Raw genomic sequence first — 57,671 nt, forward strand, 5'->3', positions numbered from 1 at the left:
CGAGAAACCGGAGACGTCAAAAGAAACCGAAGAAGTACCGGTGATCCTAGATGGGATAGTAGATATCCCGGTAGAAAAAACATGGGAAGGAGTAGAACTCAATGCAGCTACCCTCTATGTCGTAGCGGCAGCAGATCAAACTGAAGCCGAAGGAAAGGTACTCGCCGATGCGGCACAAGTAGCGAACTTGACCAAAGCTACAGGATGGACGGGAAGATTTACCGGCCTACCGAAGTACGATGCAGCTGGAGTTGAGATCAAATACTTCGTAAGAGAAGAAATCCCGGCAGGCTACACCAATGAAATCACCACAGATGCTACAGGTAAAGTAAACGTTAGAAACATCGAAACCCCATCGGAAGTACCGGATGTAGAGAAAGATGTAGACGGAAAGGCTTCACTAAACCTTGGCAACTTAGAACAAGTCTTTACCTATCATGTAAAGACAAGAGTACCGTTGAGCATTGTGAGCTTTACAAAATTTGTACTGGAAGACGATCTAGAAGACATTTTAGACGTACAGACAACCGGAGTATGGGTCAATGGCGTTAAGAATGCAGAATTAAGCGGCCTCGTCACAGTAGATCCTGCGACCAAGTTGGTTAAGCTGGAAATACCAATGGCAAGTCTGGCAAACTACAAAAACGCCAATATAGAGCTGACTATCGAAGCTAGAATCAAAGCAGGTGTCACAGCGGCGGAACTTGCAGCCTATGTAACAGATACAAATCCGGAAGGAGCAATTCCAAACGTAGCAAAACTGATAGTAGGCGACAATCCGGAGCACACAAAAGAAACGGAAAATGTACCTGTAACACCACCTAAGGGAGAGGAACCGGGAATCACCAAAGAAGTCAATGGTGCAAAAGAATATGCATTACAAACACTAAACGAGGTTCATACCTATACAGTAAAAACAACCATAGCAAACAACACAAATGGATATGAAACAATAGTAATAAAAGACAAGTTAGAAAGTATTCTAGAAGCTACAGAAGTTAAAGTAAGTATAGGTGGAACAGATGTAACGGATACAATCGCGGAATATGGAGGCTTGACAAATACTAATGGCGATATCACTCTAACCTTAAATAAGAACTTTGCGACATTAGCAGGAAAAGAAGTTGTATTGACCATTACCGCAAAAGTTAAGGACGATATAGCAGCAGCAGAGTTACAACCATATTTAAATGTAGGTAGCATTCCAAACAAAGCGAGCTTGAAGTTTAATGACAAACCGGAAATCGAAGATTCCGTAAAAGTATTACCACCGGTAGATACACCACAACCTTCAAAAGATGTAAATGGTAAGGCAAGCTTGGAAATAGGAAATCTAGACCAATTGTTCACATATCACGTGAAGGTAAAAGTTCCAGGAAGAATAAGTAACTTTACTAAGTTCGTGCTGGAAGATAATCTAGAAACCATACTAACAGTGGTAAGTACTAAGGTAATAGCAAACGGGGTAGAAGACACAGAGCTAAACGCATTAGTAACTAGGGACGGAAATAAAGTAACACTAAATATTCCAAAAGCAACTTTAGAAAACTACAAGAATGCAAATCTAGACCTACAAATCGAAGCTAGAATCAAAGCAGGCGTCACAGCAGCAGAACTTGCAGCCTATGTAATAGATACAAATCCGGAAGGATCAATACCAAACAAAGCGACATTAGCTATTGATGACAATCCTAATAACAATAAAGAAACGGAAAATGTACCTGTAACACCACCTAAGGGAGACGAACCGGGAATCACCAAAGAAGTCAACGGAGCCAAAGAATATGCACTGACAACTCTTAACGAGGTTCACACCTATACGGTAAAAACTAAGATCGCAGAGAACACCAGCGGATATACCAAAATCGTACTACACGATAAACTGGAGAATATCCTGGAAGCGACCGAAGTTACCGTAACCGTAGGCGGAGAAAATATAACAGATACAATAGCGGAATATGGAAGCTTAACAAATGCAAGTGGAGATATTACCCTAGTACTGGATAAAAACTTTGCAGCCTTGGCAGGAAAAGAAGTGGTCTTAACCATTACCGCAAAAGTTAAGGACGATATAACGGCGGAAGAGTTAAAGCCATATCTAAATGCAAACAGCATTCCAAACAAAGCAAGCTTGAAGTTTAACGACGAACCGGAAATCGAAGATTCCGTAAAAGTAATACCTCCAAGCGAAGAACCGACACTTGATAAAAAAGTAAACGGATCAGACGAAATAAAGATTGAAAACCTGACAAATGAGCTGACCTATACAATGGAAGCAAAAGTACCTGAAAATACAAAAGACATCACAAAAATAGTATTGGAAGATACATTTAAAGACATCCTATTAATCCAAGGAGATGCAGCAGTAAAAGTAACAAGAGCAGGCGTACAAGACGATGAATTGACATCAGAAGCGACATCAAAACTGACCACCACAGGACAAAGGGTAAGACTTGCAATTCTGGGAGCAGCTGAAGCCAATAGATATGCCGGAACAACCATAACTGTAACAGTCAAGACAAAGATAGACACAAGTAAAGATCTAAGCAGCTTCTTGATTGATGGAAAACTTCCAAACACAGCAAAACTCTCAACCGGAAATGACCCAAGTAAGGACATTGAAGACACAGCCAATGTAGTTCCGAGAACAGACAAAACAAGCATACCAGTAACAAAAACATGGCAGTATGCAGATGGAAGCAGTATAGGAGATAGTGAAATACCGTCAGAAATCACAAAAGTATTTGTAGTTCTATACAGAAACGATGAAACAATCACAGTAAAAGAACTTACAAAAACAAATAATTGGAAAGCAAACTTCACAGACCTTCCAAAATATGATGAAACGGGAACATCCTACAACTATAGAGTAGAAGAACTCCCTGTAGACGGATTTGAAGGAACACTAACAACCAATGATGACGGTTCAGTATCTATAGTCAACAAGAAAAAAGACACACCGACTATGGCAATACCGGTTCAAAAACTATGGAGCGGAGAAAAACCGTCAGACATCGAAAGCGTAACCATAGAGCTAAAAAGAGATATAAACGGAACCGAAGATGACAGCTTCATAAAAACCCTAGAACTTAGAGGACCGGACTGGAAAGGTGAATTTACTGGACTTGAAAGAGAAGACAAAGACGGAAACAAATACACCTATAAAGTATCAGAACAACCGGTAGCCGGATACGAAGCAGCATATACCGGAGGAGGAGCATGTGGATTTGTAATCCACAACGCCCCAACCACAGGAGCAGACCTCGTATTTGACAAGGTAGTAACAGGAACAACTACAGCACTTGAAGGAGCGGAATTTGAACTTAGAGGAATAACCAATCCTGCATACAGTCAAAAAGCAGAAAGTGGAGCAGACGGAAAAGTATCTTTCAGCAACCTGCCATACGGTAAATACACCCTAACAGAAATAAAAGCACCTGAAGGCTATGAAAAACTGACAACCGTTTGGGAAATAGAAGTAGATAGAGAAGGAAATATAAAAGTAGACGGAAATACTACAGAAGACTTCAAAATCGAAAACAACCCAGTAGTAACCCCGGATCCTGACCCTGTAAGCCTAATAATACAAAAAACAGATGCAGAATCCAAAATACTTCAAGGAGCAGTCTTTACCCTATTCGACAACAAAGACGAAGAGATAAAGACCTTCACAACAGGCTATGACGGAAAAGCAGAAATAACAGGGCTTGAAATAGGAAAGACCTATACCCTAAGAGAAACAACAGCCCCTGTAGGATATGTACTGGACAACCAGTGGTGGAATATAGAAGTAACAGCAGGCGGAAACCTAGTAATAAAAGATAAGAACGGAAGACCTGTAACTGAAATAGAACCACTGGTAGTAATCAACAAAGCATACGAAGAACCGGAACCTGAACTGACAAGCATAACAGTTCACAAAACCTGGGCAAACCTAAGCGGAAGTGATAAACCTGAGAACCACACAGCGGTATTTATCCTGGATCAAACAGGCGAAGAAAAACAAATAACAGGAAATGGAACAGCAGTATTCGATGGACTACCAAAATATGACTCAAACAACAATATAATCGAATACACAGTAACAGAAAAACCATTAGAAGGATTCAGAACAATAATGGCAGGTAATGCTAAAGACGGATACGTCTTTACAAACTACCCCGTACAGAAATTCGGTGTAGTCCTACAAAAAATAGACGATAAAACAAAAGCAGTACTTGAAGGAGCAGAATTTGAACTTTGGGGAAGACAAACACAAAGGACAGACAATGACAACACTGAAGCTGAAGTTGACAAACCGGCAAACTTAAAAACAGAACTGGAAAGCCTAGAACTAAAACTTGAAAATCTAATAGCTGCTCAGGAACCTAAAGACAGAACAGAAGAATTAGAAACCAAGAAAAATCAGCTGCAGGAATTAGAACAAAGACTTAAAGAACTCCCTGAAGAACTGGAAGAAAATGAAACCATTCAAGAAGGCGAAACTCAAGATACTGAAGACAGTAGGGCAGATAAAGACGATGAAGAAAAAGCAAATCTCCTAGATCAAATAAATCAACTAAAAGGCGAAATAACCGCCATAGAAACAAGTGAAGAAACCGAAACTGAAACAGAGGAAATCACAGAAACAAAAGAGTTGATAGAAAAACTGAAACAAGAAATTCTGGAACAAGAAAACACTGAAGAAACACAAGAAAATGAAACAAATAATAAGAGTCCGGAATATCAAAAACTGGGAACCTATATCACCGATGAAAATGGACTGATAACAATCGGAGACATAGAAGAAGGAGACTACTACTTCATAGAAATCAAAGCACCTGAAGGATATACAGGAGACTTAGAGAAAAAATACGAATTTAGCGTACCAAACTCTGAAAACCCAACAGAACCGATAGTAATAACGGTTAAGAACACCAAAACAACCCCTGATCCTGAACCTGAATACACCAGTATAGAAGGGCAAAAGACCTGGTTAAAGGATAAGGAATCAGACAGACCTGAAAGCATAACAGTAAAACTGATAGACAGTGAAACAGGTAAGACAGTACAGACTGTGACAGTCATAGCTACTGACGGATGGAAATATACTTTTGAAAATGTACTTGTAAAAGATGCCGAAGGAAAAGTCTACAGCTACAGAGTAGAAGAAATCGTACCTGAAGGCTACGAAGTAAGCTACAACGGCTATGACATTACAAATACAAAGAAAGATGAACCAACCCCTGATCCAGAACCTGAATACACTGAAATAAGTGGAGAGAAGACCTGGTTAAAGGATAAGGAATCAGACAGACCTGAAAGCATAACAGTAAAACTGATAGACAAAGAAACAGGTAAGACAGTACAGACTGTGACAGTCAAAGCTGCTGACGGATGGAAATATGCTTTCGAAAATGTACTTGTAAAAGATGCTGAAGGAAAAGTCTACAGCTACAGAGTAGAAGAAATCGTACCTGAAGGCTACGAAGTAAGCTATAACGGCTACGACATTACAAATACAAAGAAAGAAACTCAGGCTCCTGATCCGAAACCCGATCCGAAGCCCGATCCAAAACCTGATCCAACACCTGATCCAAAGCCGAATCCGACACCGTCTCCAAAACCGACTCCAAAACCGACTCCGAAACCGGTAAAACCTGGAGCTGGAACCGGAAGTGGAAGATCGAGCGGAAGCAGTAGGAAAAACCCACCGACATTAGTAATTGGCTATGGTTCACATTATATGGCGATGCTATTGGCGGGAGCAGTTCTTGCTTATGCGGATATTAAAAGAAGAAAAAATAAATAAGTAAGGACCTTATCAAATCCTCGAGATGCGATTAAATTTGCGTCTCGGGGATTTTTAGTTGCTTACTAAGGTATTATAATTTCCATTTTTCCAAATATAGTAGTAAAATGTAGGTAGATGGTATAATATATTCAATGAAAGGGTGGTTAGATGAAGCATAAATTATTATTTTTTGTCTTTATAACTTTTTTGCTTGTTTTTACAACCTTTTGTAAAAAGGTCGATAGTAATAAAGAACATATTAAGGAAGAAGAGCCGGCGATAAGTGTTGAAGATTCATCAGAAACGGAAAAAACTGTTACCGAATTTAATTCAATATCATTCGAAGGGTACGAATTGGATACAGACAATGTTGTAGGTAAAGAACAATTTTTAAGTAAAGAGATAAATTTTATAACTATATGGCAACCAGGTTGTGGTCCTTGTAAAATCGAGCTTGAGGCTTTTGAAGTATCATATAAAAAGCATCCGGAGGTCAATTTTATTGGATTGTCAATTGCTGAATCAAATGAGGAAGTAAAGGATAAAATAAACGAACTGGGACTAAGTTTCAATAATTTTAGGGCTACTGAAAAATTTTTAGAGTCAGTTAAAGATACTATAAAAAGCACTCCGACATTGCTAATTGTGGATAAAAATGGATTGGATATAATACCTATGACAGTTGGTATTAATAGTAATTTAGGTACTAAGGATGATTTTGTACATTATATTGATAGTACGATAGAAGGGATAAGTAATGAAAAGGAGTAAGTGGCTCATTATTGAAATAGTGGCTGCAATAATCCTGGTTGTACTAGTATTGTTTTTTGTGAAACGCAAAATGGAAGATAGGAAATACCTGGAGGAACAACAAAAACTACAAGTATCTATTAAGTCTGTTGCAAGTGAAGAAGTGAAGATAAATGATACTCACGAATCAGATTTAACGGATAAACAAAATCAGCTTGAAGAGGATTTACAAAGAAGAGAGCTTGAAAAGATTGAAAGAGAAAATAATATAAGTAAAAGAATGTATAGTGAACTTAATAAGGAATTTAACAGTGTTTTGGCTATAATAGAAATTCCGAATTCCAATATATTATTTCCCATAGTTCAAGGTGAAGATAACGAATTTTACTTGAATCACGGTAAAGATGGAGAGTATCATCCTTTTGGAGAAGTGTTTTTAGATTATATTAATAAACCGGATTTCTCAGATTATAATACAGTTATATATGGGCACAATATAAGATCTGCAAAGGCCATTTTTAATGCATTATTACATTATGAAAATCAAGAGTATTATGATATGCATAAATTTATCAAGATTCACAATGGGGATGGTTTAAGCACTTATCAAGTAGTGTCTGTATTTAGGGCAGATCCTGATGAAAATTACAGGGAGGTATCCTTTAAAAGTGATAAAGACTTCAATGCATTTTTAGATGAATACCATAAAAGAAGCGTTGTACAAACTGACCCGATAACAGGAGATAATATGATTACTTTATCCACATGTTTTACAAATGATGACCGGCTAGTTATACAAGCGGTTAAAATCAACAGATAGCAAGCTTAACTCATAAAAGTTTATAAAACAGATAAATAAATTATCAAAAACCCCCTTTGATGTAAAATTGCTAACATCAGAGGGGGAATTATTATGTGAATTTACTACGATATTTTAAACTCCAATAGAAATAGAGGGTTCTTGAGAATGTTACTATATCAAGTCTTAACCTCCGAATATCCTACTGAAAAGGGATAGCTTATATTCTAATCCCTGCCATTCGTAGAATCCGGGTTTATCCAATTTAAGAATATCTTCATCAACACTTAAGACGATGTCGTCAGGAATATGCTCTAAGTACTTTTTTAAAAGTGATTCATCATCTGAGAGTTTTTCTAACTTGAAAATAATTTCGGTATTATTTTCCTCGAATTGCGACTTTTGGTTTTGGTAGTAGTCCAATAGACTATTCTTGTAATAATCTTTGAATGGGTTGGATTCATCTATCCATTCAAAAAATCCGTTTGTATCAAGTTCTATATCTGTTACACCCTGAGAAGAACCGATTAATATTTTCTGAGGCATTGCGTCTGCATAAATCTGAGATAATTTTTTTCCGCCATACATTTGAAATGAGTTCTCGTCAATGGTTGAGAGTTTAAAAAATAGATGATTTGATTTCTCATCAAAAGTAAAGTACTGTTTTGACGAGCTCTTATACAGCTTCCTCCATTTTTCTTGTGCAGACTCACTATCGTCGCTATATCTGTCTGTAGGGAAATACCTTGGCAGTGGCATATTTGATTCTCTATAGTATTCCTTAAAAATCTCTCGAGCTTGATATAAGAAATCTATCAGACCACATGATTCAGAAAAATGATTCCAATCATACTCATCGCTATTTTCCAATCTGAGAGACATTCTATAGATAAAGTCCAAGAATAACGTATCGTTGATTTCGTCATATATATTTTGATAGACTTTTTGAGAATCCCTTCTATGATCCGGATCAAAGATTTTATCGATTTTTAAGAAATAACTACGCCTTCTGGCTTCTGCCGGGAGCGAGTAACCGTCGGAGTTTGTTGTTCCAATAAGTACGGGGGATGCACTTACCTGATTTACATTTTTATTGGCAACAGTCTTTATTAAATCAGTACCGTAATTATTATTTGTAAAAAACCATGGATTAATTTCATCGACCATAATAGGATTAACATTTTCTTCAGACATCCAGCTTCTTAATATATTGATTTTATTTGATTTATCATTATGTCCTTCATACAAACTATCAAAAACCCAATAAGGCTTGTCATCCAGACCAATCATCTTAGTCAGCACTTTTAATAATGATGATTTACCTGATCCTGCTGTTCCTCCGATAAATAAAAACTGAGGTATATCAAGTCTACTTTCCGGAAGTTCAAGCATTTGTTTAAGCTCGTATAAAAATGGGGAAGTAAATGCATACAGCAGGACTTCCATAATCCTTTGTCCGTAACCATCATTGTATTTATAGACGAAATCGTCGAAGGTACTCATAAATCTATTTAGAATACCAAGTGACTCTTTGACTTCATCAGCGGAAGCTTTTTTGCCAAAGACTTGTAGTCTGTTTTTATTAGATTTCATAGGCACGAATAATCCGGTTTTTTCAGAGGCTAAATTCCTCTCTCTCGGTTTACTGTACAACTCCATCCTTAACAAGTGTTCTTCTTGAATACTCGATGAAATAACTTTAAGCTTCTTGCTTACGATTTTTGGAATATCTAAGGTCTTTTTCAGATTAGGGACCTTAAGCCTTGGATTTATTGACTCTTTAACAAGTTCATAAGCCATATCATCAATTTGAGTCTTTTCTTTTTGGGTATTGTCAATCAAACCTTTATCGCTATCTATATTCTTCATTTCATTAAAAATAGAATCCGGTACGGCACCTATAGCAACTTTTTCCTTTAAATTATTGATAGTATCTAGAGGAGCTTTCGAGCGAATTTTTTCTATATTTTCATTTGTAAGGGCAAAGACTCTGTCTATATTAACAACTTCATCCTTTGTTATCTTTTTTATTTCTCTGGCGTTAAGTTTTAGAACTTCGCTTGGAAAGTAATCGCTAAGAATTGGAGATAAATCTTCCTCAAAGTATTCAAGATAAATCTCATATAGTGGACTATTATCAAAGATGAGTATATTTTCAAACTGAGGTATCTTTTTGTCAAAAGCTCTATTTGAAAGATTGGCTGAACCAAGAATAATTCTATTTTCTCCTTCGCTATTTTCCAATAGGTAAAACTTTGAATGAATGGTAAATGGGGTAGGGACTTTAACTTCCATTTTCTTTTTATCCAACTTATCTTTAACGCCGGTACTTAGATCTTGATAAAGTTCCACTGCTTCTAAGGAAAGGTCTCTAGCGAATTGGGATTGAATATTCTTTGCCATCAGATTCGCTTCATATCTTGAATTTTCATCAAAAATACCTACTATTACAAGTGAAGAGTCAAACTTAGATAAATATTCATTCATGAATTCGGGTGTTATTGAGTAAGTTACGCCAATAAATGAATCAAATCTTTCTGCATCAAATATCTCTTCAATAGACATCTCAACTCTCTTGTCCTCATATGTAATATGAAGTGTCGAGCTATCTTCGGGTATGTTAATGTCTTTTGTAAATAAATCGATTTGTTTGCTAATCAAGTAAATCCCTCCTTGTATAATAAATACTAATCTTTCATTATATTAATGATATCATGAATCCTTATAAGTTGTAATACTTATTTATCCGCAGACCAGCTATCTTGTTAGCCTAAAATAATATTGAGATTATCTACTATTATCAATTATTTAGATGAAAAGTGATAAGATGAACAAAATTCAGATAGTCTGATGTGGAATAATTAAAATATTTTTTATTAAAAATTTAAAGGAACACTTATATATTATCTTAACCTATAATGTGACAGCAACTATATAAAAATATACACTTGCGATTTAAGATTAATTTAAGATTACCTCAAGGCTAACTAAAGATTGGTATTCTATACTATATTTGAGGTGATGGAAGTGGTAATTAAATTAAAGCATGTAGGCAAATCGTTTGGGGAGAAGATTCTATATACGGATTTAAATATTGAGTTAAAAGAGGGAGAAGTGTTTGCGCTCATTGGTCCAAATGGTGTGGGCAAGACTACTCTTATGAGATTGATAATGGACTGGGATTTGGATTATACCGGCGAGATAGAAAGAAAAGAGGGTTTAAGTATTGGATATTCTCCGGAAATTCCCGAGTTTCCTCAAATACTCAAAGGGAGGGAAGTTCTTGAGTATTTTATGGAAGTAAGAAAGTTTAGTAAAAAGGATAGAATGGAGAAGTCAAAAGAGTTGATGGAAATAGTAGGACTAAATCTAGAAAAAGATACACCGGTAGTCAACTATTCAAAGGGGATGAAACAAAGACTTGCAGTTGCCCAAGCGCTTATTGGCGATCCTGATTTACTGCTACTGGATGAACCTTCTGCCGGATTGGACTTCTTTGGACAAATACAGATGCAGAAGCTGATAGCAAGACTTAAAGAGAAGAATAAGACGATAATATTAAACTCCCATTTATTATATGATGTGGAAAAAGTTTGTGATAGAGGGATAATCATAATGGGAAATGAGAGATATATGGATTTTAATAGGGATGAATTTAAGGAGAAAGGTTTAGAAGAGATGTTTCTTGATTTTGCGAAGGAGGAGAATTATGTTAGCGCTGATTAAATTACACATTAGAGAAAATATGAAAAAGAACACATTTATAATTTTTGCAATAATCGGAGCCATTGTATCGATAGCAGTCGTAACAAGTGGAAGTTTTACAGTAAATGCACAAGAAAATATCTCCAAGTATGCTCAGTTTGGATATCAATGGAGATTTTTGATACTCATATCTTCATTTGCAGCTGTCAGTTTATCGATGGCGGTTATATCCAAACACAGAGAAGGGAACACAATGGATCTACTTAAACTTCATGGCCTGAGTCCAAGGAATCAATACTTAAGTAGAATATTGGGAAATGTACTTATTACATTATTTATGGCGATAATATTAACAATAGGAATGACTGTAAACATATTGGCAAAAGGGATAGAGGTAAATGTTTTGAATTATTTAGGTAGTATAAGTATCTATATATTGGCAAGTGTTGGGGTAGCAATATATGTTACCTTGTTTTCAATGCTCTTCGCACCTGCAATTACTGCTCTTTTTGGAATACTTATATCCGCTGTAGGGTTTTTAAGGGGGATTTTACTGATAAGTGTTGGTAATATGGGTGGAGTTTTCGGAAAAATAATGACTGTTTTAATTAAACTAGCACCACCCATTGATAATTTTGGAGAATTGGCAAGAGATTTATTTTTCAACGAGTTTTCAAATTGGAATATGTTTTTAAATTGTCTTATCTCCCTTTGGATCTTGGTAGGAATTACTTATTTTGTAGTTATGGTGGTGAGTAGACATGAAGTATAAAATAGCTTATATTATTCTTGGAATCTTACTTATTGTAGGATATGTAAAAACCAGGGAAAATACCATAGATAAACAAACCCTTAAACTTTTAGATGAAGTCAGGCATATGGAAACAAATGAGATATGGGAGGGATTTGATATCAAAAAATACCCTCTGGATGTCAATTATGGAAATCTAGAGTACAGATATATGGATGGAGATATTATAAAAAAATCTCCTGATTTACAGGTGCTGGCTCTTACTGCCATTTCTACAGCGACAGGTCCTGTAGTAAAGGTTCTGCCTGAATCTGAACTTAGAAAGATTACTGATATGGGAGGGCTGTCTCAATCGGAAAGAGACGCTATATATAAATCCATTTTGATACATGAAGCTTTTCACTGCTACCAGATTGAAAAGAGTGGGAATGGAGTACAAATTGAGAATGGTGTGATAGTAAGCGCTGATTTGGATGAGTATAAAATATATGCGGAGCTGTTAAAACGAATAGACAATGACGTAAAATATCATAAGCTTTGGAATAACGAGATTAGCGGTTTAAAAGAATATCTTGAAAGCGGAGATAGCAAGTCTTGGACCGAGAGTAGAAAGCAAAAAGTAGATTATGAAAAGAAGTTTTTTGGAAGCGAGTATAATGTGTATAAAAAATGGACAGATATGAAAGAACTACTTGAAGGTTCAGCCAGATATGTTGAAAACAAAGCACTTACTATAATGAATCAAAAGAAGAACGAGCCATCAATAAATTATGTTAAAGGTGACGCTAAGTTCTATCAGTCTGGATGTTTAAAAGTGCAAATATTAAATGAAATAAAAGGCTGGAAAGACTTGGATTTTAGTGGTAGCATTAGTTTAGATGAACTTTTAATTTCGAAATGATACTTGGAGAGCATAATGAAAGATCTAATATTAGTTGTAGATGATGAGAAAGACTTAAGAGATGTACTAAAGCTATATTTAGAAACAGCGGGATACACAGTACTGGAAGCGGAGAATGGCATAGAGGCAATAGAACTCATATCTAAATCCGAGGTTTCACTAATGATACTGGATATTATGATGCCAAAGATGGACGGATTTGAGCTTATAAAAAAACTGGGAGAAGAACGAAATTTTCCTATAATCTTTTTGTCGGCCAGAACCAAAGTACAAGATAAGATACTTGGTCTAAATTTAGGAGCAGATGATTATATTGAAAAACCATTTGATCCGGGGGAAGTACTTGCCAGAGTTATGGCTTCGCTAAGGAGAGTAAAAAAAGAGAATATAAGGGAAATTAAGAACGGGAATTTAATCTGGAATACGGAAGAAAGATTTATATATAAGGACGGAGAAAAACTGGACTTAACTGCCAAAGAATACAAACTGCTGTCCCTTCTTATGAAAAGACCCGGCAAGGTATTTACAAAGCAGGAAATCTATGAGTTTTTATGGGAAGAGTCTTATTATAATGATGATGATAACACCATCATGGTTCATATAAGTAAACTTAGAGAAAAGATTGAGGAAAATCCAAGAGGTCCTAAAAAGATAAAAACTATTAGAGGCATCGGATATATGCTGGAGAAAATAAATGAAGACGAATAGAATTATTAAAAATACTCTAAAGTTTATGTTGTCTTTCATTCTTATATCGATAATTGCATTCTCGCTATTAGCATCATCGCTGTTTTTTGTACCGACCAGTGGTGCATTGTCCGATTTGATTCCTATCGGTAAAGTAGTTGACTCTGAAAAATTAAACTGGGGAAAAATTACTTCTATAGGGGGAGCAGGTCTTGTAATAGATACAGATGGTAATATGGTAAAAGCATATAATTATCCTGGAGCAAAAGCTGTGTATACTTCGGATGAAATTCTCAATATGCTATCGGATAATAAGGGCATATTTAATTTTACTGATATGCTTCAAAAACCCAAAACTACATTTATTTTTAATGAAGAAAATGGAAACAGGCTATTACTTATTTATCCCAAAAATCTAATCAGCCAAACATTCAATTTAAATGTCAATGAACTTATGGGGAGTAATTCCTATCTGTTTTTGCTACTATTACTGGGAATTTTTATCGTATACTTGGGACTACTTTTCATAATAATTAAAAGGCTATCAAAATCATTAAACAAGGAGCTTGAAGAACTTAAAGCTCAGGAGGAAGAGAGGAAGGATCTATTGTTCAAGGGTCTTGCCCATGACATAAAAACACCTCTATCCGGAATCTTGGCATTCTCCAGAGCACTTTCGGATGGAATAGTTGATGATACTCAAACAAAAAACTACTATAAAGGCATATATAAAAATGGACAAATCCTTAATGACAGAATAAATGACATGCTCGAACTTTCGGTTCTCAGTGAAGAAGGAATGTACAACCCTAAAACTGCAGATATACTCGAGTATATTAGAAGATATATTGGAGATAATTATATTTGGTTTACTGAAAATGATGCAGATATCAGTCTTGAAATTGACGAAGATGAAAAATATCTAATAGAATTCGATCAAAAACTCTTTGAAAGAGTCCTGCAAAACATTCTTCAAAACAGCGTATATCACAATGAAGGTCATGTAAAAATCAGCATAGGCTTTGATAGGAAAAATAAAAAGCTAATATTTAAGGATGACGGAAAAGGTATTGAGGGTAAATTAATAGAAAATATATTTAATCCAATGGTTACCGGTGATGAAAGTAGAACCGGAGAAAAACTTAGAGGCATGGGCTTAGCTAATGTAAAGAGAATTGTCGACTTGCATAAGTGGGATATATATTATAAAGATGGTTTTATTATCACAATGTAATTGGGAAACCATATAATGAATATTTTGAAGAGTATAAAGATTTCCTTTTTTAGTGTTTAAATCATAGATTAGATTTCACATGTAAAAACAGGACTTCTTTAGCTATAAGAATTCATCATAATCATAAAATTATGATATAATAGAAAAGCATTGTTCACGTATAAAGTAAATGAATCATTTGAAATCTAGTAAAGGAGAAAATGATGACAAAAGGAAATATTCAGTCAGTTGAAAGAGCTTTTTATATCTTGGAAGCTATTGCGAGTAGCAATGGAATGGGAGTTACAGAGATATCAAATTCTCTTAATTTGAATAAATCAACTGCATTTGGACTAATTAAAACATTGGAATCATTAGGCTATATATTTAAAAACTGGGAGACAGATAAGTACAAGTTAACTTATAAATTTGCAACTCTAGTATCTGAAGGTTCATTAAATGATGAACTGGTACAGTTTTCAAAGCCTTATCTCGATGAACTTTCTAAAAAATATAATGAAACCATACATTTTGTTGCGGGGACCAAAGATGAGGTTTATTATCTTGAAAAGATAGAATCAAAAAGATCTATAAGAGTCTATACGGGAATCGGACAATCAAGACCTCTTTACTGCACAGCTGTTGGAAAGGCAATACTTTCAATGCGGTCAAAAGATGAGATTGAAGAGTATATTAAGCATAATAAATTGGAAAGACATACTCAAAATACTATAATAGATTCTAGTGAATTAATGTCGGACTTAGAAAAAGCTAGGAAAAACGGCTATGCAATTGATAACTGTGAGAGTCAGGATGAACTGTACTGTATAGGTGTACCTATAATGAACAAAATGGGTGAAGGGTATTTTGCACTGAGTATAAGTTTTCCTGTTTTTAGAAAATCTGAACACAATCTTGATGAAATGATACAAGACTTATTAGAAACAAAGGAAAATATAGAGAGATTCTTTTAAATGAATAAAAAAGGGCTTACTTGTTGTTATGAATGTGGTAATTCAAACCAAGTGAGCCCTTATTTTAATATTTATAAAAAACTTTTAAAAAAGACTTGACAAAAACATGAAAACGATTTAGACTATAATTAGATATAGAGAACATCGTGCGACAATACAGTACAGAAAAAATACGGAGAATAAGAATGAAAAAAATTTATATTTTTTTGAAGTATGAAAACATTTTCATTCCGGTTTGTGATGGTGATAATGTTGTAAAGGCGGTAGCAAGAGTTCTACCTAATCATCCTATGAATGGGTGCAGAGGTGGAGGTTGCGGAATTTGTAGGATTAGGGTAATAAATGGAAATTATATTACAAAAAAAATGAGTAGTGAACATATCTCAGAGGAAGATATTAGCAATGGTGAATTATTGGCTTGTAAAGTTTTTCCTACAGGAGATATGGAGTTAGAGTACATGGGTTCAAAATTAAGGAGGTAAAGTAATGGCTTTAAAAGGTGTTTTAAGAACTGGATTGATGCAACTTAGAGTATTGGATATGGAGGAGTCTATAATCTTCTATAGGGACCGAATAGGTTTGACACATGTTGGAAGCACAGAAGATGGAAGAGAAATGTTTAAAGCTTATGATGAATTTGACCATCATTCTGTAGTACTTAGGGAAGCAGATACTGCAGGCTTGGATTTTATAGCGTTTAAAGCAGACAATAATGAAACTTTGGCCGATGTAATTAAAAAGTCTGATGAAAAATTTGGTTATGAGAGATATGAATTGAATGATCAACCGGGCTTTGGAACTATACATGTTTTTAAAGTTGGTAATGGACATCATATTGGAGTTTATTCTGAAGTAGAGATGGCTGAACAACATCCTATGATAGATAACCCATACATATGGGAAGTGGAACCAAAGGGAATGGCTCCAACGGTTTTTGACCACGCACTACTTGCGGGACCAAATCAAAAAGAAACTACAGATTGGTTTGTTGAGGTTCTTGATTTTAGTATAACTGAAGTACTTTACAATGAGGATAAATCAGAATATATATGCTCTTGGTTAAGTGGAAACACAAGAGGTCATGATGTTGCGCTTTTAAACTATCCGGAAGCTGGAAAACTTCATCATGCATCATTCCATCTTGATAGTTGGAATGCAATCGGACATGCTGCAGATATTATGTCCAGATATGATATTAAAATAGATGCCGGTCCTATGAGGCATGGTATTACTAGAGGTCAAACAATATATTTCTTTGATCCTTCAGGAAACAGACTTGAAACATTCTCAGGAGGTTACGAGTACTTCCCTGATATGCCAATTAGAGAATGGACTGCTGAAAACGCAGGAGCAGGTATATTCTACTATTCCAAAGAATTAAACGAGAACTTTTTAACTGTATTGACTTAAACACTATATCGACTGCAAGTAAATAGGTAAAATAAAATTAGAGTAACTCATTGCTCTAATTTTATTTTACATACTCATATATATTACTAGAATGTAACGATAAACTAAAGAAAAGTAGGAGGATACTATGACTAGACCTGAAATTCAAAATAATGTAAAAACCGGTCAATTTGAAACTAACTATTTAGAAGACGGGAAGGGATTCCCATTAATCTTTATACATGGATCAGGCCCCGGTGTATCGGCATATGCAAACTGGAGATTGGTGCTACCTAAAGTCGCAGAAGTTGCACATTGCTATGGGATGGATATGATTGGTTTTGGATATTCTTCAAAACCTAGTAATGTTAAATATGGAAAAGAACTCTGGACAAAACAGATTATTGATTTCATGGATGAACTAAATATTGAAAAAGCTGATTTTGTTGGCAATTCATTTGGTGGGTCCCTTGCCCTATCTGTAGCAATCAATCATCCGGACAGGATAAGAAAACTTGTAATGATGGGACCAATGGGTGTAGAATTTGACCTTAGTTATGGACTAAATGAAGTTTGGGGATATCAGCCATCAGTTGAAAACATGAAGAATCTAATAGATTTATTCACTTTCAATAAGAAATATGCAACAGATGAATTAGCGGAAATTAGATACAATGCAAGTATTGAAGAAGGATTTCAAGAAGCATTCAGCTCTATGTTTCCACATCCGAGACAAAGTTCGGTAGATGATTTATCCTTTACCGATGAAGAGATTAAAAAAGTAAAGAATAAAACTTTGATAGTACATGGAAGAGAAGACAAGGTCATACCGGTAGCCAATTCTTATAGGCTAATAAATCTACTTGAAAATGCTGAACTTCATGTATTTGGAGGTTGTGGACATTGGACTCAAATCGAAAAAGCAGATGAATTTGCTGCATTAGTTAAGGAGTTTCTTACTAGAGACTAGTAAGAACAGTCAAAGGAGTACTAAATCATGGTAGATCATAGAAAAATTGCTTCTGAATTGTACAATGCTGAATTAGAAAATGTACCGATAGAACAAATAACTAAGGTATACGAGAATTTAAGTATAGATGATGCTTATAAAATACAAATTATAAATATAGAGAAGAAGATATCTGAAGGTAAGAAAATTACCGGCAAAAAAATAGGTTTAACATCTAAAGCCATGCAAGAATCACTTGGTGTTGACACGCCTGATTTCGGGTTTTTATATGACAGTATGGAAGTTTTAAATGGAGTAATTCCAAAAGGTGCAATTCTCCAGCCTAGAGTAGAGGGAGAACTGGCGCTTATACTTAAAAGAGATTTAGGTGATGAAGGGACTATAGAAGAAGTTTGGGAAGCAACAGAATATGTTGTACCAGCAATTGAAATAGTAGGATCGAGAATTAAGGATTGGAAATTGACGATTGTAGATACTATTGCAGATAATGCATCTTGTGGGATGTATCTGCTATCTGATGTAAAAATAGATCCTAGAGTTACGGACCTAAGAGATATTCAAATGAAACTTTATAAGAACGAAGAATTGATAAATTCGGGATATGGTTCGGCGGTATTAGATAATCCTGCAAATGCAGTGTTATGGCTAGCTAAGAGTTTAAGGAAATATGGAGTTAATCTAAACAAAGGGGACATAGTACTAGCAGGTGCATTGAGTGCTGCAATTCCGGCAGTGAGTGGAGATTGTTTTGTATGTGACTTTGGTGAGTTTGGTAGATTGGAAGTAGATTTTGAATAGTAAAACATTGAGTGATACTAAAGGAGGTATTAACACCGGTAAGTTTATAAAGTAAGAAATTACAGCTTTCAGTTTTTTTGCTGGTACTTTCAGTTTTTAAGATACATGAACTGAAATAGTAGCTTTATTAAATTTGCCATTCTTTATTACTTAGATTTAGTTTTCGGAAGCATTGTGCATCGGGGGAATGTAAATGAAAAAGATAAAAGTTGGAATAATAGGCCCGGGGAATATTGGACTGGATTTACTCTATAAATTACAAAGGAGCGAGTATTTGCATCCTGAGCTAATTGTAAATATAAGAGAGTCCAATGGAATAAACCATGCGAGGGAAATGGGAATAAATACATCGACCAAAGGTGTGCAAGCCATTTTAGAAAGAGATGATATTAAAATAGTTTTCGATTGTACAAGTGCAAATGCCCATCTACAGCATGCACCTCTATTAAAAGAAAACAAAAAGTTTACTCTTGATTTAACACCTGCAGCAGTTGGTCCATATGTAGTACCCTCAGTTAATCTTGATGATCATATGCTGAATTTAGACAATCTTAATCTTGTAACATGTGCCGGTCAGGCGACGACTCCTTTTGTTGCAGCAATAAACAAAGCTGCAGATGTGTATTATGCAGAAATAGTTTCATCAATTAGTTCAAAAAGTGCCGGTAAGGGTACGAGAGCCAATATTGACGAATTTACACAAACTACCAGAAAAGCATTGGAAGAGGTTGGAGGAGCAGGCAAAGCCAAGGTATTGATTATATTAAATCCTGCAGATCCACCGATTTATATGAGTAATACAATTTATACGAGAGTCAGGAATGTAGACATAGATAAAATAAACCATGCACTCCAGAATAAGTTGGAAGAGATGAAAGGATACGTGCCTGGAATTAGATTTAGAATGGAACCTGTCATAAAGCATGAAGATGATGATATCATAATGTTGGTAGTAGAAGTAGAGGGACTGGGAGATTATCTTCCTATTTATTCAGGAAATTTAGATATAATAAATTCAGCTGCTATAGAAATTGCAGAGAGAAAAGCGAAAGTACTTTTGGAGGCAAAGAATGAATAAGATTATTTTAACCGATACCTCCTTAAGGGATGGTAATCATACTGTAAAACACCAGTTCAACTTGGAAGAAATAAAAAAAATATGCATAGCTCTTGATAATGCCGGAGTAGATATTATTGAACTGGGCCACGGTGACGGACTTACAGGATCTACAATAAATTATGGATTTTCTAAAGAAGACGACTATGAAGCTATAAAAATTGCAGTAGAAAATGTATCAAATGCCAAGATTGCCGTACTATTATTACCGGGAATCGGTACCGTTCCGGATATGAAAAAGGCATATGAATGCGGTGCCAGAGTGGTTAGGATTGCAACGCATGTTACCGAAGCCGACATATCAATGGAACATATACATGTAGCTAAAGAGATCGGGTTTTTAACTGTAGGCTTCCTCATGATGGCACATAGAGCACCCGTAGATGGAGTTTTACACGAAGCACAAAAGATGGAATCCTATGGTGCGGATATTGTGTATGTGACTGACTCAGCCGGAGCAATGATACCATCTGAGGTTAGGGAAAAAATCTCTGCATTAAAAGAAAATCTGAAAGTGGATATTGGCTTTCACTCACATAATAATCTAGGTTTGGCAATAGGTAATTCACTGGCTGCCATCGAAGCCGGAGCAAAATATATAGACGGCTCACTGGCAGGACTTGGAGCAGGCGCAGGCAATACATCAACGGAAATGTTGGTCGGGGTACTGAATAAAGCAGGGATACCAAATAATGCAGACTTTTACAAGAGTATGGACGCTGCGAAGATTTTAAGGGAAATCGTAAAGAGTCATGGTGTTGAACTTGCAAATACCCAGGATCCGTTAATGTTGGGTTATGCAGGAGTATACTCCAGTTTTATGCTTCATGCCAAGAAAGCCGCTGAAAGATTTAAAGTAGACTATAGAGAAATTATAGAGGAAGCGGGTAGGAAAAGTGCAGTCGGAGGACAGGAAGATTGGCTCTATGAAATTGCTGATAGGATTTCCAGAAGTAAATAAATTATAAGGTTGCTAAGAAATTTTGAATTAGCAGCCTTTTTATTTATCATATTTAGTTTATTAAACAATAATGCCCAAGAAATTATTAGATGGAAAGAATTCAGATAGAAAACTATAAATAAGATAGTAATGGTATAATTTAATTATGAGTCTGTAAAATTAACGACTGACTATGTTTGAAATCAATTAATAGAAAGTTTTAAATTTTAGAGTATACCAAATACATAAAGAGACAAGGGGTTAAAATGTGGGAAAACTTATTTGATTATTGGATTTTAGAAAGAGGATATGATTACTATCTGTATAATAGAGTGCGAAATGTAAACTATTATGAAAATTACATTGAAGCAACTGTATCCGGAAGTATGGATTATATGGTAATAATCGAACTTGAAGAAAATGTCATTAAACATTTAGAATGTGATTGCCCATATGCAGATAAAGGCAAAAATTGTAAACATATGGCAGCTGTATTGTACTATTTGGAAGAGAATAATGAATCAATTGAAGATGCTGATGAACAGGAAGCTAAAGAAAGCATAGAAGATTTAGTTAATGAAGCGAGTGAATTAGAAATAAGGGAGTTTTTGACTGAGATTCTAACTAAGGATGGAAACTTAATTACGAATTTTAAACAGTTTTTAAAACTGGATATGACTGATGTAGAAATGCAGGAATACAAAAATGAAATAAAAAGTATTTTCTACAAACACCAAGATGAGTGTGGATTTATAGACTATAGAAGCGCCACTTTCTTCGGTCAAGAACTGGTAGACTTTATTCATGAGCATATATATTATCTTATTGATAACCAACAATACAAAGAAGCATTTGAGTTGTCAAAACTAATTTTCATAGAAATAAATCATGTTGAAATTGACGATTCTGACGGAGAAATTATTGAGATTGCTGGTGAATGCGTAGATATTTGGAGTTCTATCCTAAAAAATGCGGATATGGATTATAAAACTGAACTTTTCAATTGGTTTATGGGGATACTGACAGAACCCAATTCAATTATATTAGATGATTATATCGAGATCCTTATCTTTGACGAGTTTAAAGATAAAGAATTTCAAATACAGAAAATGGAATGTATTGACGATATAATAAAAAAATGTGAAGAAGTTAATGATCCACGTTCAACCCGCTATTATCTGGGAACATGGTTAGTACGTCGCCTTGATTTAATGATGGAGATGAATCGAAACGATAAGGAGATTATAGATTTTTGTAAGAGTTATTTGCATGAACACAAAGTACGTTCTTTTTATATTGATTACTCTATTGCAAACAAAGATTATGAAACTTCAATTGAGCTGCTTGAAGCAGGGAAAAGATTGGATGAAACTTTTCCAGGAAGAGCTTTGGTGTATAGTAGAGAACTTAAAGAATTATATAAGTTAACGAAGAACGATAAAAAGTACAAGGAAGAGCTAGAATACTTAATATTAAATGAGTATAACCATCTATCTTCTTATGAGGAACTAAAATCCCTATACACAAAATCTGAATGGACAGAAAAAAGAGAGATACTCTTTAGCAAATTACCAAAAGGTTTTAGAATAGATAGACTTTATGCATTGGAAGGGCTATATGACTCACTTTTAGAAATAGTATTACAATCCGATAATGAATATATTCTCTTTGAACATGAGGAAATACTGAAAGGCATTTACCCTGAGGAATTACTAAATAAATATGAACAAATCGTAGAAAAAATGGCCCTTCATACAGGAGGAAGATCACATTATCGAAATATTGTAAATCACCTCAATAAAATGCTTAAATATCCTGACGGTAAGACGAGGGTTCAAGATCTAATACTCAGGTGGATGAAAGAATATAAAAAAAGACCTGCAATGTGGGATGAATTAAGTAGGGTAAGGATATAGTAAGTTATAATCTACGAAATACTTTTTAAGTTAGAGAAATAGAATAATACCATTTGCTAAATACTAAAGCTGCAAAAGGAAAATGAATAATATATCTTTTAAAAAGGAGCCGTTTGAACAGCTCCTTTGATTTTTAATAATTTCATATTATTGTAATTAGACGATAAATATCGCAATGTAGACATGGTGCTTTTATGACAGAATGAGGGAAGTTGGTAAATAATAGGTAATTTAATAAAAGTATTATTTAGGTTATTCTTTTGACAAAATATAATACAATAACGTAGCCCTTTTTTAAATTTAAATTATATTTTTAATTTTCTTGGTAATTCTGATATAACCGACTATAAAATTAATAAATAATAGTAAGTAAATAACAAAAACCATTAAACTAAAAATATGAAAGGGGTTCTTGCTTATAATTGTTTTATTATTTAGAACCTCAATTGCATTCGGAACTACCACAGCTCCGAAGATTATGATTAAGGGCAGTATTCTCCTTCTATAAATCTTTTTTATCATCTCCAATTTGGTTTCAGCTTCCAGAAAAAATTTCAGTATTTATGGAACTCGCGTTCTTTCTGAAATAAGAATAACCCATAAAAGTAGTAACCGCTTCCCAACCATTGTCTTTAAAAATCTGAAGATAATCCAGCTTATCTTCGAGACTCATGTCCTCATCCATAAAATCAAGTTTATAAACGGTATCTGATGGTTCTGTAACCTCAAAAGTATAAATACCCGGAAGTACAACTTTAACAAATTTATATCCTTTAGAATGCATTTTACTCAAGTAATCTTCTTCTTTATCATAATCTAAAATTGTAAAGTACTTAAATCTGCGTATTATTTTGGTCACTTAGACTCACCCCCATAGAGTTTTTATATAGCCTTTCAATTCGTTTAATTTCAATATCTAAAACTTCTTTGCCCAGCTCTGTAATTTTATAGAGTTTCCTATTTTCCTCTTTTCTAACAAAGGAAATTAAACCATCCTTTTCCATTTTAGCTAAGGTACCATACATTGTACCCGGTGCAATATTTATTTGATTGTCAGTCATTAATTGAACTTTTTGACCTATACTATATCCGTGCATAGGTTCCTGTAGACAGTATAGGATGTAGAAACCCGTTTCAGTCATGGGTACATAGATCCTTTTGATAGTCTCGTTCACTATTTCACCTCATCATATCGAAGTACTATATATCGAACCTCGATGTATTAACTATAGTATATCGTACCTCGATATATTTTGCAAATGACTTATAAAGTTATTTAGTTCTAATCGCAATACTCAAAGAAGAGCAGATTGATTCTATTTTTTACTTATACTCAGTCAAATATAGGAATAATTAAGAAAGATCTATGGGTTGAATGTATAGGGGGGTGTATAAATTAGATTATAATAATATTATGATATAATTTATATTTTAAATTTTCCAAAGAATAAATAAAAGATGTCTAATAGTATGATTACTACATATTATAATAAAATGGAAAATTACATAAAGATATTGACCTTTACCTTACGTAATAGTTTATACTTAAAGTCGAAAGGAGATAAATATGGAATATTTGATAAATCAATTAGCGCTAATATCCGGAGTTAGCACAAGAACACTTAGGTATTATGATTCCATTGGACTGCTCAAGCCTTTGAGGATAGACGAAAATGGATATCGAATTTATGGGGTTAATGAAGTTGATTTATTGCAGGAAATGTTATTTTATAGAGAACTTGGAATGCCCTTAGAAGAGATACGAAGTATTGTTAATGGGGAGAGTTTTGATAGATCTGCTTCACTGAAAATGCACCTAACACGATTAGAAGAAAAGAAAAAACGCATAGAGTCATTGATTGAAAATGTCAAAAAGACCATTTGTAATTTGAAAGGAGAAATAAAAATGACTGATCAAGAAAAGTTTGAAGGTTTTAAAGATAAACTGATAAGAGAAAATACCGAAAAATATGGCGAAGAAGTTATTGCTAAATACGGTAAAGAAGCATTTGATGCTTCGAATATGAAGTTAAGCGGGATGGATGAATCTCAATGGAAATTACAGGAACAATTAAAGGAATCTATTTTTATATACCTTAAAAAGGCATTGAAAAAAAGTGACCCCACCTGTAACGAAGCCCAAGAAGCTGCTCGTATTCAAAAAGAATGGTTATGTATGTTCTGGGACGAGAAGAACTATTCAAAAGAAGTACATCTAAATCTTGCAAAAATGTATCTTACAGAACCTCGTTTTACTTCATATTATGATGATGGAGCGGGGGATGGTGCTGCACAGATGTTATATGATGCATTAAAGATTTTTCTTTTTGCTTAAATTTATAAAATATACTTTTAAAACTTGAAAATACAAAACAGTTTATTTTAATATTTAATACTTAAATGATTTGGAAAAATCCTAATTTAATCCGGATAGAGATATAATTATGGATTTTTCTAAAACTCAAGATTTAAATATCCAATTAATATGGTGAGTACATTATTATAAATAGAAGTATTATATTATTGATATAAAGAATCCCCTAGGTCAACTATCGCGCTGTCTAGGGGATTCTTTTTATAAAAATAAAACAAAATATTAAACCATATATAAATAAGGTGATTTTTGTATTACTTATATTTTTTGATAACAGTATAGCCAGTACAAAAGCTTGTTCATTTCGTTGATATCGATTGAATAAATCAGGAGAAAACTCACCACCCCTAACTCTTGGTACTAGCAATTCTAACGTTCCTACACGAGTTTTAATTTGTCTAACTCTAGAACCGTTCCTGTAACATGTACGTTCTTCAGTACGTTCATAAGGCTCAGCTCCGATTGCCTCAGTAACTTGAGCCTCTAAAACTTGGTTTAAAATTGATTCTAAGAGTTTTGCAATAGCATTTTCTTTAGCTGAAGCTGAAAATAAACCTTTAATTATTTCTGAATCTAGTGTAAAATATAGCCAGACCATCTCTTTTACCTCCTGGTTAGTTTTGTGGTGAAACTATTATACCAAAAGGTTGGGGATGGTTCATATTTTTTTGTAAAACTAATTTACACCATTATATAGACTTTATCAGGAACTTATTTTTATTATCCTAGTATCATGGAAAATGAATATTGGTAGAGGGATCGAGATAGGCTATAAAAAGACGAATGGTGCTAAACATAGTGTGTAAATTTTCAAATACTATTAATAAAACATTCTAATTAAACTAAAACTAATCATAAATGATATCAATTTAATATATTTTATGATAAAATATTAAACTGTATTATTTCTTGTATAGTATTTATCTATGGTGAGTGGGAGATTTTTAAACAAACACTATAAGATTTTATGCACAGGGTTATAGGTACCTTTTAAAACCTAAATATTTGAATAGGGGAGTTAACTATGAGTTTGTACATTATTACCGTTATATTGACTGCATTAGCATCAAATATAACTTTGCCTGTGGTTGGAGGGTTTAGGGTTACTCTTGGAGTTGTAGCATTATTTGCAATGATACATGCTTTTCGTTTAAAAAGACCCATATTATTAGCTACTGTAACCGGTATAGTTGTAGTTTTAGTTAGAATTTTACTCGAGAGTTTTAGAATGCCCATTAATCCGGAAGTGGCATCTAATTATTTTTTAGAGGTCTTTTTCTATTTTGGATTTGGTTTTCTATACTATTATTCAGTAATCCACAATCAATCAGCATATCCATTGCCACTGGTAATAGCACTTGCAATCTCCGATGCAGGAGGGAATTTTTTAGAGTACTTATTAAGAACATTAGCTGCGGATCAAACTTGGACAAATACATCCTTGGTAACAATATTACTAGCTGCTTCGGTTAGGTCTATACTAATTGTATTCTTTATATGGATAATAAAAAGGATATTTACCAAATTTGTAGATGAAAGGAGTAGCTATGATTAATTTTATTAGAATACTTGGAGGATTTTTATGGGATTATATTCTACTATTTGCTCTTATGGGTGTTGGTATTTATATGACTATTTTATTAAGATTTCCTCAGTTTACTAGAGTTATACCTGCATTGAAAAAACTAATAGTAGAAATAAAAGAGAATAAACCGGTTGAGAGTGGTAGAATGACACCATTCCAATCATTAGCTACTGCGGTTGCTGCTCAGGTAGGGACGGGGAATATTGTAGGAGTTGCTTCGGCTATTGCCGCCGGAGGTCCCGGTGCAGCTTTTTGGATGATATTTTCAGCTTTTTTTGGTATGTCTACTATCTTTTCTGAAGCAGTATTGTCACAGGTTTATCGTAGAACTACGGAATCAGGTGAGTTATGTGGTGGACCTGCATACTATATACAAGATGGGTTAAACAACAAGCTGCTTTCTTATTTGTTCGCAGTATTTACTATATTAGCATTAGGTTTAGTTGGTATTATGGTCCAATCAAATGCAGTTGTTGGTTCGCTAAGTGAATCATTTGGTTTTCCTAAACCCTGGGCTACAATTGGCTTAATGGTAATTGTAGGGATTGTATTGACGGGAGGTATGAATCGTATTGCAGGTTTTTCAGAAAAGGTTGTACCTGTAATGGCAGGAATTTACATACTGGGTTGTTTTATTATCATAATTATAAATATTAGATACTTAATTCCAACGCTGCAGATTATTGTAAGTGGAGCATTTTCACCACAAGCAATTGGAGGAGGAGTACTTGGGATTACAGTTCAGCAAGCCATTAGATTTGGGATAGCCAGAGGCTTATTCTCAAATGAGGCAGGTATGGGTTCAACACCTCATTCGCATGCTGTAGCGCATACGGACCATCCCGCTGAACAAGGATTTATTGCGATGATTGGAGTGTTTATTTCTACCTTCTTAATATGTACATCAACAGCTATGATAAATCTTATGACCGGAAGCTATAATCCGGGAATTCCTGCGTCTGAAATGGCAAAAAATGCTACACTAATGACTCAAGATGCATTTGTGAAAGGTTTTGGCACTTTTGGAGGTGCATTTCTTTCAGTATCACTCACCAGCTTTGCCCTTACTACTATCGTAGGATGGTATTTCTTTGCCGAATCAAATGTAAAATTAATCTTCAATAATCGTAAGCCCTTTATAGTAGGATATAAAATTATCGCCTTGGTGTTTATTGTTTTGGGACCAATGATTGATGGAGATGTTGTTTGGTCAATCTCCGACTTATTCACAGGACTTATGGCACTACCAAATATAATTGCTCTAATATTTTTAGCAAAAGAATCCCAATGGTTGCTTAAAGACTATGATAGATGTGTTCAAAATGGATATCTTGAATGGCCTGACCTTAAAGCAAAACCTTGGAAAACAAAAAGAGAAAAGAATTAAATTGGCATCTAGATTTTCTTAAATATAGTTTTGTTTAAAATTATAATAAAATAAACTAGACAGCTTAAAATTAAGTTGTCTAGTTTATTTTTAGGTTTTAGTTTTATAAGGTACTTGAAAAACAGTGCTATAATTATAAAAATAAAAATGGATTCGTATATTTAAAATCCATTCTTGAGTATACCCAGATTAATTTAGTGATGATTAATGTTCTCAATAAAACTTAAAAAGAAACTATCAACTATGGTACAGTATGTGCTTGGTAATACTATAGTCAGGTATTATTATGATTATTAATAAGTTAAAAATAAGATATTTTCAGTTAAAAAGCAAATTCGGATTTAACAAAGATAATAAAAGGACACTCCATAATAGCTGAAAAAAGGTAATATATCAGAGTTTAGGAAATTCTGACACATTACCTTTTAAAAGCAGAGATACTATATTTTATTTGCTTCTTTATATCTTTCTATAGATTCCATAAGTGTTTCTTTTGCATCCCTTACATTAAACCATCCATCGATTATAACTTCTTTTTCTTCCAGTCTTTTATATTCTTTAAAAAAGTGTTCGAACTCTTTTTCTGTATGGGAACTCAAATCACCTAAACTATGTACTTCATCGTATCTTGGGTCATGGATAGGGACTGCAATAAGTTTTTCATCCTTTCCCTTATCATCTGACATAACGAACATTCCTATTACTCTTGATTCAATTAGACAACCTGGAAAAGTCGGGTTATTCATAAGTACCAGTATGTCTATCGGGTCACCGTCACCTGACAGTGTTTCTGGAACAAAACCGTAATCTGCCGGATAAAACATGGGAGAGAAGAGTGCTCTGTCTAGTTTCATATAGCCTCTTTCAAGATCATACTCGTATTTGTTACTGCTCCCTCTTGGTATTTCAATTATCGCATCTACAATTAAATCTGGATCGCTCATTTTTTCCTCCTAAGAATATTTATTTATGACAAATTAGAATAATTTCTAACAATTTAATTATATCACTAAAGTAAGGACTTAGAAAAAAATTCTAAATTCTTGAATATTTATTTTATTAAAATCTGTTAAATCCATCGGAAGGTGAAGACAGATACCGGAAACTCCGTGGATTGATCTATAATAATCCAAATGATCCATCGGTAATTGATACCAAACGTACCTGTATCAGTTTTACAGTTAATTTTGGAACATTTATCTGTAAGTTACTGTTGGTTGTGTTTTTATTATCGATAATAATTATGCTGTGGGTATTGATATAGTTTATCAAAAAAAGAGTCTAAGCTCTCTTTTTTTGATTATTAAATAGTATTAAGAAATGACTTTCTCTGATATAATATAATCATAAGTTATGAAATTTAGAGATTGATAACATTTTCATTTCTCAACAATACTATGAGGAAGGTGATACTATTGAAGCTTCAAGTTTTTGATTTTATTGACGAAACACTTGAACAACTTAGTAATCAAAGATCCGAGATAGAACATGTAGCAGAGTTAGTACAAGATTTTTTCTTAAAGATTTTTGAAACTGATGATAAGTTTTTAAATATTTCTAAAAGAGTGAAGTCTGAAGATAGTCTAAAAGAGAAGATTTTAAGACAAAACTATTTTCTAAGATATAGAACGCCCGAGACAGTAATAGACAAGATGGCGGATTTAATAGGTGTAAGAATTGAATGTAGATTCATTAGAGATGAGTCAAGTATTTACGAAAGTCTTGTAAGTATTTTTGATCTACAGGCTTCGGAAGGTTATTTTCACAGTAGAGAAGATGAATGCATCCAACTGAGAATCAGAGAAACGCAACCACAAAAGCAGCACAATGGATTCGAAATATACAAAATTGATGGAAGGTATAAATCAGATGAGTATAATTACCACTTTGAACTTCAGATTAAATCCTTCGTCAATATATTTTGGGGAGATATAGACCATAGGATACTTTATAAAAACTTTTCATATGTAGTTACAGAAGATTTCATCAGAGAGATGATGTATTCTATAAAAGACAATCTTGAGATGGTCGATACTCAGCTTATGGTTGTCTATAACCATCTATACGATATAGAAAAGAATGATTTAGAGGTTACCAAAACTCAGCTTAAAAAGTTAGTATCCAAGCTGATACATGATATCTTCGTGATGAGGTTTAAAGCAAATACCGGAATAATTTTGGACTTTAGAAAACCAATAGAATTAATAGTAGATTATATCTTTGCAAAAGCCCATTATGCAAGAGAGCTGGAGGATTCAGAGTACTTTGTAAAACTCATGAATAAGATTAACCAAGTAAGTAAAGAAGAACTGGCATTTGGTGACTATATAGAGCTTGGGCAAGTCGATTTAATGAAGGGACAGTTTTGTGAGAAGTTCGGTAAGGGTATTGAAAGTATAATGAACCTGGACTTAAAATGGAACTTGATACTATCCATCATATTTGAACTGGAAGGTGGAGATAGAGGAGCAGAGTTTATTAACTTTATTGAATACATTGTATTTACAATCATTTATAGAGTAAGGACAGCAGTGAAGAAATTTGAAATTGATGATAGAGAAGCTGATATAATCATAAATAAACTGACAGAAGAGGTTTTTGAATATATATGTCAAGAGTACAATGCAGATTTCTTCTCTTTAAACAATATGAGACTACTCGAAAAGCTGGTTATCGAGTTTATGATGGAAGTGGATTCTCCTGTATATTTGAGAGAGAAGGATTACAGAAGGTTTAGACAGAGGCTTGCAAAGGAGGCAGAGATGTAATGAATTTACTTATCAAAAACATTGATGTTATACCCATGACTGAGAAGAATTTAATTCTTGAGAATGTAGATATACACATAGTTGATAATAGAATATCTTATATAGGTGTAGAAAAAGACGGCTTTACTGCAGATAAAATCATTGACGGGAAAGGTAAAATAGCAATACCGGGACTGATAAATGCACATACCCACCTGGGTATGAGTTTGATGAGGAATTATGCAGATGATTTAGACCTAATGACATGGCTACAAGATGAAATATGGCCATTTGAAGCAAAACTCGGAAGAGAAGATATATATTATGCTTCTAAACTATCTATGATAGAACTGATTAAATCGGGTTGTACCGCATTTGTAGATATGTACTTTGAAATGGACAGGGTGGCAGATGCTGCTCTTGAAATCGGAATAAGAGGAGTAGTAACTCCTGGATATATTGAGGATGACAAATCAGAGGACAGGATTAGAAATTATAGGAATATTTACGAAAAGTATAATGACAAAGACGGACTTATCAAAGTAATGATTGCTCCTCACTCACCATATACAGTCGGAAAAGAACATCTTTTAAAGCTTATAAAATTGGCAAAAGAATTAAATACAGGCATCCACATCCATCTATCCGAAACCAAAATGGAAGTCGAAAATGCAATGAGAGATTTTGGAAAATCACCAATAGCTTATGTAGAGGAACTTGGATTATTTGAAGTGCATACCATTGCTGCCCACTGTGTCCATGTGGATGAAAATGATATGAGAATTCTAGCTGAGAATAATGTATTTGTGGTTCACAATCCATCAAGTAATTTAAAACTTGCTTCGGGATTTGCAAAAGTAGACAAGATGATGGAATTGGGAGTTAAAGTAGCACTGGGAACAGATGGTGCATCTTCCAATAATAATTTAAATATGATGGAAGAGATGCATATTGCGTCATTACTTGGAAAGGCTGTCAGCAATGACCCTAAAGCTCTTGATGCCTATCAAACACTTGAAATGGCAACGATAAACGGTGCAAAATCATTCGGTATGGGCGACGAACTAGGAAGTTTGGAAAATGGCAAGCTTGCAGACATTGCAATCATAGATATGAATAAGACGCATTTGGTTCCTGCAAACAATAAGATTTCGATGATTGTATATGCAGCTCAGGCATCAGATGTAGATACTGTAATTATTAATGGAAGAGTTGTCATGGAAAATGGAGAATTAATTGGGGTGGATGAAGCTTCAATAGTAGATGAGGTAAATAAAAGACTTAGGGCTTTAAAGGAAACAAAATGATTGGAATTGATATAGTTAAGATATCAAGGATCTCAAGACTACTAGAAAAAGAGAGATTCTTAAATAGGGTGTTTTCTCCGAAAGAGATAGAGTATTTTAAAGCTAAAGGAATGAAGACAGAAACCATAGCAGGATCTTTTGCTGCAAAGGAAGCAGTTTCCAAAGCATTTGGAACGGGTATTGGAAAACTGTCATTTAAAGATATTGAAATAATCAGAGATAGAAATGGTAAGCCGAGTTGTACCCTTTCTGAAAATGGTTTGAAATTAGCTTGCAGTTTGGGGTTTTCAAATGTCTTGATATCGATTAGTCATGAGGAGGAGTATGCTGTTGCAATTGCAAAGGCAGTGGAAGACCTACCGGTAATAAGCAGCAATGAAATCCCCATCCTTAAATCAAGGCAGAAGAATAGCCATAAGGGAGATTATGGCAAGGTCGGGTTAATAGGTGGTTCCAAGGGAATGACTGGATCCATACTGTTAAGCTCCATGGCAGCTTTAAGAACCGGTGCGGGTTTGGTCTATACTCTAGTTCCGGATACTGTGTCAGAAATCGTTGAAATGAAGAGTTTGGAAAATATAGTGATACCTGTTCCTGAAAAGGGTGGAGGACATTTCGACATTAATTCCCTACCTAAACTTAAGGGCGAGGTATCTAAATACGATGCAATATGTTTTGGACCCGGTATTGGAAGAACTGATGAGATGCTGATGATATTATCAAATCTGATTCAAACCGGGAAAAAGATGGTACTAGATGCCGATGGACTAAATGCATTGGCTGAAAATCCGGAAATATTGGCAAATTCAAGTGAAATATGCATAACCCCTCATGCGATGGAAATGTCGCGTTTGATTAAAAAAGATATCAATTATATTAACGAAAATAGGCTCGATGTTGCAATGTTCTTTTCAAAGTTATATAATATTATAGTGATTTTAAAGGGGCATGAGACGATTGTAACAAATGGAGAGTCTTATTATATTAATAAGACGGGCAATCCGGGTATGGCAACAGCCGGCTCCGGAGATGTCTTAACCGGAATTATAACATCTCTTGCAGCCGGTGGTTACGATATGTTTGAAGCCGCAAAGCTAGGTGTATTTTTACATGGACTGGCCGGAGATTATGCCGCTGCAAAACACGGACAGGATTCATTAATCGCCAGAGATATAATTGATTCGCTAGCTAAAGCAATACAAAAAAAGAGGTTCATAGATGCAAGATATAATAACTCGTCCGACTTGGGCTGAGATTGATTTAGATAATTTAATATATAATTACAGAGTTTTGAAAGAGTTATGCCATAATACTGATATCTCTTGTGTAGTTAAAGCCAATGCCTACGGACATGGTGCTATTGAAGTATCAAAAGCTCTTGGAAGCTGAGGGTGTTCAGTATTTTTCCGTTTCATCTCTGCAAGAAGGTTTGGAATTAAGAGCTGTTGGAATAGAAACTCCAATTATGTTATTGACAGCATTGCCGACCGGTTATGAACGTGCTGCCATCCAAAACAATATCGAGGCAACTGTGTTCAGTTTTGAACAGGCAGACAGATTAAATGAAATGTGCAGAGAAATGAATACATCATATAGTATTCACATTAAACTGGATACAGGAATGAGGCGAATCGGATTTAGAATAAGCGATGAGTCCATCGAAGAAATATCCAGAATAAACTCCTTAGAGCATATAAATCTAAAAGGAGTATTTACTCATTTTGCTGCGGCGGATGAAGCAAATAATAACTATACACCATTACAATTTCAAGATTTTATGGATATGGTAGAAAAGCTTGAAAAAAAAGGCGTAGTCTTTGAGATAAAACATGTAAATAATGATGCAGCACTTTTTATGTACGACTATAGAGAAGATATGGTTAGACTTGGAATTGGACTATATGGTATTTTTCCATCTGATTTTGTAAGAGCAAAAGTCGATTTTGAACTCAAACCCGTAATGGCGTTAAAATCGATTGTTACAAATATTAAGACCATTCAGCGGGGTGAAACCGTCGGTTATGGTCAAACATATACTGCAAAAGGTGAAGTAGTTATTGCTACTGTAGGAATTGGATATGCAGACGGTCTTCCAAGACTAATGTCAAATAAAGGTTCCGTTATTATAAATGGGGTGGCATGTCCAATAGTCGGCAGGGTATGTATGGATCAATTAATGGTTGATGTTACTGAACTACAGGATGTCAATATCGACGATATAGTAGTTATTTTTGGCGACCCAAATAAAAATGAGCCTGAAGTTGGAAATATAGCAGATGTTTGTGATACAATAAGTTATGAAATACTATCAGGAGTTAGTCGAAGGATTCCTAGGGTATATATTAAAGGGGGAAAGGAAGTAAATGTTGTCAGTTATCTAAACTATTGATAATTGCAACAAATTTATACTTAAGGTGTGATAAGATTTGAAAGTAAAAAGAGGAGATTTGTTTTATGCCGATTTAAGTCCGGTTATAGGATCTGAACAGGGCGGAGTAAGACCTGTACTCATCGTTCAGAACGACGTTGGAAATAAGTATAGCCCAACCGTAATAATTGCGGCTATCACTTCCCAAGTAAATAAGGCAAAACTTCCAACTCATGTCGACATAACATCGTCCAGCTACGGACTTCCTAAAAACTCCGTAGTTCTTTTAGAACAAATCCGTACAATTGATAAAAAAAGACTAAGAGAGAAAATAGGTCGATTTGACGCGGATGTTATGAGAAGAGTAGAAGATGCATTAAAAGTTTCGTTTGAATTATAGTACATATAGTAAAGAGAGCCGGTCGTATGACAGCTCTCTTATTTTGTCTTAATTTATTCACTTGCAAAATTATCAAAGTATCCTTGTATAAGAACTATAGGAGTACCCTTATCACCCGAACCACTTACCAGATCTGCGAGGGAACCAAGTAAATCAGTAAGTCTTCGAGGAGTGGTTCCAAGGGATACATTTTTATCTATTTCATCCTTGGTCTTACTATTTATCTTTTCTTTCATAACATTAATAGCAGACTCCTTGTCAAGTCCTAGAAGTTCGTTATCTGCGATATACTTAAGCTTAAGTTCATTGGGAGTTCCTTCAAGGTTAGGTGTGTATCCCGGGGATACCACAGGATCTGCCAGTTCCCAGATTTTTCCAATCGGATCTTTGAATGCTCCGTCACCATAAACCATTACTTCTATTTTTACACCGGTTTGATTATAAACTTTTTCTTGTATATTTTTAACAAATACATCTGAGTTTCTAGGGAATAATTTTAAAGAAGTAGGGGTAGCTAAATTTGAACCGTATAATCCATATCTCGGATTAAATCCACTTCCGTCTATAGGATTATTCATTAAGTCGTCCAGTCCATACACTATATTTGCACCATTCGCTTTCAGGTGCTCTTTTATAGTGGTTCTGTCATGAATATTGGCAACCAGAATATCTTTGGTATAATTTAGAATATCTGTAGCATTATTAGATAGATATATTTCGATATTGTCATTTACTGCATATGATTTATAAAGGGAAACATAGTCAATACCTGTAAATGGATGTTTATATTCGCCACCTACTAATTCCCTATATCTTTTTTCATCTATAGTATCATTGTAGATATTTATTCCACTTTTAGTAATAACCTCCGTATCCATAAGTCTATTACCAACTTCATCACTAGGGTAATTTAAGAATAAAACAATCCTCTTCTTTGTATTGGCGATTGCCTTTAAAATTACAGAGAACCTATTTCTGCTGGTAATAGGGAATAGTACTCCGATGCTGTCATTGAACTTTGAGTTCAAGTCCTGAGTGATATTGTCTGTAGAGCAGTAGTTTCCTTGCGCTCGTGCCAATAGTGACTCCGTAATAGCCAGTACGTCCATCTCTTTTAGTGTAAGAGAATTTCTCTCAACAGCTTCAACAAGAGTGGTTACTACTATATCTTCAAGAGGATCTCCTTTTTTTATTATCGGTGCTCTCAAGCCATATGCTGATGTTCCAACGGTTCTATGCATGTTATTTCCTCCAATCCTAAGTCAGTTCGGTAATTATTTTGTCTACAGGTACATCGTGTTCATCATCAGGTAATGAATCTAAAATTTGAAAATCATAAGCAAAACCTATTTTTTTGGGATTTATGCTTAGATCGGCAAAAAATTTATCATAATATCCTGCACCATAACCTACCCTATGACCTCTTCTATCAAAAGCTAAACCTGGTACTACAACCAAATCTACAATATTATGGTCTACAAATTCTTCAAATCCCGGTTTAGGGGATAGTATTCCATAATGTCCCGGTACTAAATCATCAAAATTTGTTAATTTACTTAATTTCATTTTAGCTGAACCTTTGTAAGTAACAGGGATGTATACATTCTTACCGTCTCTTAACATATTTCTGATAAGTTCATGTGTATCAATTTCATCTCCAAAGCTTACAAATACAAAGATATCATTAGAGTTAGCATATTCATCGCTATTTAGAAAATTCTCCAAAGCCTTTGCATTGAGTTCGGCTCTATCCTGATCGGATAAAGAGCTTCTTCGGTCCATTAAATCTTTTCTTAATTTTCTTTTTACCATATAGGATCACCCTTTAATAAGTATAGTATGTATAATAATAATTGTAAAGATAAAATGATTGTAGTTTTACATATGCATAAGCATGATTTGTTTAATAAACGTAATAAAATAGATTGTGATATTATAAATGTTATCGGAGAATTAAGGGATTTGAAATGTTTCAATTTTTTTACATTTGTAACATATTTGTAACTTTTTAGGCTAAAAAGGTGAAAAAATCATATTATATGTTATAATTATCCTAAGAAGTGTTGGGGTGATATATCTGATACAATTTAAAAACGTAAGTAAAAAGTATTCCAAAGGAATTGACGCACTCAACGACGTTTCTTTTACAATTGAAGATGGCGAGTTTGTCTTTTTGATTGGCCCTTCCGGAGCAGGAAAAACTACAATCATCAAATTACTGCTTAAAGAAGAAGATCCCACTTCCGGCAAGGTCATTTTGAATGGGCAGGACATCAGCTATTTAAGAGCAAGGAGAATCCCTGCAATAAGAAGAAATATCGGAGTCGTATTTCAAAACTTTAGACTACTTGAAGATAGAAATGTATATAAAAATGTTAAATTTGCCCTTGATATATTGGGCGTTTCAAAAAAGGAATCTAAAAAATCAATTAAAAGAGTCTTGGACTTAGTTAACTTAAGCCATAGAGAAAAATCTTATCCATTGCAATTATCAGGTGGCGAGCAACAAAGAGTGTCAATGGCCAGAGCAATGGTGAATAATCCTAAAATATTGATCGCCGATGAACCTACCGGAAATTTGGATCCGGAGACATCATGGGAAATTATGGATTCATTATTAAAGATCAATGAATCAGGAACTACAGTCATAATGGTTACGCATTCTAAAGAAATAGTCGATAAGCTAAGAAAAAGAGTAATCCACTTGGAAAATGGAAGTATAGTAAGTGATGAAATGGAAGGTACTTATCGATGAGAAAAATAAGAAAGTTTTTTACCGTTATAAAGACCGGATTTTCCGGAGTATGGAAGAATAAATCTATGGGATTAGCTTCTATCATTTCAATCTCTGCTGTATCCATAATACTTGGAATAGTTTTAATTGCAGCATTGACGATGAATGTGCTCCTTAAAGACGTGCAGACAAAGGTTGATGAGATAGAATTATATATAAAGGATGAAGTTACCGAAGAGCGAGTAAGCGAGATAGGTAGTAGCTTGGAAGCTCAAGAGGGTATTAAAGGCATTAGGTTTAAGACAAAAGATGCAGCTCTTGAAGAGATGAAAAAAATCTGGGGAGAAGATGCTTATATACTTGAAGGTTTAGAGCATGACAATCCCTTGGAAAGATCCTTTGTAGTCTCTGTAGAAAACATTGAAGACTCACATAAAATAGTCGAGTTTGCAAAAAACCTTGACGGGGTGAGCAATGTAGTATATTATCAGGACGCAGTTGATAAATTAGTTAAAATTGCAAATTATGTAAGAGTCGGTGGATTGATAGTTACTATAATCCTCATAGTTATCTCAATACTCGTCATATCAAATACCGTTAAACTAACTGTACTTGCCAGACGTAGAGAGATTGAGGTAATGAAGTATGTAGGCGCCTCGAATGGTATGATCAGTGGACCATTTATCATAGAAGGTGTCATCTTCGGTTTAATTGGTGCGGTATTGGCATTTTTAGTGACTAATTATTCTTATCAATTAGTCTATAACAGATTTAATGAAAGGATTTACACGCTAATATCAAGTTATCTAATTGAACCTAAGTTTCTAAGAACCGACTTATTAATTATATTTTGTACTTTGGGAGTGGTAATAGGGACCGTTGGCTCGGTATTTTCTCTGAAGAAGTATCTCAAAGTATAAGGATGGAGGAAAATGAATTGAAGTTTTTCAATAGAAAGAGGGCTATTGCTCTAGCTTTAGCCGGCTCGATAATGTTCTCGGCGGTTACGGTAATGGCGACCGAACTTGAACAAATCGAGGCAAAACAAGGCGAAATACAAGGCGCTAATGAATTAATTCAAAATCAAAGATACCAAATAGAACAAGCAAATCAGGACTTGAATTATGCTTTTGATAGTTTAGAAAGACTAAACGAAGAAGCAAAAGCACTAAAGGATGAAATTGATGCTTTACAAGCAGAGATTGACAGACTTGAAAAGTCTATTGCTGATAATGAAAAGAAGAAACAAGAACTGGAAGTTAAACTCGAAGGTCAGATTGATCTGTTTAAGAAAAGATTAGCGGTAATGTATAAAAACAGAAACAGCGGATACATATCTGTACTGTTATCATCTGATAATGTCGACGACTTTTTGTCTAAACTTACTACGATGAAATCAGTAGCGGAATATGATAAAAAGCTAATCGAAGACATGAAAAACACTAAAAAACTTCTAGACAAAGTAAGCATAAGTCTTAAAGGCGAAAAAGCGACCAGAGATGAAGCAATGGCTAATTATAAAGTCAAAGAAGCTCAATTGATGGACAAGATAAACGATCAAAGAGACCTAATTGCAATTATTCAAAATAATAAAGATTTAGCTGCTAACGAGATTAATAGACTTGAAGGAATTGTGTCTAATCTTAACTCAGAAATAGCAGATCTTCAAACTCAACTCAAAGAAAGACTTGAAAGAGAAGAAGCCGAGAGAAAGGCAGCAGAAGAAGCTGAAAGAGCTAGAGCAGCCGAGGCTGAAGCAGAAAGACTAAGACTTGCGGCTGCAGAATCTACAACTGAAGCGTTAGTAAATGAAACTGCAGGATTATCTTCTATAGACACATCTAGTAGAAACTATGTACCTCAAACTAATTTTAAACCTTTCGATGGTAATATAGTTTATTATAACCAAAGAGAAGAACCATGGGGCAGTGCATCATACGGTAATGGTTGGCTAGGTACAATCGCAGCAAATGGCTGTGGACCTACTTCTATGGCTATGGTACTAAGTTCTATGACAGATACCACTGTTTCACCAATAGAAATGGCCAATTTCGCAACAAATAACGGTCATGTAATGCCTGGAGACGGCGGATCATATTGGTCATTATTCCCGGGTGCAGCAAGTGCATATGGTTTGAGCTGTGTTCAAACAAGCAATAGAGCTCAGATTATCGAAGCGCTATCAAATGGAGCACTGGTAATAGCTAGTCAAAATAATGCATTAGGTAATTACTGGACATATGGCGGACACTTTATAGTGTTGACAGGCATTACAAGTTCAGGAAATATTACTGTAGCAGATCCATGGTCGAGAGGGCATTCGGCAGTTAGCCACACCCAAGATCAAGTATTTATACCTATGAGATCAGCTTGGATTATTAATAAATAAAAAACTGCCAAATGGCAGTTTTTTTATTACACTAATTTAGGGAGAAGAACATGGAAAAAAGACCTATTATACATAGATGGATGATAATGGTACTTACTTTCTTAGCGGGATATGTAAATGTAGAAGGTATAATCGAATGTGGAGTTACTGTGAGCCATTACACAGGAAACCTGTCCAATCTAGGTAAAGGCTTGGTTTTGGGCGACTTAAGAAGGGTACAAATATTAAGCAGTATACTTATTTTGTTTTTTATGGGATCATTATTAATAGGAATGGTCAATCAAAGAGAGTTTAGAACACCTAGAAACAGGTATAAATGGATATTACTCGTTCAAGGTCTGGCATTAATCGTAGTCTACCATAGATTTGAGAGTATACTTCCATATTTGCTGGCTTTTTACATGGGCATACAAAATGGTGCTTTCGCAATGTACAAAGGTGTAAGAGTCAGATTTACTCATATGACCGGATACCTGACTGAAGCAGCTCTTGAATTAGCGGCAATACTTAGGAGAAAAGCATCGCCGGAGAGATTTGTATTTTATATCTTCAGTATGAGCAGCTTTGTTTTCGGTGGGATAGTAGCGGCAATCATAGAAGTTTACAATCATAATATTTTGATGCCATTATCATCTATACTCTATATTATAGTTGCCTACGGACTGCATAGAACCACTAGAATCGGCTATGATTACGAAAATTAAAGGAGAAGTATATGCAAAAAAATTGTAGTGATAAAGCTTGTAATTGTAATCTAGGATTATGCACTGTAGATGTAAAATTATTTTCCAGTCTTGATCATGAAGATCAAGTATTTTTAGCGAGTACCTCCATTCATACGGATTATAAGAAGGGGCATTCTATTATTTTGCAAGGTAGTAGAGCAAATAGCATAATGATAATCAGAAACGGAAAAGTCAAACTCCACAATTATGATGCAGAAGGCAAGGAATATATACTGGATATACTGACAAAAGGAGACAGCATTGGAGAAAATTTGTTCTTGGAACAATCGGTTTTCCAATACAATGTAACCTGTTTAAGTAGCGTAGGTATATGTGAGATTAGTAGAGAAAATTTCACGAATCTACTATCCAAAAGACCGGAAGCTGCTATTAACTTAATAGTTTCTCTGAGTAAGAAATTAAGTGAAGCAAACGAAATGGTGCAAATTCTCTCCGAGAACAATGCAGTTAAAAGACTTTCTGCCTTTCTGCTATATAGGAAAAGCAGACTAAGCGATGAAGAAATAGAACTGACTGTAGATGATATTGCAGCCAGTATAAACCTTAGAAGAGAAACTGTGAGTAGAAAAATAAGCGAACTGCAAAGTTTAGGTTTGATTAAGAGAAAAGGTAAAAGTAAAATTATAATCGCAAATCGGAATAAACTCCTCGAATATTTAGATGAAATTGATTAAACATTGATTTAGGTCAATGTTTTTTTTATTTATTTATATACAATATAATTAACAGACAAATATTTAGGAGGTATCTATAATGATAACAAAAGACATGACGATTGCGGATTCTATTAAACAAAAACCTGATATAGTATCGATTTTTTCTGACACGGGAATAGACTTTTGTTGTGGTGGACATAGATCATTGGAAGATGCTCTAAACGAAAAGAACTTGGACATAAATTCTTATCTAAGAATACTAAATAGCGAACAGAAAAGCGAAGATAAAAACTTGGATTCAGCTTTAAACTTGGATAAAAAAGAACTTGTGGACTATATTATAAAATATCATCATAAGTATGAATTAGAACTGCTGGATAAGATTGACGACTTTCTTAAAACCTTAATTAATGTTCACTATAGTACTCATGGTGAGGAATTGACAAATATTTATAGCTTATTTTTGAGAATTAAAGCAGATTTGGTTCCACACTTTTATGAGGAAGAGAAAAAGTACTTTCCACCATTTATCAATGGTGAATATGTAGACTTTGAAAAATTAATCGACGGACATGAAACAGTTGGGGAATTATTACAGGAGCTTGAAAAAATTACCGACTCATATACTGCACCTGACGACGGTTGTAATACTTATGAGTACTGTTTCAAACTAATGAAAGACCTACAAGACGATATCCATAAACACATATTCTTAGAAAACAGCGTATTATTCCTTAAATAAAAAGAAAGGAGAAAAAAATGAAAAAATTAGTAAAAAACAATGTTGACTGGGTAGGATATATCGATTGGGAGTTGGACAGTTTTCATGGTGATGACTACTCGATTATGAATGGATCCAGCCAAAACGCGTACTTGATTAGAGAAGAAAAAAATATTTTGGTAGATACGGTTTGGGCTCCTCATAGGTTTGAATTTATAGAAAACCTGAAAAGTGAAATCGACTTAGAAGAAATAGACTATATAATTATCAACCATGGGGAAATAGATCACTCCGGTGCGATAGTGGACTTGATGAAATTAATTCCTGAGACTCCAATTTACTGTACAGCTAATGCCATTAAGAGTTTGGAAGGACAATATGGTAAACAGGATTGGAATTTTAATGTAGTTAAAACCGGAGACAGTTTAGACATAGGCAATGGCAAGAGCTTAATTTTTGTTGAGATGAAAATGCTTCACTGGCCTGACAGTATGGCAGTGTACATGACCGGGGATAATATACTATTTTCAAATGATGCTTTTGGTCAACATTATGCTGTAGAAGAATTATTTAACGACAAAGCAGACCCTTGTTTACTTGATAGAGAAGCGATGAAATACTATGCCAATATATTGAATCCGTTTTCTCCACTTGTAAGTAAGAAAATAGAAGAAGTAGTCGGACTTGGGGTCCCAATAGATATAATTGCACCGAGTCATGGAGCTATCTGGCGAGATAATCCACTTCAAATAGTTGAAAAATATGCCAAGTGGGCTGATGCTTATAGTGAAGATCAAGTGACTATTGTTTTTGATACCATGTGGGAAGGCACTACCAAGATTGCCTATGAGATAGCCAGAGAAGTATCGAAGCAAAGTCCTGACACAATTGTTAAAGTATTCAATATAGCTAAAACCGATAAGAATGAAATAATGACTGAAGTCTTTAAATCAAAAGCAATAGCTGTTGGATCTCCAACGGTTGGAAATAATATACTATCAACCGTAGCAGGATGGCTACACTTTCTAAAATCACTAAAGTTTAAAAATAAAAGAGCAGCAGCCTTTGGCTGTTATGGATGGAGTGGTGAAGGAGTGCAGGTACTGGTAGAAAAGCTTGAAGATGCGGGATTTAAAGTATCTGATGTCAATATTAAATCAATGTGGAATCCTGATGAATCAGATTTTGAAAAAGTACCTGAATTAGTCAGTAGCCTACTATCACAGGAGGACTAGATGAACAGATCAGAATTTTTAAAAAGTATAATAAAAAGACTCCACGACGGAGAAAGTGTAGATAGTGTAAAAAACGAATTCAAAGAAGTTTTTAAAGATGTTCCGGCTTCAGAAATTGCTGAAGCAGAAAGACTTCTGATAGCTGGTGGAATGCCGGTGGAAGAGATACAAAGATTATGCGATGTACATGCAAGTCTTTTTGAAGGTGAAGTCATAAATGATTCTGAAGGATTTGAAATGGGACATCCATTGGAAGTTTTTAAAGCTGAAAATCGTGGAATTGAAAAATTCATAGACAGTGAACTTATGCCTGAACTCAAAGAGATAAAAAGTGGAAGTGAAGATAGAGAAAAAATAAAATATTTGCTTGCTAAACTATCAAAAAACGATCTTCACTACAGCAGAAAAGAAAATCTGTTATTTCCGTATTTAGAAAGAGAAGGAATAACGGCACCTCCGAAAGTTATGTGGGGTGTAGATGATGAAATCCGTGCTAAAATAAAATTCCTTATGGAAAAAATAGATGAAATTAGTAGAGAAGATTTGACTGAAAAATGCGATGAACTAATCAGTCAAGTCAAGGGGATGATTATGAAAGAAAATGAAATACTTACACCTCTTTTAATTCATAATCTAACAGAAGCAGACTGGAAAGTAGTTGCCGGTGAGAGTCCTCAGATCGGCTATGTATTTACAGGAGATATCGAAGGAGCAACTCCATCGGATGCCAATGCATGGCTAAAAGGGGGCAGTGCTGAGAACGAGGGAGTTCAATTAGGAGGCATCAGGCTTCCCAGTGGATATTTTGAAACCGAAGAATTAACAGCGGTTTTAAACTCTCTTCCATGCGATATAACATTTGTCGGTGCAGATGACAAAGTCCATTTCTTTAGTGAGCAGGAGAATCGAGTTTTTCCTAGAACGAGAACGATAATAGGTAGACGTGTAGCGGACTGTCATCCACCTAAGAGTTTGGATGCTGTAGAGAAATTGATAGAAGCTTTTAAATCCGGAAAAAAAGACAGTGAAAGCTTTTGGATTCAAAGAGGCGGAGCTTTTATACTCATTAGATACTATGCTATTAGAAATCCTAAGGGTGAGTACTTGGGAGTGCTTGAAACCACAGAAGAAATCTCAGAACTCAGAAGTCTTGAGGGAAATAAAACTCTTATGGACTAGATTTAATATTCTAAATCTAGAGAAAAAGTAATAAAGAGAGAGCCAAGTGTCATTAATTGGTTCTCTCTTTTTTATTATTCGCTTTCATTTAAAATTGAATAATGTGAGTATCGTCTCTGAACCAGTTTAAAACTGATAAAGTAGAACAATAGTCCAATAGTGCAATAGCATAGTATAATTAGGTAATCATCTGTTAGTCTATTACTTATATAATCAACTAAATCTGAAATAAACTTGGGCTTAATAATATTTATAATCCAGGGTATACTCAGTAATAAGTAAGAGAAATTCCAGTATTTCTTACCAAAACCTATTAAAAGAAAAGACTCTAAACTCATGATAAAAAGAAATGTGCCTATTAACAGCATGAATATGCTTAAGTTATATCTTACACCTGAGATGATTTGAACTGTAATAATCCCCAGTATAAAAATGGACATAAAACCTACTAAAAATATTAAATTTGTAAGATATTTACCCCTTATAAGAATTCTACTGCTTATTGGCAGCGACTTTATAAACTTTATGCTGGTAGTATCTATTAATTCATACAGGTTTGACTTAATTGTAAAAAGATACAAAAAAAGCAATTGAGAAAAGCATAAAATTGTAAGTAAATTATAAGTTTTTAAAGGAGAATCACCTTTGTATATAGCAGGTAGTTTAAACGCCATTATCAACATAACTGTAAAAATATTGAGTGTATATATGAATAAAAGAAATTTTGATCTTTTATAGTCTTTATATATAAGTTTAATCATCATTTTACCTCCTGTTTGAACATTAAGGTGAGAAAATACAGTGCTGCAAGCATAAAAACTACTATTGCTCCAAATTGTAATGATTGGTTGATGGAATAATTTCCATGTAGTGAAGTAGAAATGCTTAGTCCGAAAAGAAGTCCCATACTACCACTATATACTCCGACATAGATTTTGTGGGCTAGAAACTTCTTGGCTATATTTCTAATTAATAAGACCAACAATGTCAAGGCGATCCCTGTCAATACTGCTCCCATATTAATAACAATTTGGAGAAGTAGAGAACGGGCTATATACGATAAAGCCAGACTTATAGACAAGCCAAGGAGTATCGAAAGCATATCGATGATAAATATGCTCATACTATAATTAAACTTGCTTATCGGCAGAGACATGCTAAAAAGTGTATCTTTTTCCTCCATGATTTTAGAGTTCAAATATTGACTTAATTGGCATGAGCATGCAAAGATAGTTACAGCAATATTTTTGGTCAACAAAATCATAATTATTGGAGTGAATAATAAAAAAATTAGAGTAGATCTAATTGTTCTGGTTATTATTTTGTAATTTATATAGAAAAGATTATTCACATAAATCACCCTTTTTAGAAAAGTACATAATATCATCCATGCTCGGTCGTTCGATAACGGAATTGTATTTTAATATGGAAACCAAATCATCATTATCAGTGAGCCCTTCAAAGCCTAAGCTTGTAGTTCGATGTCCTATAAAACCGGAAAGGAGCTGATCGTCAATGATCTTAGGATCACATTTTATAATATGATAACTATCTATAAAATCATCCCTGCTACCTGAAAATTGAACTTTTCCATCCTTTAGCATCGTTATATAATCCGCTATTTTTTCCAAGTCCGTAGTTATATGAGTAGAGAATAGAATAGACTTTTCACCATCTTCCAGCTCTTCTCTTAGTATATCGAGCATCTCAACTCTTGAAGCAGGATCAATGCCGGATGTGGGTTCGTCTAATATGAGTAGCTTTGCACCATGAGAAAGTGCAGTAGCAAGCATGTACTTGCTAGACATTCCTCTGGATAGCTCCATAATCTTTTTTGATTCATCAAGACCAAAAGATTTAATAAGTCTAGAGTATTTATCTTGATTCCAATCAGGATAAAACCTCCTAATAATTGAAGTCATATCTTTTAGTTTTAGGTTTTTATAAAAGGGAGTTTCGTCATACACGAAACCTATTCTTTTTCGGACTTCTACTCCATCATCTATATTGTCAAAGCCGTCGACGTATATTTTACCGTTTTTTCTTTTAATTAAATCCATTATAAGTTTAATCAATGTGGTCTTGCCCGCGCCGTTTTCACCGATCAAGCCCATTACATAACCCTTAGGTAGATGTAAACTTATATCTTTCAACTGAAACTTTTTGTAGCCGCCACTTAAATTATTAATATTTAACATCTATTCGTCCTCCATTAACAATTGTAAAATCTCAAGAACCATTTTATCGGATAATCCATATTGCCTCGAAACACTCAATGCTTCAGACAGTTTTTCTTCAACGAGCTTCATAGTCCTGTCTTTTAGTAAGTCAGGGTTCTGAGGTGCAACAAAGCTTCCTTTGCCCGGCATGGAATAAATAAAACCTTCGGCCTCGAGTTCATCATAAGCTCTTTTAATAGTTATTACTGAAACTCTTAAATCTTTAGCCAATGACCGGATAGATGGTAGAAGCTCACCATCTGAGAGGTCTGCGCTTAGAATTTGAGCTTTAATCTGGTGTTTTATCTGTTCATAGAGCGGTTCTCCAGCGGTGTTGGACAATATTATTTTCAAAAAACCACCTCCGTATATACTGTGTATATTAACTATATACAGTATATACGGTATGTTTTTATTTGTCAAGTAAATTAATTGTATATATAAGTTCTTTGTTCTATAATATAAGGAGGAGTTTTTACAAGAAGGGGCATTTACAATACTCGTATTTAAATGGTCTATATAAATTTTATTTCTAATAATGAGGTGATGAATTGAAAAATAAATTTACGAAAATTTTTGCACTAATACTTGCAGCCTTAGTTTTAACTTCTTGTGCTGGCTCGCAGGTGAAAGTTAATAGCGATAACTCTGTGACCCTAACAGGTGAAGAGTATAAATACTATATGGAAAATAAGGATAAAATTGATAAGATCAATTATCTGACTGAAAAAATCAAAAAGGATTTCTTATTTGATATTGATGAAGAAAAGTTAGAAGCAGGCATATATAAAGGTTTATTTGCAGCTCTTAACGACCCGTATTCCTCTTACTACACGAAAAGTGAGTTTAATAAACTATTAGAGGATTCAAGTGGTGAATTTGGAGGAATAGGAGTTGTGGTGTCTGCCATGTATGGGGAATATATAACAGTTGTATCTCCTATAGAAGGCACACCGGGTGAAAGAGCAGGACTTCTTACCGGAGATAAGATAATTATGGTAGACGGAGAAACGTATTTTGCAGTGGATATGGATAAAGCTATCGATCACATGAGAGGGGAACCCGGAACCGATGTTACATTAACCATAAGACGAGAAGACAAGGACGGAAATTATGAGGATTTTGAAGTATCTATTACTAGAGAGATAATTAAAATAGATTCTGTTAAAAGTCAGATGCTTGAAGGAGATTTGGGATATATAAGTATTGCATCTTTTGATGAGAATACAGCAGGGGATTTTAAAGATGCAATAGATTCTATTAAAGAGAACGGAGCGAAGGGGCTGGTACTCGATTTGAGAAATAATCCGGGTGGACTGCTTGATTCAGTAGTTACAATATCAGACATATTACTACCAAAGGGGACTATTGTTTCTACTGTAGATAGAAATGGAAAGAGGTCACAGGAGATGTCTGATGCTAAAATGGAAGATATACCATTGGTTGTATTGGTTAATCAAGGATCGGCATCTGCATCAGAGATACTGTCCGGAGCGATTAAAGACTTTAATCGTGGTGAAATTATAGGGACACAAACTTTTGGAAAGGGTATTGTCCAAAGGATATTCCCTCTAAATGATGGGGGATACAAGCTGACTATCTCCGAATACTATACTCCTAATGACACGAAAATCAATGGAGTAGGAGTAACACCAGATACCATTGTTGAAATGCCTGAAGCATCTACACCTATGGGACCTGAAAATTTTTCTGAAGATGTACAATTACAAAAAGCAATAGAAGTATTGCAAAATAAGATTTAATATAAAACCTTAAGGCATTAGAAAATATGCTTTAAGGTTTTTTTGTGCACAAATTAGACCATATTTAAAGTTTATTTAAAATTCAGTTTCACTTATAAAGAAGTTTAATAAGTTCGCATGTTTCATTAACTTATTCTATTTTACATTATATGAGTTTTAATATAAAATTAACCTAGTGTGCTAAACACATTAATAAAAAAACAGGAGGAATTAAATGAAAATGAGAACTAGAAAAAACACTATTTTACTTATTGCTATGATGTTATTAGTGTCACTGCTTTTAGTTGCATGTGGTCAAGAAAAGAAATCTGAAGCACCTGAAGCTCCTGCAAATCCAATGCAGTATATTAAAGTTGGCGACTTAAAGACTGATATGGAAGGAGACGGCAAGTACCTTATACTTGACGTAAGAAAAGACGAAGATTTCCAAAAAAGTCACTTAAAAGGATCCTTTGGTTCAGATATGGATAAAGCCAACAAAGAAGGCGACAAAGAAGACGGTATAGCAAAAATGAAAGCTACATTAAAAGAAGCTACAGGTAGCGAAACAGGAAAAGATGACACAAAAGTTGTACTTGTTTGTTATAGCGGTAAGACATACGCTCAAGCTGCTACTGACGCATTGGCAGCCATAGGATTTAATAAGGACAATGTCTACACTCTTGAAGGCGGTATGAAAGAGTGGGAAGCCGGTGGAGAAGAATATAAAGCTTTAATGGAATAATTTAGTACTAAAATTGAGAGCTATTCTAAAATGGATAGCTCCTTTTTTATTGCGTTATACTAATTGAATTATAAATACTACAAGATATATTATTATAATAGGTTAAAAAAAGACCTTTTATAGATTTATTTTCTTATTAAATCTATTTCAATGCATCTAATCACTGTAAATATCTATCGTCTTTATACAATGTATCGCTTATGGTATAATATTTATGTATGAATGAACTAGTATTTCTGAAACTGTCATATGGTTTATATGGAGGAAATAATGGAAAAATTTAAAATAGAATCGGGTTTTGCACCTAAAGGAGACCAGCCTCAAGCTATTGAGGCTATTTCAAATGGAATAAGGGAAGGAAAAAGAGCTCAAATTCTTAGAGGTGTTACCGGATCCGGTAAGACTTTTACTATGGCGAATATAATTCAAGAAGTACAAAAACCTACCTTGGTTATCGCTCATAATAAGACATTGGCCTACCAATTGGCTAGCGAGTTCAAGGAGTTTTTTCCAAATTCTGCTGTAGAATACTTCGTTAGTTACTATGATTACTATCAACCTGAAGCATATGTGCCAATGACAGATACCTATATAGAAAAGGATTCGTCAATAAATGAAGAAATAGACAAGCTTAGACACTCTGCAACAGCAGCGCTTTTTGAGAGAAGAGATGTAATTATTGTAGCATCGGTATCTTGCATATATGGACTTGGAGACCCCATAGATTACGAGAACTTAATGGTATCTCTAAGACCTGGAATGGTAAAAGATAGAGATGATGTCATTCGAGAATTGGTGGATATCCAATTCGTGAGAAATGATATAAACTTTACCAGGGGTACATTTAGAGTTCGCGGTGACAGTCTGGACATATTTCCGGCATCGACTGACGAGAATACCGTAAGAGTTGAGTTTTTTGGCGATGAGATAGATAGAATAACTGAAATAAATTATTTAACCGGAGAAGTACTGGGGTACCGTAACCATATATCCATTTTTCCGGCGTCTCATTATGCAACGACTCCGGATAAGATAAAAAGAGCGATAGCATCGATTGAAGAGGAACTTGAAGAGAGAATTGCATTTTTTAAAGAAAGAGACAAATTACTTGAAGCTCAAAGACTGGAACAAAGGACGAGATATGATATAGAGATGTTAACTGAAATGGGGTTTTGTACAGGGATAGAGAACTATTCCAGACATCTGAGCGGCAGAGCACCGGGCAGCAAACCCTATACTCTTATAGACTATTTTCCGGATGACTTTTTGATGATTATAGATGAGTCGCATGTATCCATACCTCAAATCAGAGCTATGTACAATGGCGATAGAGCCAGGAAAGAGAATTTGGTAGAATACGGTTTTAGACTTCCTTCTGCTCTTGATAATAGACCGATGAAATTTGAAGAGTTTGAAAAAATGATAAATCAAGTGCTTTTCGTGTCTGCAACTCCAGGACCTTATGAGTATGAAAATACTGATATTATAGTTGAGCAGCTGATTAGACCTACGGGACTATTGGATCCGATTATAGACGTCAGACCTACTGAAAACCAAATAGACGACTTGATAGCTGAGATACACAAAACCACTGCTGCAGGTGAGAGAACCTTAATAACTACTCTAACTAAAAAGATGGCTGAAGATTTGACTAAGTATCTTGAGGAACTGGGCATCAAAGTAACCTATATGCACTCGGATATTCAGACTATTGAAAGAATGGAAATCATAAGAGATTTAAGACTTGGAAAATACGATGTACTGGTAGGGATAAACCTGCTTAGAGAAGGACTGGATCTACCTGAAGTATCTTTTATTGCAATACTAGATGCCGATAAAGAAGGCTTTTTAAGATCGGAAACTTCTTTAATACAGACGGTCGGTCGAGCTGCAAGAAATGTCAAAGGACATATTGTCATGTATGCAGACAGGATTACCAGATCCATGCAGCTGGCGATAGATGAAACTGCAAGAAGACGTGAGATCCAAGACCAATTCAATAAAGAACACGGAATTACTCCTAAGTCTATTGTCAAAGGGGTAAGAGAGATTATAGAAGCTACGGTAGCAGCTGAAGATGAAACAGAATACGACTCAGAGTTTAGATTGGAAGATATAGGTAAGATCATTATAAATCTGGAAGAGGAAATGTATAGGGCAGCAGAAACTCTTGAGTTTGAAAGAGCTGCAAACTTAAGGGACGAGATTAAGAAATTAAAGAGTCTGTTTAAGATAGATTGATATTGTAATGTAAAAGGAATGAGGTATAAATTAATTGAGTATAAATAAAATTGTAATCAAGGGAGCTAAGGAGAATAATCTAAAGTCTGTAGATTTGGAACTTCCGAGAGATCAGTTGATAGTCCTTACAGGACTATCGGGATCGGGAAAATCTTCGCTTGCTTTTGATACCATATATGCCGAAGGGCAGAGGAGGTATGTCGAGTCGCTGTCCTCATATGCCAGACAGTTCTTGGGACAGATGGATAAACCCGATGTAGAATACATCGAGGGTCTTTCCCCTTCGATTTCCATAGATCAAAAGACTACGAGCAAGAATCCGAGGTCAACAGTTGGTACGGTAACAGAAATCTACGACTACTTGAGATTATTATTTGCTAAAGTAGGAATACCATATTGTCCGGTATGTGGAGAGGAGATAAAATCACAGTCAGTGGATCAAATGGTAGATGTCATAACCGAATTGCCTGAGAGAACCAGACTTAAGATACTCGCGCCCATTATAAGAGGAAAAAAAGGTGAGCATGTTAAGTTAATTGAAAATATAAAAAAAGAGGGCTACAATAGGGTAATTGTTGACGGAGAAGAGTACGATTTGATGGATGAAATCAAATTGGAAAAGAATAAAAGCCATGATATAGATATAGTAGTGGATAGGATAGTTGTGAAGGACGGTATAGATTCAAGGATTAGTGATTCCTTGGAGACTGCGCTGAAACTGACAGATGGAATTGTAAAGGTGGAGGTAATCGGTGGTGAACTGATTACTTTCAGTCAGAGGTTAGCTTGCCCAAATGGACATGTTCAAATAGAAGAGGTTGAACCTAGGTCTTTTTCATTTAACAGTCCTTATGGTATGTGTCCCGATTGTAATGGTCTTGGTTTTCACCTAGAGATCGATCCTGAGTTGATAATTCCGGATACGGATTTGTCTATAAACCAAGGTGCGATAGATCCTTTCAGCACCTCTAAAGACGGTACCTATTACTATGAAGTCTTTAAAGCTATAGCAAAAAATCATAAATTTTCTATGGATGCTCCAATTAGTGAAGCACCTAAAAAAATGATAGATGAGATACTTTACGGAACAGGAAAAAAAGAAATTGAATTCAGTTTTGAGTCTCATTATACGGGTAACAGACATTTTGTAGGTGTTTGGGAAGGGGTAATTCCAAACCTCGATAGAAGGTATAAACAAACCGGTTCAGACTATATGAAAGATAAGATTGATGAATACATGGTAGAGAAAACCTGTTCAAGTTGCCATGGTAGACGTTTGAGGCTTGAGATATTATCTATTAAAGTAGGGGATTTAAATATTGCAGAAGTTACAGAATTGCCGGTAACTAAGTCCCTGGATTGGTTTAAAAATTTAAAATTGGATGATACAAGGATGGCAATTGGGAATTTAGTATTAAAGGAGATTGTAGAAAGGCTGAAATTCTTAAACGAAGTAGGTCTTGGTTATTTAACACTAGGCAGATCAGCAGGTTCACTGTCGGGCGGAGAGTCTCAGAGGATAAGACTGGCAACTCAAATCGGATCCAGTCTTGTAGGTGTCATATATGTTTTAGACGAACCCAGTATTGGACTTCACCAAAGGGATAATGCCATGCTTTTAAAATCACTTAGAGGTCTAACTGATATAGGAAACACTCTGATTGTAGTTGAGCATGACGAGGAGACAATGAGGATGGCAGATATGATTGTAGATATTGGACCGGGTGCAGGAGTAAACGGTGGCGAGGTTGTTTTTCAAGGAACTTATGATGAGATATTGAAAGACAAGAACTCTATAACAGGAGCTTATCTATCCGGCAGAAAACATATACCCATACCCAAATCTCATAGAAAAAAGACCGGTGAAATAAAGATAAAAGGTGCAAGAGAAAACAATTTAAAAAATGTAGATGTGGAAATTCCTCTAGGAGTTTTTACATGCATTACAGGTGTTTCAGGATCGGGTAAAAGCAGTTTAATAAACTCGATACTTCAAAAAGGCCTTGCCAGAAAGCTCTACAAGTCTAAAGTCAGACCGGGAGAACATAAGGAGATAATAGGGATAGAACAACTGGATAAAGTTGTTGAGATAGACCAATCTCCTATAGGTAGGACGCCTAGGTCAAATCCTGCAACTTATACTAAGGTATTTGACGGCATTAGGGATTTGTTTGCGATGACGCCCGATGCAAAGATGAGAGGATATCAAAAGGGAAGATTCAGTTTTAATGTTAAAGGCGGCAGATGTGAAACCTGTAGAGGTGATGGAACAATTAAGGTTGAGATGCACTTTCTTCCTGATGTATATGTACCCTGTGAAGTTTGTAAGGGTAAGAGATATAATAGAGAAACTTTGCAGGTCAAGTACAAGGGTAAAAATATCTCAGAAGTACTCGATATGACGATTGATGAAGCTACTAAGTTTTTTGAGAATATTCCATCTGTTCATAAGAAACTGAGCACTCTACTCGATGTTGGATTGGGGTATATAAAACTTGGACAATCATCGACGGAGTTGTCCGGAGGTGGAAGCTCAGAGGGTTAAACTTGCCTCGGAATTGAGTAAAAGACCGACGGGAAAGACGATTTACATCTTAGACGAACCGACCACCGGGCTTCACACTGCTGATATCCACAAGCTTATACATGTTTTGGACAGATTGGCAGACGGTGGGAATACAGTAGTCGTTATCGAACACAATCTAGATGTAATTAAAACTGCCGACCATATTATAGACTTAGGACCGGAGGGCGGCGATATGGGCGGACGCATTGTCTGCACCGGGACACCGGAAGAGGTTGCCAAGAATAAAAAATCATATACCGGCCAATTCCTAAAAAAAGAATTTGAGAGAGAAGAATTATATAAAAAAGCAAAGTAGATAGTTTATATTATTTAGCTAAATCTCTAGGATGCTTTTAGTATATATGATAAAATATTATTGAAAATAAACCGACCATTTGTGGTCGGCTTACATAAATAGGAGTGAGGATATGATACTGTTATCTAGAAATGATGCATTCAGATGGCATGAATATTTAGAGTGTTATCTAAAAGGGTATTTTTACGAAACCGATTTAAATCATAGACTTATAATTGAGGATCTGTTAAACATTACAGATATAGATGGCTATAAAAATTATTTGAGATCTCTTAACGGTGAGTTTTCGATGCTGAGAGAATCAGAAGATTTTATAGTTGCAGCTGTAGACTTTAATAGAAGTTTTCCACTATATTATTCGAGTATAAATAATACACTTGTAATTTCAGATTCTATAAAAGGCATATTGAATTTTATAAAAGAACCTAAGGTAGATGATATTGCGGTCAGGGAGCTTAGAATATCAGGTACTACTTTTGGAGATCGAACTCTATTCGAGGATATAAAAACCTTAGGCTGTGGAGAAATGCTTTTCTATGACAAGAACAGTGAAGAGCTAATTATTGAAGAGTATATGGACTTTGATAAAGAACCATTTTCCACTGCGACACTGTCTGAACTAGTTGAAGAGATGAATGAGGTATATACAAATGCTGTTGCTAACAGCTTACTTCCACTGAAGGATAGAACAATCGTTGTTCCACTGACTTCAGGTTGGTGGCAGAGAGTACTAATCGGTAAGATTAAGGAACTGGGTTTTAAAAATGTAGTTTGCTATACTTACGGTGGCAGAAATAATTCTGATGTTCCTGAGGCACGAAAAATCGCAGAGTATTACGGTTATCCATGGTATTTTATCGAATACGATGCTTTTGAATGGTATAAATGGTTCACAGGAAAAGACTATAAGAAATATAAAGACTATGCATCGCAATATGTAACTGTTCCAAATCTTGGAGAATATCTAGCCGTTAAAACCATGACCGAAAGAAAAATAGTACCGGAGAATGCAGTATTCATTAATGTATGTTTCACCGGAGTTCTTAGAGGAGATCTTCTTCCAAAGATATTCCTGGATGAGTCCAAACTGGGTGAAGATAATCTGAATTACGAGATTATGAGAGAGATTGCTTCCAATATAAAATGGAATCGAAAAGACTATCAGTTGATGAACGAATACATTGATGATATATTTATGAGGCATAGTGGAAGTGAAGAATTTAAGAAAAAATCCATAGTTTGGAAGTTTAAATATGCATACTGGAAAGAAAGAGTAGGTAAGCATCTGTCAAATTCCAGGAGAATATATGAGATGTATGGGTATGTTTGGAGAAATATCCAACTTGAAAAGAATATAATAAAATTCTGGTCAAAGGTCCCAAACGACATGAGGTATTTAACTGCACTACAGCACGAATATGATATGATTTACAATTCAGAACTTATCGAAGCTGTGGGCATAAAGCCGGAGTCCATGAGAAGATCTCTGGTACCTAACTTAAAGGATAAATTTAGAGCAAGATTCCCTAAATACTATCGAAAAATTAATTTTTTAAATAAATCCAAAGCTCTCACCAATGCATATGACGAGCATCCATTACTTTGGTATAATATAATAAGCAGACGAGAGTTTGAGAGGTTTAAGGAAAGTGTTTCAAGCATTACAGGCGTTCAATCGATTAAGTATTTGAGAGACTTCTTTAAAGAGCATGATCACAGTTTATAAATCAACCTAGGACTTGGTATTTATTTTTGAAAAGGAGTAGATATGAAAAAGATTATTGTTCCATTGGCAGAAGGTTTTGAAGAAATTGAAGCTATCTCTATAATTGATATATTGAGAAGAGCGAATATTGAAGTCGTTACTCTACAATTAAATGATGATAAAGAAGTATTGGGAGCACATGGAATAAAGGTAAAGGCAGATATTAAGCTAAGAGATTTAGAATCTTTGGATTACTATGACGGAATTGCAGTTCCCGGTGGCATGGGTGGAGTTAATAATTTAATGGCAAACAACAAAATCCTGGATATGATAAAATTCTTGTCGGATGACGGGAAGCTGGTATCTGCAATATGTGCAGGTCCTATGGTACTTGAAAGAGCCGGGGTTCTTAAAGGAATAAATGCAACTTGCTATCCGGGACTTGAAGATGAATTAAAATCAGCTGCAATAGTTGATGAAATCGTCGTAGTAGACGATAATATAATAACTTCAAAGGGTCCTGCAACAGCAGGGGTTTTTGCTCTTGAAATCGTTGAAAAACTACTGGGTGAAGAGGAAAAAAATAAGGTTTCAGAAGGATTATTATTTCCGCTTTTTAAAATCTAGTACATTAATTGGAGGCATATGAAATTAGTAAACAATAAAGCATTTAAATGGGAAAAACACGGTAAAGTCTATATTAAGGGTTTTTATCAAAATCCAATGTGCGATTGGACAGGTGATGAGTCTGATTTAATCAAAGACCTGTTTAATGAAAGTGTATCTACGGATACCATCTTAGAAAGATTGAATAATAGTGAATCACTGGAAGAAATACTGAATACTGTAAATCTTTTAAATGGACAGTTTGCAGTCATAATTGAAGATGAGAATTATATTTTTGCCGCTGTCGACAATATCAGAAGCATACCTATATTCTATACGGATAGAGGAGATTCTGTAGAAGTATCTGATATGGCTTATGAACTATTGGATGATAAAACTGTAAAATACAATAATGAAGCATTGACTCAATTTGAATTATCGGGATGTACATGGGCAAATAATACACTCGTAGATGGCTTATATTCGCTATCAGCCGGAGAGTATCTATATTTTGACTTGAAATCGAAAAATCTTAAAATAGATGAATACATGAGATTTGAGTATAGAAATGATTTAGACCAATCTGAACAGGCTTCAATTGACAGAGTTGTAAACGCATATAAAATCGCTGCGAAGAGATTGGTAGACCTAGCTGACGGCAATACGATAATGATTCCATTATCGGGAGGGGAAGATTCCAGGATTGTAGCTCATACTTTAAAGAGTATCGGCTATGAAAATGTAATCTGCTACTCTTATGGAATAAAAGACAATGCAGAGTCAGGAGTATCCAAGTCAATAGCTGAACACCTGGGATATAAATGGATTTTCGCTCCTTTTGATGAAGTCGACTGGAGAAAATGGTATTTGTCCGATGAATATAAAGAGTTTTCTGCGTATTCTTCTAATTTGGTTTCAACGCCTCATTTCCAAGATTATCATGCAGTTAAGTATTTTAAAGAGCATAATATGATTCCGGAAAATGCAATATTCTGTCCCGGTCATTCAGGCGACTTTATA

The 57,671-nt window shown here is 34.8% G+C and carries 49 protein-coding genes and 2 pseudogenes (2 of these 51 cut by a window edge); 40 read left to right on the forward strand and 11 right to left on the reverse strand.

Annotated features, from left to right (window positions below; translation table 11 throughout):
* From VZL98_02910 to VZL98_02920, 3 genes are all read left to right on the forward strand, one after another.
* Nucleotides 1-5,791, forward strand: partial view of an isopeptide-forming domain-containing fimbrial protein gene (locus VZL98_02910; protein WVH63922.1) — the end only. The gene continues 9,872 nt to the left of window position 1, outside the view; 5,791 of the gene's 15,663 nt are visible here — the last part of the coding sequence; the start codon falls outside the window, past its left edge; its stop codon occupies nt 5,789-5,791.
* 150 nt (nt 5,792-5,941) lie between these two features.
* A complete protein-coding gene (locus VZL98_02915) occupies nt 5,942-6,544 on the forward strand; it encodes a thioredoxin-like domain-containing protein (protein WVH63923.1) in 603 nt (200 codons plus the stop codon).
* Complete coding sequence (locus VZL98_02920) at nt 6,531-7,343, forward strand: sortase (GenBank protein WVH63924.1); 813 nt, start codon at nt 6,531-6,533, stop codon at nt 7,341-7,343. Before VZL98_02915 ends, VZL98_02920 begins: the two co-directional genes overlap by 14 nt.
* A 165-nt stretch (nt 7,344-7,508) precedes the next feature.
* Here the strand turns inward: VZL98_02920 and VZL98_02925 are convergent, their stop codons facing one another.
* The gene (locus tag VZL98_02925; GenBank protein ID WVH63925.1) at nt 7,509-9,983 is read right to left on the reverse strand and encodes a phospholipase D-like domain-containing protein; all 2,475 of its coding nucleotides are present in this window, start codon (nt 9,981-9,983) and stop codon (nt 7,509-7,511) included.
* A gap of 366 nt (nt 9,984-10,349) precedes the next feature.
* On the opposite strand from VZL98_02925, the gene VZL98_02930 reads away from it, so the two are divergent.
* The 13 genes from VZL98_02930 (at nt 10,350) to VZL98_02990 (ending at nt 22,683) form a co-directional block, all read left to right on the forward strand.
* Entirely contained in the window at nt 10,350-11,048 is a 699-nt protein-coding gene (locus VZL98_02930) for an ABC transporter ATP-binding protein (GenBank protein WVH63926.1), read from the forward strand.
* Nucleotides 11,032-11,799 (forward strand): hypothetical protein, encoded by a 768-nt coding sequence (locus tag VZL98_02935; GenBank protein WVH63927.1) that lies wholly within the window; start codon nt 11,032-11,034, stop codon nt 11,797-11,799. Before VZL98_02930 ends, VZL98_02935 begins: the two co-directional genes overlap by 17 nt.
* Entirely contained in the window at nt 11,789-12,679 is an 891-nt protein-coding gene (locus tag VZL98_02940; GenBank protein WVH63928.1) for a hypothetical protein, read from the forward strand. The genes VZL98_02935 and VZL98_02940 overlap by 11 nt, the downstream gene beginning before the upstream one ends.
* 15 nt (nt 12,680-12,694) lie before the next feature.
* Nucleotides 12,695-13,387 carry a response regulator transcription factor gene (locus VZL98_02945; GenBank protein WVH63929.1) on the forward strand — a complete coding sequence of 231 codons (693 nt, stop codon included), beginning with the start codon at nt 12,695-12,697 and terminating at the stop codon, nt 13,385-13,387.
* A complete protein-coding gene (locus tag VZL98_02950) occupies nt 13,374-14,600 on the forward strand; it encodes a HAMP domain-containing sensor histidine kinase (protein WVH63930.1) in 1,227 nt (408 codons plus the stop codon). The genes VZL98_02945 and VZL98_02950 overlap by 14 nt, the downstream gene beginning before the upstream one ends.
* A gap of 203 nt (nt 14,601-14,803) precedes the next feature.
* Nucleotides 14,804-15,553 carry an IclR family transcriptional regulator gene (locus tag VZL98_02955; GenBank protein ID WVH63931.1) on the forward strand — a complete coding sequence of 250 codons (750 nt, stop codon included), beginning with the start codon at nt 14,804-14,806 and terminating at the stop codon, nt 15,551-15,553.
* Between the two features lie 185 nt (nt 15,554-15,738).
* On the forward strand, nt 15,739-16,035 hold the full coding sequence (locus VZL98_02960) for a 2Fe-2S iron-sulfur cluster-binding protein (GenBank protein WVH63932.1): 297 nt from the start codon (nt 15,739-15,741) through the stop codon (nt 16,033-16,035).
* A gap of 4 nt (nt 16,036-16,039) precedes the next feature.
* Complete coding sequence (locus VZL98_02965) at nt 16,040-16,963, forward strand: catechol 2,3-dioxygenase (GenBank protein ID WVH63933.1); 924 nt, start codon at nt 16,040-16,042, stop codon at nt 16,961-16,963.
* Nucleotides 16,964-17,090: 127 nt separating this feature from the next.
* The gene (locus VZL98_02970; GenBank protein WVH63934.1) at nt 17,091-17,912 is read left to right on the forward strand and encodes an alpha/beta hydrolase; all 822 of its coding nucleotides are present in this window, start codon (nt 17,091-17,093) and stop codon (nt 17,910-17,912) included.
* A gap of 27 nt (nt 17,913-17,939) precedes the next feature.
* Nucleotides 17,940-18,710, forward strand: a complete 771-nt coding sequence (locus tag VZL98_02975; GenBank protein ID WVH63935.1) for a fumarylacetoacetate hydrolase family protein — start codon at nt 17,940-17,942, stop codon at nt 18,708-18,710.
* 193 nt (nt 18,711-18,903) lie between these two features.
* Complete coding sequence (locus tag VZL98_02980) at nt 18,904-19,788, forward strand: acetaldehyde dehydrogenase (acetylating) (protein ID WVH63936.1); 885 nt, start codon at nt 18,904-18,906, stop codon at nt 19,786-19,788.
* Entirely contained in the window at nt 19,781-20,788 is a 1,008-nt protein-coding gene (gene dmpG, locus VZL98_02985) for a 4-hydroxy-2-oxovalerate aldolase (GenBank protein WVH63937.1), read from the forward strand. Before VZL98_02980 ends, dmpG begins: the two co-directional genes overlap by 8 nt.
* Before the next feature lie 245 nt (nt 20,789-21,033).
* Nucleotides 21,034-22,683: an SWIM zinc finger family protein gene (locus VZL98_02990; protein WVH63938.1), complete on the forward strand. Its 1,650-nt coding sequence runs from the start codon at nt 21,034-21,036 to the stop codon at nt 22,681-22,683.
* 535 nt (nt 22,684-23,218) lie between these two features.
* Here the strand turns inward: VZL98_02990 and VZL98_02995 are convergent.
* Nucleotides 23,219-23,542: a DUF2812 domain-containing protein gene (locus VZL98_02995; protein ID WVH63939.1), complete on the reverse strand. Its 324-nt coding sequence runs from the start codon at nt 23,540-23,542 to the stop codon at nt 23,219-23,221.
* Nucleotides 23,517-23,858 carry a PadR family transcriptional regulator gene (locus VZL98_03000; protein WVH63940.1) on the reverse strand — a complete coding sequence of 114 codons (342 nt, stop codon included), beginning with the start codon at nt 23,856-23,858 and terminating at the stop codon, nt 23,517-23,519. The genes VZL98_02995 and VZL98_03000 overlap by 26 nt, the downstream gene beginning before the upstream one ends.
* A 392-nt stretch (nt 23,859-24,250) precedes the next feature.
* On the opposite strand from VZL98_03000, the gene VZL98_03005 reads away from it, so the two are divergent.
* Nucleotides 24,251-25,018: a MerR family transcriptional regulator gene (locus VZL98_03005; protein WVH63941.1), complete on the forward strand. Its 768-nt coding sequence runs from the start codon at nt 24,251-24,253 to the stop codon at nt 25,016-25,018.
* Between the two features lie 313 nt (nt 25,019-25,331).
* Here the strand turns inward: VZL98_03005 and VZL98_03010 are convergent.
* Nucleotides 25,332-25,655, reverse strand: a pseudogene (locus VZL98_03010) (transposase).
* Between the two features lie 426 nt (nt 25,656-26,081).
* Between VZL98_03010 and VZL98_03015 the strand changes: the two are divergent.
* Entirely contained in the window at nt 26,082-26,612 is a 531-nt protein-coding gene (locus VZL98_03015; protein ID WVH63942.1) for a hypothetical protein, read from the forward strand.
* The gene (locus tag VZL98_03020; GenBank protein ID WVH63943.1) at nt 26,605-28,029 is read left to right on the forward strand and encodes a sodium:alanine symporter family protein; all 1,425 of its coding nucleotides are present in this window, start codon (nt 26,605-26,607) and stop codon (nt 28,027-28,029) included. Before VZL98_03015 ends, VZL98_03020 begins: the two co-directional genes overlap by 8 nt.
* Before the next feature lie 440 nt (nt 28,030-28,469).
* On the opposite strand, the gene VZL98_03025 is transcribed toward VZL98_03020, so the two are convergent.
* Nucleotides 28,470-28,973: an inorganic diphosphatase gene (locus tag VZL98_03025; GenBank protein ID WVH63944.1), complete on the reverse strand. Its 504-nt coding sequence runs from the start codon at nt 28,971-28,973 to the stop codon at nt 28,470-28,472.
* A gap of 471 nt (nt 28,974-29,444) precedes the next feature.
* On the opposite strand from VZL98_03025, the gene VZL98_03030 reads away from it, so the two are divergent.
* The 6 genes from VZL98_03030 to VZL98_03055 are packed head-to-tail and all read left to right on the forward strand — an operon-like array spanning nt 29,445 to nt 34,851.
* A complete protein-coding gene (locus VZL98_03030) occupies nt 29,445-30,797 on the forward strand; it encodes a GTP pyrophosphokinase (GenBank protein WVH63945.1) in 1,353 nt (450 codons plus the stop codon).
* Nucleotides 30,797-32,083, forward strand: coding sequence for an amidohydrolase (locus VZL98_03035; protein WVH63946.1), 1,287 nt, complete (start codon nt 30,797-30,799; stop codon nt 32,081-32,083). The genes VZL98_03030 and VZL98_03035 overlap by 1 nt, the downstream gene beginning before the upstream one ends.
* The gene (locus VZL98_03040; GenBank protein WVH63947.1) at nt 32,080-33,336 is read left to right on the forward strand and encodes an NAD(P)H-hydrate dehydratase; all 1,257 of its coding nucleotides are present in this window, start codon (nt 32,080-32,082) and stop codon (nt 33,334-33,336) included. Before VZL98_03035 ends, VZL98_03040 begins: the two co-directional genes overlap by 4 nt.
* Complete coding sequence (locus VZL98_03045; GenBank protein WVH63948.1) at nt 33,302-33,472, forward strand: alanine racemase; 171 nt, start codon at nt 33,302-33,304, stop codon at nt 33,470-33,472. The genes VZL98_03040 and VZL98_03045 overlap by 35 nt, the downstream gene beginning before the upstream one ends.
* Nucleotides 33,444-34,472 carry an alanine racemase gene (alr, locus tag VZL98_03050; GenBank protein ID WVH63949.1) on the forward strand — a complete coding sequence of 343 codons (1,029 nt, stop codon included), beginning with the start codon at nt 33,444-33,446 and terminating at the stop codon, nt 34,470-34,472. The genes VZL98_03045 and alr overlap by 29 nt, the downstream gene beginning before the upstream one ends.
* 37 nt (nt 34,473-34,509) lie before the next feature.
* A complete protein-coding gene (locus tag VZL98_03055) occupies nt 34,510-34,851 on the forward strand; it encodes a type II toxin-antitoxin system PemK/MazF family toxin (protein ID WVH63950.1) in 342 nt (113 codons plus the stop codon).
* A gap of 53 nt (nt 34,852-34,904) precedes the next feature.
* On the opposite strand, the gene VZL98_03060 is transcribed toward VZL98_03055, so the two are convergent.
* Both VZL98_03060 and VZL98_03065 read right to left on the reverse strand, forming a co-directional pair.
* On the reverse strand, nt 34,905-36,092 hold the full coding sequence (locus VZL98_03060) for a coenzyme F420-0:L-glutamate ligase (GenBank protein ID WVH63951.1): 1,188 nt from the start codon (nt 36,090-36,092) through the stop codon (nt 34,905-34,907).
* A gap of 16 nt (nt 36,093-36,108) precedes the next feature.
* Entirely contained in the window at nt 36,109-36,663 is a 555-nt protein-coding gene (locus VZL98_03065) for a 5-formyltetrahydrofolate cyclo-ligase (GenBank protein ID WVH63952.1), read from the reverse strand.
* A gap of 265 nt (nt 36,664-36,928) precedes the next feature.
* On the opposite strand from VZL98_03065, the gene ftsE reads away from it, so the two are divergent.
* From ftsE to VZL98_03105, 8 genes are all read left to right on the forward strand, one after another.
* Nucleotides 36,929-37,606 carry a cell division ATP-binding protein FtsE gene (gene ftsE, locus VZL98_03070; GenBank protein WVH64534.1) on the forward strand — a complete coding sequence of 226 codons (678 nt, stop codon included), beginning with the start codon at nt 36,929-36,931 and terminating at the stop codon, nt 37,604-37,606.
* The gene (gene ftsX, locus VZL98_03075) at nt 37,603-38,505 is read left to right on the forward strand and encodes a permease-like cell division protein FtsX (GenBank protein WVH63953.1); all 903 of its coding nucleotides are present in this window, start codon (nt 37,603-37,605) and stop codon (nt 38,503-38,505) included. The genes ftsE and ftsX overlap by 4 nt, the downstream gene beginning before the upstream one ends.
* Nucleotides 38,506-38,522: 17 nt before the next feature.
* The gene (locus VZL98_03080; GenBank protein WVH63954.1) at nt 38,523-39,974 is read left to right on the forward strand and encodes a C39 family peptidase; all 1,452 of its coding nucleotides are present in this window, start codon (nt 38,523-38,525) and stop codon (nt 39,972-39,974) included.
* A gap of 50 nt (nt 39,975-40,024) precedes the next feature.
* The gene (locus VZL98_03085; protein ID WVH63955.1) at nt 40,025-40,678 is read left to right on the forward strand and encodes a YoaK family protein; all 654 of its coding nucleotides are present in this window, start codon (nt 40,025-40,027) and stop codon (nt 40,676-40,678) included.
* Nucleotides 40,679-40,689: 11 nt separating this feature from the next.
* Nucleotides 40,690-41,394 (forward strand): Crp/Fnr family transcriptional regulator, encoded by a 705-nt coding sequence (locus VZL98_03090; protein ID WVH63956.1) that lies wholly within the window; start codon nt 40,690-40,692, stop codon nt 41,392-41,394.
* A gap of 79 nt (nt 41,395-41,473) precedes the next feature.
* On the forward strand, nt 41,474-42,118 hold the full coding sequence (locus tag VZL98_03095; GenBank protein ID WVH63957.1) for a DUF542 domain-containing protein: 645 nt from the start codon (nt 41,474-41,476) through the stop codon (nt 42,116-42,118).
* Between the two features lie 17 nt (nt 42,119-42,135).
* A complete protein-coding gene (locus tag VZL98_03100) occupies nt 42,136-43,332 on the forward strand; it encodes an MBL fold metallo-hydrolase (protein ID WVH63958.1) in 1,197 nt (398 codons plus the stop codon).
* Nucleotides 43,333-44,511: a DUF438 domain-containing protein gene (locus VZL98_03105; protein WVH63959.1), complete on the forward strand. Its 1,179-nt coding sequence runs from the start codon at nt 43,333-43,335 to the stop codon at nt 44,509-44,511.
* A gap of 74 nt (nt 44,512-44,585) precedes the next feature.
* On the opposite strand, the gene VZL98_03110 is transcribed toward VZL98_03105, so the two are convergent.
* The 4 genes from VZL98_03110 to VZL98_03125 all read right to left on the reverse strand — a co-directional run bounded on the left by VZL98_03110 (nt 44,586) and on the right by VZL98_03125 (nt 47,084).
* On the reverse strand, nt 44,586-45,272 hold the full coding sequence (locus tag VZL98_03110; GenBank protein WVH63960.1) for a hypothetical protein: 687 nt from the start codon (nt 45,270-45,272) through the stop codon (nt 44,586-44,588).
* Nucleotides 45,272-45,493, reverse strand: a complete 222-nt coding sequence (locus tag VZL98_03115; GenBank protein WVH63961.1) for a hypothetical protein — start codon at nt 45,491-45,493, stop codon at nt 45,272-45,274. Before VZL98_03115 ends, VZL98_03110 begins: the two co-directional genes overlap by 1 nt.
* Nucleotides 45,494-45,854: 361 nt before the next feature.
* Nucleotides 45,855-46,709, reverse strand: a complete 855-nt coding sequence (locus tag VZL98_03120) for an ABC transporter ATP-binding protein (GenBank protein ID WVH63962.1) — start codon at nt 46,707-46,709, stop codon at nt 45,855-45,857.
* Nucleotides 46,710-47,084, reverse strand: a complete 375-nt coding sequence (locus VZL98_03125; GenBank protein WVH63963.1) for a GntR family transcriptional regulator — start codon at nt 47,082-47,084, stop codon at nt 46,710-46,712.
* 197 nt (nt 47,085-47,281) lie between these two features.
* Here VZL98_03125 and VZL98_03130 point away from each other — a divergent pair, with 197 nt between their 5' ends.
* From VZL98_03130 to VZL98_03160, 7 genes and pseudogenes are all read left to right on the forward strand, one after another.
* A complete protein-coding gene (locus VZL98_03130; protein ID WVH63964.1) occupies nt 47,282-48,493 on the forward strand; it encodes a S41 family peptidase in 1,212 nt (403 codons plus the stop codon).
* Between the two features lie 214 nt (nt 48,494-48,707).
* Nucleotides 48,708-49,217 carry a rhodanese-like domain-containing protein gene (locus VZL98_03135; protein ID WVH63965.1) on the forward strand — a complete coding sequence of 170 codons (510 nt, stop codon included), beginning with the start codon at nt 48,708-48,710 and terminating at the stop codon, nt 49,215-49,217.
* A gap of 270 nt (nt 49,218-49,487) precedes the next feature.
* Complete coding sequence (gene uvrB / locus VZL98_03140; GenBank protein WVH63966.1) at nt 49,488-51,458, forward strand: excinuclease ABC subunit UvrB; 1,971 nt, start codon at nt 49,488-49,490, stop codon at nt 51,456-51,458.
* Between the two features lie 34 nt (nt 51,459-51,492).
* Nucleotides 51,493-54,340 (forward strand): annotated as a pseudogene (gene uvrA, locus VZL98_03145) (excinuclease ABC subunit UvrA).
* A 112-nt stretch (nt 54,341-54,452) separates the two neighbouring features.
* A complete protein-coding gene (locus VZL98_03150) occupies nt 54,453-56,066 on the forward strand; it encodes a hypothetical protein (protein WVH63967.1) in 1,614 nt (537 codons plus the stop codon).
* A gap of 42 nt (nt 56,067-56,108) precedes the next feature.
* Complete coding sequence (locus VZL98_03155; protein WVH63968.1) at nt 56,109-56,672, forward strand: DJ-1 family glyoxalase III; 564 nt, start codon at nt 56,109-56,111, stop codon at nt 56,670-56,672.
* 18 nt (nt 56,673-56,690) lie between these two features.
* On the forward strand, nt 56,691-57,671 hold the 5' portion of the coding sequence (locus tag VZL98_03160) for a hypothetical protein (GenBank protein WVH63969.1). The gene runs 681 nt beyond the window's last position; 981 of the gene's 1,662 nt are visible here — the first part of the coding sequence; the start codon lies at nt 56,691-56,693; its stop codon lies beyond the right edge, outside the window.

Source organism: Peptoniphilaceae bacterium AMB_02, from assembly GCA_036321625.1.
Lineage (GTDB): Bacteria > Bacillota > Clostridia > Tissierellales > Peptoniphilaceae > Microaceticoccus > Microaceticoccus formicicus.

Excerpts from the sequence above, each read along its gene's own strand:
- VZL98_02915 (WVH63923.1), top strand. The coding sequence starts at position 5,942 with ATGAAGCATAAATTATTATTTTTTGTCTTTATAACTTTTTTGCTTGTT.
- VZL98_02920 (WVH63924.1), top strand. The coding sequence starts at position 6,531 with ATGAAAAGGAGTAAGTGGCTCATTATTGAAATAGTGGCTGCAATAATC.
- VZL98_02935 (WVH63927.1), top strand. The coding sequence starts at position 11,032 with ATGTTAGCGCTGATTAAATTACACATTAGAGAAAATATGAAAAAGAAC.
- VZL98_02940 (WVH63928.1), top strand. The coding sequence starts at position 11,789 with ATGAAGTATAAAATAGCTTATATTATTCTTGGAATCTTACTTATTGTA.
- VZL98_02945 (WVH63929.1), top strand. The coding sequence starts at position 12,695 with ATGAAAGATCTAATATTAGTTGTAGATGATGAGAAAGACTTAAGAGAT.
- VZL98_02950 (WVH63930.1), top strand. The coding sequence starts at position 13,374 with ATGAAGACGAATAGAATTATTAAAAATACTCTAAAGTTTATGTTGTCT.
- VZL98_02955 (WVH63931.1), top strand. The coding sequence starts at position 14,804 with ATGACAAAAGGAAATATTCAGTCAGTTGAAAGAGCTTTTTATATCTTG.
- VZL98_02960 (WVH63932.1), top strand. The coding sequence starts at position 15,739 with ATGAAAAAAATTTATATTTTTTTGAAGTATGAAAACATTTTCATTCCG.
- VZL98_02965 (WVH63933.1), top strand. The coding sequence starts at position 16,040 with ATGGCTTTAAAAGGTGTTTTAAGAACTGGATTGATGCAACTTAGAGTA.
- VZL98_02970 (WVH63934.1), top strand. The coding sequence starts at position 17,091 with ATGACTAGACCTGAAATTCAAAATAATGTAAAAACCGGTCAATTTGAA.
- VZL98_02975 (WVH63935.1), top strand. The coding sequence starts at position 17,940 with ATGGTAGATCATAGAAAAATTGCTTCTGAATTGTACAATGCTGAATTA.
- VZL98_02980 (WVH63936.1), top strand. The coding sequence starts at position 18,904 with ATGAAAAAGATAAAAGTTGGAATAATAGGCCCGGGGAATATTGGACTG.
- dmpG (WVH63937.1), top strand. The coding sequence starts at position 19,781 with ATGAATAAGATTATTTTAACCGATACCTCCTTAAGGGATGGTAATCAT.
- VZL98_02990 (WVH63938.1), top strand. The coding sequence starts at position 21,034 with ATGTGGGAAAACTTATTTGATTATTGGATTTTAGAAAGAGGATATGAT.
- VZL98_03005 (WVH63941.1), top strand. The coding sequence starts at position 24,251 with ATGGAATATTTGATAAATCAATTAGCGCTAATATCCGGAGTTAGCACA.
- VZL98_03015 (WVH63942.1), top strand. The coding sequence starts at position 26,082 with ATGAGTTTGTACATTATTACCGTTATATTGACTGCATTAGCATCAAAT.
- VZL98_03020 (WVH63943.1), top strand. The coding sequence starts at position 26,605 with ATGATTAATTTTATTAGAATACTTGGAGGATTTTTATGGGATTATATT.
- VZL98_03025 (WVH63944.1), bottom strand. The coding sequence starts at position 28,973 with ATGAGCGATCCAGATTTAATTGTAGATGCGATAATTGAAATACCAAGA.
- VZL98_03035 (WVH63946.1), top strand. The coding sequence starts at position 30,797 with ATGAATTTACTTATCAAAAACATTGATGTTATACCCATGACTGAGAAG.
- VZL98_03040 (WVH63947.1), top strand. The coding sequence starts at position 32,080 with ATGATTGGAATTGATATAGTTAAGATATCAAGGATCTCAAGACTACTA.
- VZL98_03045 (WVH63948.1), top strand. The coding sequence starts at position 33,302 with ATGCAAGATATAATAACTCGTCCGACTTGGGCTGAGATTGATTTAGAT.
- VZL98_03060 (WVH63951.1), bottom strand. The coding sequence starts at position 36,092 with ATGCATAGAACCGTTGGAACATCAGCATATGGCTTGAGAGCACCGATA.
- VZL98_03065 (WVH63952.1), bottom strand. The coding sequence starts at position 36,663 with ATGGTAAAAAGAAAATTAAGAAAAGATTTAATGGACCGAAGAAGCTCT.
- ftsX (WVH63953.1), top strand. The coding sequence starts at position 37,603 with ATGAGAAAAATAAGAAAGTTTTTTACCGTTATAAAGACCGGATTTTCC.
- VZL98_03085 (WVH63955.1), top strand. The coding sequence starts at position 40,025 with ATGGAAAAAAGACCTATTATACATAGATGGATGATAATGGTACTTACT.
- VZL98_03090 (WVH63956.1), top strand. The coding sequence starts at position 40,690 with ATGCAAAAAAATTGTAGTGATAAAGCTTGTAATTGTAATCTAGGATTA.
- VZL98_03095 (WVH63957.1), top strand. The coding sequence starts at position 41,474 with ATGATAACAAAAGACATGACGATTGCGGATTCTATTAAACAAAAACCT.
- VZL98_03100 (WVH63958.1), top strand. The coding sequence starts at position 42,136 with ATGAAAAAATTAGTAAAAAACAATGTTGACTGGGTAGGATATATCGAT.
- VZL98_03105 (WVH63959.1), top strand. The coding sequence starts at position 43,333 with ATGAACAGATCAGAATTTTTAAAAAGTATAATAAAAAGACTCCACGAC.
- VZL98_03110 (WVH63960.1), bottom strand. The coding sequence starts at position 45,272 with ATGATTAAACTTATATATAAAGACTATAAAAGATCAAAATTTCTTTTA.
- VZL98_03120 (WVH63962.1), bottom strand. The coding sequence starts at position 46,709 with ATGTTAAATATTAATAATTTAAGTGGCGGCTACAAAAAGTTTCAGTTG.
- VZL98_03135 (WVH63965.1), top strand. The coding sequence starts at position 48,708 with ATGAAAATGAGAACTAGAAAAAACACTATTTTACTTATTGCTATGATG.
- uvrB (WVH63966.1), top strand. The coding sequence starts at position 49,488 with ATGGAAAAATTTAAAATAGAATCGGGTTTTGCACCTAAAGGAGACCAG.
- VZL98_03150 (WVH63967.1), top strand. The coding sequence starts at position 54,453 with ATGATACTGTTATCTAGAAATGATGCATTCAGATGGCATGAATATTTA.
- VZL98_03155 (WVH63968.1), top strand. The coding sequence starts at position 56,109 with ATGAAAAAGATTATTGTTCCATTGGCAGAAGGTTTTGAAGAAATTGAA.